The sequence below is a fragment of the Flavobacterium sp. UW10123 genome (assembly GCF_040538975.1).
Taxonomy (GTDB): Bacteria; Bacteroidota; Bacteroidia; order Flavobacteriales; family Flavobacteriaceae; genus Flavobacterium.
Genome location: NZ_JBEWQE010000010.1, coordinates 1 through 56,365, shown reverse-complemented (window position 1 = coordinate 56,365; position 56,365 = coordinate 1). Strand labels below are relative to the sequence as shown.

The window sequence follows — 56,365 nt, the reverse complement described above, 5'->3', positions numbered from 1 at the left end:
ACCAGATTTAGCAATGTTTTCAACAATCAATTTTCCTTTCTCCAAACACAATTGAACTTCAGATTCGCTCATTGCAGGAACGTGCAGAAAAGATTGTGTCCCTTTAGCGATTTTTGCATCGATTAATTTTGCGTTTGTCGGAAAATCATAATTAACACCCGAATCTACAATGGATAATTCAATATTATTCTGATTGCAAAAAACATTTATGGCAGCGCCACCATCCAGGAAATTATTGACCATTTGTCGTGTAACATCTTGCGGATAGTCGCTTACACCATGATTTGCAATTCCGTGATCTGCAGCAAAAACTACGATATTTGGTTTTATGATTTTTGGATTCAAAGTTTCGAAAACCGTTGCCATTTGAAAAGCCAAAGATTCCAATGTTCCCAAAGAACCAACAGGTTTGGTTTTAGAATCTATTTTGTCTTGTAAAAGAGTATGAAAGTCAGATTTGTTTTGAATTTTGTTTTCTGATTTTAAATCGAAATCAGGAACTTTAGTATGATGAATTTCACTAATTTCAACACAAATAGGAGCTTCCGCTTTTTGTTTCCAATGCAATTGCTGCAGCATTGGCTGATTGTTGTAATTGGTAGCGGGTTTTCCGATACAGAAATAACCCAAAGGTTCTATGTTTTCGGGTAAATCTAAGATTTTTTTAAACTGATAATAATTGAGAATCGAAACCCAACCCATTCCGTAACCTTGCTCTGTAAGTGAAAGCCAAATATTTTGAGCGGCACAAACCGAACTGAATTTTACTGCTTCATTGCTGCCAATTGTCCCGATCGTAAACTGATTTAAAACCGAGCGATCATAAGCAATTATAAGTCCGATTGGAGCTTCTTCGATTGCTTCGAGTTTTAGTGATCTGTAAAGTTCTTTTTGTTCTGGATTGTCGGTTAGTTCTTCAGCTTTTTTGTTGTAATCTAAAAAGAGATTTTTAATAGAACTTTTAACTTCATGAGATTTAATGATATAATATCTAGTCGCATCAGTCAGTCCCACAGAAGGCGCCCAATGTCCCGCTTGTAAAGCTTTTTCAATTACATAATCAGGAACTTCATCGGCTGTAAAATGTCGTGTGTCGCGGCGTGATTTTAATATATCGTCTAAATGGCTCATTTCTTTAAATTCCAATTTTTTAAATTCCAAATTCCAAAGCTGAAAATGGAAAGATTCTAGTAAAGGTAAAGCATAGCTTTGAAATTTGGAGTTTAAAACTTCGAATTTCGTTTCAATTTATTAGAATTTGGAATTTTTGTATTGGGATTTAACCTTTTATTTTAACTGGAATTCCAGAAACCATCAGTACAACTTCGTCAGCATTTGCAGCAAGAAATTGATTCATCCAGCCTTGAAGCTCAACAAATTTTCTTCCAATGTGAGTTTCTGCATGAACGCCCATGCCGATTTCATTTGTTACAATAATGATATTCGAGTTTTCGTATTTTGCAATGGCAAGAAATTCTTTTTTAGCTTCTTCTAAACTAATAGCAACATCATTTTTATTATCAATAAAAAAATTAGTTAGCCAAAGTGTTACACAGTCAATTAAGGCAGTTTTTCCTGAGAAATCAATTTCGCTTAAATATTTCTCTTTTTCAATATTTGTCCAATGTTCGTCTCTTTCCTGCTGATGGCGATCAATTCGATTTTGAAAATCAGCATCCCATTTTCGGGCAGTTGCTACATACATAGGAGAGTTGGAAAGTTCTAAAGCAAGTTTCTGAGCATAACTGCTTTTTCCAGAACGTTCACCGCCAGTTACTAAGTAAATCATTATGGATAATGGTTAATTATTAATTGTTAGTTGTTAATTTTTTTACTTCTGATTGTTTTTTGGAAGTTTTAAGTATACTAGTTATTAATTTTAGTATTGTAATTGCATCATTATAAATGTTTTCAAATTCTTTTTCGTTGAGATAATCAGTGGCTTTTAATAATTCTAGCCAATAGACAGTTTCATTAGCTTCTTTTTGAGCAATTGCAAATTTATGAATAAAATCACTTTTACTTTCAGCATGTTCGGCTTCTCGAATCATTGCGCCAACACTAGTGCCAGATCTTAAAAGTTGTTTAGCAAGGATAAATTCTTTTTTATTATTGTTTAAATATTGATAAAGTTTAACAATCCTTATGGCAAAATCAAAGCTTTTATTTCTAACAATGTTATTTTTCATAACTAACAATTAACAATTTATAATTAACAATTAATACGGGCAATGTCGGCAATTATTTCCGCAGCAGGTTCCTCTTTTTAGGTGAAACCAGGTTTTAAAAACATAATTCCCATTTTCGATATAATAGTCAATGCCCTCAATTAAATTGTCGGTTTTGGGTAAAAACATTGCTTTATTGTTAAGAGCTTTTTTTGGAGTTACGGTTTCGATATAAGCATCAATTTTATCTTCGCAAGCTTCCTTAAAGCACACAGGACAAAGGCAATCGCCTCCTTCTGAAAGATTGAAAATAGGAGGGTAATCATTACACCAGCACTTATTTTCAGGTGAAATATCTCCGCATGAAAAAGCGGCTTCACAACTGGAGCAAATTTTTGTTTTTGGTGCACTCATTAAATAAAAGGCTATTTGTTTAAATTTGTACGAATAAAGGTAAACAAAAAAAATAGAAATTGGTTTACCTTTGTGACCATACAAAACACAAAATATGAAATATTTTTTCCATAAATTACCAGTCGTTTTTTTGCTTCTTTTAGTAATTAGCTGCAAAAAAAATGAAACGCAAGCTACTGTAAAATCTAATGTTTCGGCAGAAAGTATCGAATATGCATCTGGACTTTCAATTATAAAAAAAGAAGGCTATTCGATTGTAAATGTGATTAATCCGTGGCCAAATGCTAAAGGAAAATTCACTTACATTTTAGAGGAAAAAGACTCACAAATTCCAGACAGTTTAAAAAAATATTCTGCTATAAAAGTTCCGTTAGAAACCGTTGTGGTAACTTCAACAACAAATATTCCGTTTTTAGAAATGTTGGAAGTTGAGAATAAATTGATCGGATTTCCGCACACTGATTATATTTCTTCAGAAAAAACGAGAGCATTAATTGACAAAGGTTCTGTGAAAAACGTTGGACAAAATGAAAAATTGAATATCGAACAGTTAATAGAATTGTCACCAGATTTGATTGTTACTTTTGGTGTCGATAATAATAATCCGATGTTGGATAATCTTAAAAAAAGCGGCTTAAAAGTGCTAATTCAGGGCGATTGGATGGAACAGTCTCCGTTGGGAAAAGCTGAATGGATTAAATTGTATGGAGCTTTATTTGGAAAAGAAGACAAAGCAAAAGAGCTTTTTGATAAAATCGTAGAAAGTTATAATCAAGCTAAAAAATTAGTTAAAGATAAACCTGCAACTTCAAAAGTGTTATATGGTTCAATGTACGAAGATGTTTGGTACGTTGCCAAAGGAAACAGCTGGGTAGCGCAGTTTATGCAGGATGCAAAATCGAATTATTTATGGGCTGATTTAAAAGGAACTGGAAGTGAAGGTTTGTCTTTTGAAAAAGTTTTAGATAAAGCGAAGACAGCTAATGTTTGGATTGCTTCAGGATCTTTTAAAAGTTTAGAAGAATTACAAAAAGCAAATCCGCATTATTCAGAATTTGATGCTTTCAAAAACAAAAGTGTATATAATTTTGAAGGAAAGATGGGAGCAACAGGAGGGACAGTTTATTACGAATTAGCACCAAGCCGTCCCGATTTAGTTTTAAAAGATTATATCAAGATTTTTCATCCCGATTTATTGGCTGGTTATGAATTTACTTTTGCATCAAAACTGAATTAAATTGGCGAATAAAAAACGAAATACCATTTTATTTGTTGTTTTGACTTTAGGGCTTTTTCTAATGTTTTTTGCAAGCATTAGTTTAGGGTCGGTTACAATTCCGTTAAAAGATGTTATAGCAAGTTTAACTGGAGGTCAGGCAACAAAATCGACTTGGGAATATATTATCATTAATTACCGTTTACCAAAAGCTATTACTGCGGTTTTAGTTGGGACGGGACTCTCGATGAGCGGACTTTTGATGCAGACTTTGTTTCGAAATCCGCTTGCAGGACCTTATGTTTTAGGACTGAGTTCTGGCGCAAGTCTAGGTGTTGCTTTTGTAATTTTAGGAGCTGGATTTCTTCCTTCTTTTCTGAGTGTGATTGCATTGTCTTCTTACGGAATTGTTTTAGCATCTACTTTAGGGAGCACATTGGTTTTATTTTTGGTTTTAGTCGTTTCGCAGCGATTGCGAGATACAATGGCAATTTTGATTGTAGGCTTAATGTTCGGAAGTTTTACCACTGCAATAGTCAGTGTCCTAACTTATTTTAGTACAGCAGAACAGCTACAGAAATTTACTTTCTGGTCAATGGGGAATCTCGGAAATCTCTCTTGGACAACTATTGTAATTTTAACTTTCTGTGTTGGAATCGGATTGGTTTTAAGCGCCAAAAGTATCAAACCATTAAACGCCCTGCTTCTTGGAGAAAACTATGCAAAAAGTATGGGATTGAATTTTAAACAAGCTAGATTAGTCATCATTTTTGCAACGAGTATATTATCAGGAGCTATTACAGCATTTGCAGGACCTATTGCATTTGTAGGTTTAGCGGTACCACACATTGCAAAATTGACTTTCCAGACGAGTAATCACACTATTTTGTTTTGGAGCACTTTATTTTTTGGTTCCATAATAATGCTGTTTTGTGATATTGTTTCGCAAATGCCAGGATTTGATGTCACGCTTCCAATAAATGCTGTCACGTCTATAATTGGTGCGCCAGTTGTAATTTGGCTTTTGGTTAGAAAAAGAAATTTTTAATATTTTTTTTACCTACAGATTAAAATGATTAACACAGATTTTTTTAATTATTAGATAAAGAAAAAACTCAGAACCTTAGTATCTCAGAATCTTAGCACCTTTAAAAATGAAAAACATCTTAACAACTTCAAATCTAAATATTGGATACAAATCCAAGAAAGGTGTTACGACAATTGCAGAGAATCTTAATCTTAGTCTGGAAGCGGGTAAATTAATTACTTTAATAGGAGCAAACGGAATTGGGAAGTCAACTTTATTGAGAACCATTACCGGAATTCAGAAACCTTTATCTGGGAAGGTATATTTGAATGAAAGAAATATTTCAGACTTTCAGCCTTTAGAACTAGCACAAAATCTAAGTTTGGTTTTAACAGAAAAATTACCGCCAAGTAATCTTTCTGTTTTTGAGTTAGTAGCTTTGGGTCGCCAACCTTATACCAATTGGGTAGATAAATTATCTAATGAAGATATTTTAAAAGTTCATGAAGCAATGAGTTTGACACAAATCGAACATTTAGCATCAAAAAAGCATTTTCAAATAAGTGATGGACAATTGCAGAAAGTATTAATTGCGAGAGCTTTGGCACAGGATACACCGTTAATTATTCTAGACGAACCTACAACTCATCTTGATTTACTGCATAAAGTTTCATTATTCAAATTATTAAAGAAACTGACACAAGAAACTCAAAAATGTATTTTGTTTTCGACGCACGATATTGATTTAGCTATTCAGTTAAGCGATGAAATGATTATGATGACGCCAGAAAATATAGTGCAAGATCAGCCTTGTAATTTAATCTCAAATGGGAGTTTCAGCAATTTATTCAAAGACGAGCATATCATTTTTGATGCTGAAAAAGGGAAGTTTATAGTGAGTTAGTTTTGTTAGGAGCCAATCCTGCTGTCCGCTATATCTTTTGTGGCGAACCCCGCCACAAAAGGATGACGCTTCCATCAGGGCTAGAAGCCCCGTTTTCAGAAGAAGCTTTTTCGATTAAACAGTTAAACAAATAAACGATTAAACTTTTTTCAATCCAATCTGTCTCTTTGCTTCTCCAACCACAAAAGCAACCGAATTAGCAATATTAAAACTGCGAATAAGCGGTGACATCGGAATCGTTAAGTGATTTTCGAATCTTGCCATAAATGCTGCGCTCAAACCAACGCTTTCTTTTCCGAAAACCAACCAGTCGCCATCTTGAAAATCGTTTTCTAAATAAGATTTATCAGAATGCGAACTCATCAAAAATACGCGAGAATGATCTGGAATCTGAGCAATCCATTCCTCTACGTTTTGATATTCTGTAACATCAAGATGAACCCAGTAATCCAATCCAGAGCGTTTTAAGTTTTTGTCATTAATCACAAATCCGAAAGGATGAATTAAATGAAGACGGCTTTCTGTGCCTACACACAATCTACCGATATTTCCGGTATTATTTGGTATTTCTGGTTCTACGAGAACAACGTTTAACATCTTTTTTTAGTTATGAATTATGAATTATAAGTTATGGGTTTCTGGAAATTATCTAATTGTCACATTTTCTAATTATCTAATTCGAAATCGGAAACTTCCAAAACTTCGCCTGATTTTAGGTTTTGCAAATATACATTTCCTATTCGAACGCGAACGAGACGCAGTGTTGGAAAACCAACTGCAGCGGTCATTTTTCTAACCTGACGAAATTTTCCTTCTCTTACTGTGATGGATGCCCAAGAAGTTGGACCATGACGTTCGTCTCTTATCTTTTTGGCTCTCGCTCCAAAATCTGGAATTTCGGTCACGATAGATGCTTTGCAGCGTTTCGTTTTGTATTTTCCGCCGTCAAGTCCAATTTCGACACCATTTTGTAATTGTTCAATTGCTTCTGGTGTAATTATTCCGTCAACCTGAACGTAATATTCTTTTTCAACCTTTTTACTTCGAACTAGTTCGCTCATATTTCCATCAGTAGTCAAAAGAAGCAATCCTTCAGAATCTTCATCCAATCTTCCAATTGCCATTGTTCCATTTGGGAAATCGTACAATTCGCCCAAAAGCTTTTTCTTTCTTTTTAATTCATAAATAAATTGGCTCAAATAGCCGTAAGGTTTAAAAAGAATGAAGTGTCGATGCATTTTTAATTTTTTGCAAAGATAGTTTCTTTCCTAAAATTAAAACCATTACAGCTTTTGTGATTTCATTTTTTTAAGCCATTGAAAAATAAACCAGATTACGGTAACAACAAAAATGACGATTAAAACTGAATAATAGTTTTGGAAAAATTCATGAAAGTAACTGCCAATTAAAATATAAGCAGAAGCCATACAAAGTTTGATCAAGATAAATTCAGAATTGGACCAGCTGGTTTTGATTTTGAAGAAGTTCATAAATAATTTAAGGTTGTTAAGTTGCTTTGAATAAAGGTAATAAATAAAAAATCAGATGGCAATTATAAAAGAAAAGCAACATGAAGTCATAATTTTTTCGCAGTTAGAATTCGTAATATTATAAAATTGAATGTAAAAACAATAATGCCATGGAAACGAATAATTTAGGAACAAAAAAGATAAACGGAACGCAGAAAAACATTGATGAATCTAAAGGAAAAAACGTTTCGCACGATAAAGAGCTAAAAGATGCCAAACTGAATAAAGAATTGGTAACAGATGTAGATGGTGATAAAAAGATTGTTGAACGTGCTCGAAATGAAAATGAGGATATTAATAAAGCGCTTCATCAAGTAAATCCTCATAACCCAAATGCAAATCGCGGCGTCGAAACAGAAGAAGAGGTAAATAAAACAGTTGAGAATAAAGACCGAAATTCTGATATAACCCCAAATAGATATCCAAATTCAAATCCAGAAAGTCATAAAGATCGCGGGAATATGAAATTGGATGAAGATGAATAAGATGCTACGAAATTTTAAATAAAAAGTAGTCAATTTAATGCTAAATAACATAAGATTAGCGGTTGGCGTTAATGTTATTGTAAACTCATTTTAAAGCTTCTGTATCGGTTGATATCTTCGTAAATTAGAGGAATCAATTTAAAAACATATATAAAATGGCACTTTTAGAAAATAAAGTAGCTTTTGTATCTGGCGGTGGTTCAGGAATCGGACGCGCAGTGGCAGAAGCCTACGCTCGAGAAGGAGCAAAAGTAGTAGTATCAGATATAAATGTAGAACACGGTGAAGAAACTGTAAAAGTGATAAAGGAAAAGGGCGGAGAAGCTTTTTTCGTAAAAGGAGACTCGTCGAGCGCGGCCGACAATAAACATATGGTTGAGGTGACGGTTTCTAAATACGGCCGATTGGACATTGCCTGCAACAATGCAGGAATGGGAGGACCGGCAAAACCAACTGGAGAATACGAGCCAGAAGCTTGGGATAAAGTTATTGCACTTAATTTAAGCGGTGTTTTTTATGCCTGCCGTTACCAATTGGAACAAATGGAGAAAAACGGTGGTGGAAGCATTGTAAATATTGCCTCAATTCACGGACAAGTTGCGGCACCAAATAGTGTTGCATACACAGCGAGTAAACACGGTGTGGTTGGTTTGACTAAAAATATTGCAGTAGAATATGCTCAGAAAAATATTCGTTGTAATGCAGTTGGACCAGGTTATATTGAAACAGCACTTTTAAAAGATAATTTAAATAAAGAAATGATGCAGGCCGTTGCAGCAAAATCTGCAATGAACCGTTTAGGAACTGCGGAAGAAGTTGCAGAATTGGTGGTTTTTCTAAATTCTGATAAATCATCATTTACCACAGGAAGCTATATTATTGCCGATGGAGGTTATACCGCGGTTTAATATTTTTTTAGAGAATACTATTTTGAATTAGGGAAAGCAGTAAGCGAAAGTTTACTGCTTTTTTATTCTTTGTTTTTTTGAATATTATTTAAAACGTTTATCTATAAAAGGGAAAAGGCAGTCATTTTTAAAACTGCCTTTTTTATACAAATATTTTTTTCAATTCCTTTAAATCAATTTTACTTTGATCTGAAAAATTGAAAAAATAATCTAATTGCCATTTCTGCGTTTTCTGCGCCTGTTTGCTTGTTGTTTCATCCCAAGGAGGATAAACCCTTGTTGCTCTTATTCCTTCTTTACTTTGGGTCGAAAAAATACCTTTTTTCAACAATGTTTTTTTCGGAAAAATAAATTGTCCCCAATTCTGATCTTTTCGAACAGTCACAATAACAAAATCAATATCGTCTAAATAATCAAAAGGTTCAATTGTTCCTGATTGATTTCGTTTCCATAATGTAACAAATTGTCCTGTTTTGGTCGGAGTAATTTTTGCTTCTCTATAACAAATGTTCTTATTGTTTAACTTAAAACGAAATGCACTATACTCCTCACTTTCACTTTCCTTTTGTAAATAAGTTATCTGCAAATTAGCTTCATCAAAAAATCTCTCCCTACTCAATTCTAAATCAGATGAACCAATGGTAATATTCATAAAGTCTATTCTAAAAATTACCCGAAAATTACCGCAAATTTATTTTAGAAAGAAACGTTTAGTCCAAAATTTAATCCCCATTGGAACTGGTTGAATGATTGGCTGTTTAGCGGATTGATGTAATAATTTACAGCAGGTTCAACAAAAACATTGGTTTTTTTGTACACACGATATTGAACGGTACTGCTTAATGTAGAGCCATAAACATAATCATTGGCATTGACATTTTCTCCAATAGAATGTCCATCCAAAACCACATTGTTAGAAATCAATTTACCTACAAAACCTCCAGTATTTAAATTAATGCTAGCTTTATTTTGATTAAAAACAGAATAAGAGACTTCAAGTGGCATTTCTACATATCTTAAATTTTGATCCAATTTACCAGTTTGTACGTTTTCATTTTTCAAAGCTTCTTTTGTGCTATTTGAAATTAGAAGGTAATCTTGAGTAGGTGAGTTAGCCGATGCAACAGGATAACTGTCAGGAGTAAAAAAAGCATTGTTTTTGGCACTTACATACGATACATTGGCAACGCTTTGACCTAATTCACTAATTTTTAATCCAGAACCTACAGCCCATTTTTTGTTAATGCTATATTTAGTTTTTACACCGTAAGAATTAGATTGTTTAGAATCGTTTACGTTACCTAAAGTTTTATCGTTTTTAGTATTTTCAGAACTTGCTACACCTGCAAAAACAGCAACTGCCCATCTTTCTTTTTTATTTACAAGATTGTCTTTTTTCTCTTTTTCTTCTTTCTTCTTTTCTGGAGTTAAAATTCCTTTTTCTAAACTCTCAAGTTCGGCCAACTGTGTAGAGTCTGTTTTGCTCAAACTGTTAGCAATTTTTACGTCGTCTTTTATGATAACTGCTTTATCAGTTCTTTTATTCTCATTTTTGCCTAAAACAGTATTGTTGGAATTATATGTGTTACCGCTTATAAAAGAACTTTTGTTTGCAGTAGAATTTTGATTGTTGAAGGCAATATTTTTATTGTTTTTTGTAGTTAGCTGTTCTTCAAAAATAGAATTTGAAAGCTGTTTTTTTGCAGTCGAATTAAATTTACTTTGTTTTCCAAATGCAATTCGTTCTTCAGAAATCCCTTTGTTCGAAGGTTTTACATTATTTCCTAAAATAGATTTTTTAGAAGATTTTAGAATTGATTTTTCTTCTGATGAACTAGAATTTTGGTATGCAACAGATTGGTTCGGAGCATTTGCTGGAACCACTGTACTAGATTTTTTAGAAGATTTTAGAATTGATTTTTCTTCTGATGAACCAGAATTTTGATAAGCAACAGATTGGTTCGGAGCATTTGCTGGAACTACAATATTAGATTTAGAATCTTTTTTGCTGGTTTTGTTCTTAGAGTTTGTTTCTGCCACAGAAGTTTCTTGAACTTGAATTCCCGATTCGTTATTGAAGCGATTCTTTGTAGGGTTTTCATTTAATGAATCAATTCTCTTGTCGACATTTTTATTTCGATCTAAATTTCTGTTTTTAGAATTATCATTTGTGTTTTTGTCAAGAACAATGCTATTGCTGTTTTTTTCTAAATCACGATTGTTGAGGTTGTTATTTTGAGCAGAATCAGTAAAATGTAAAATTGAAGGCAGAAGCAGCCCTAATAATAAGCATGCAGCAGCCGACCACCAAAGAACAACTCTCTTCTTCTTTTTAGGTTTTTCTAATTTTTCTTCAATCTGACTCCATAATTCTGGAGGCGGAACACTGGAAAAGTCTTCCATTGATGAAAAAATATCTTCTATTTTCTGCTTCTTCATGCTATCTTAAAATTTTTTATGCTCAAAATTCGCTTTTGTAATATGTGTTTGGCGCGATTTAAATTTGATTTTGATGTTCCTTCCGAGATTTTTAATAGTTCTGCTATTTCTTTGTGTTTCAGTTTTTCGAATACATACAAGTTAAAAACTGTTCGGTATTGATCTGGTAAATCTCGAATGTACTCGAGGAGTTTTTCCTGTTCTATCGGAATAGCTTCCAGTTCTTCTTCTTCAACAAAATCGGTATCGGGATCAAAAACATCTAAAAAGAAACTCTCTTTTTTCTTTTTGTTTAAAGTTTCGATGAGTTTGTTTATAAAAATTCGTTTCAGCCAGCCCTCAAAACTTCCTTCAAATTTATACTGACTTATTTTCTGAAACGCAATTACAAATGCCTCTTGAAAAACATCTTTCGCATCATCTTCGTTCTTCATATATTTCAAACATATACCATATAAAACAGGAGAGAACAACTGATAAATTTTCAGTTGTCCCTCTCTGTCATTTTTCATGCACAGTTTGATATATTTTTCTAAATCGTCTTTCAAGAAATGGTTCAAATTTGATTTTGCAAAAATAGTTTTAAATAGCGTACAAAACTATCTTTTAAAAATAGTTCGAGTACCATCTTGACTGTTGCTTACAATGGTTAGGTTTTGATTGTCAAGGTTTTCTATGACGTAGGTTTTGCCTTCAAACGTAATTAGATCATGTTCTAAGTGATCAAAATAACTCTTTCCTTTTTCTATCTTGTAGGTACTGTTTCTAATCTCTACATTATTTTTATAAGTGATAATTCTTCCCTTTTCAGTAAAGACAATTTTCTTTGCAAATCCAATTGTTTTTGGTGTTACTATATAAGGGTTGTTAGAACCTCCAATAGATTTTTTCCAAATCCAAGTATTTATAATTGATCCTGCAGTTTCTTTTGAATCATTTATAGAAATCATTGATGAAAAAAGAAAACAGATAATAAAAGAAAAAAAGAGTTTCTTCATGATAGAATTATTTTAAGCTTGTAATTTTTTCCTGAATTGCTTTTTTGAAAAGTTTTATCTCTGCACTTTGATCTGCAGTATCATTATTATCAATATAAATTCTGGTAACGTTTGCTCCTTGACGAAGCTCAAAATAAATCCCGCCCTGATTTTCAGCATCTGGAGAACCATAAGTTTTAGTCTGTCCTTTTATAGCCAGAATTTCTGCAGGAACACTTTTTAATAATAAACTATATTCGCCTCTTTTAATTGTCGGAGTATATCTGTATTGTCCAAAATCATATTTACCAGCTCCAACATTTAAGAATTTTAAAATGTTGTACTCATTAAGCTGATAAAATTTTTGGCAATCTGCACCTGTACATTGATTGCGGAAACTTCCAATAATTATATTGTCAGCAACTTCTACTGTTTTATTGAAAATTACTCCTTTTGTTGTTTTCGGGATCAAAACAAAATCAGAAGGATAAGTAGGCGTTTGCGTTACGTCCTCACCCACAGCAGGGGCTTTTTCATAGTAATTAACAATGATCTCACAATTATTTTCTATTATAGAGCTAATTACGATGTCATAACCGCTCGTAGGTTTGGCGCCAGCAAAAATCCCAACTAAATATTCTTTTGTAAAATCAATATTTGGATCACTTGCAACTTGACAACTGTTTGCATGTTTTGTAAAATACTGATCCATTTTTTCTTGGGAAGGAATAATAGTTGCCGCAGCGTTATTTGGTTGAGACTTTACAGTATAATTACATGAGAATGGAAAACCAGTAAAGTTCACGACTGTATTAGCTCCGCAATCTACATAATTATTATTTCCATCATTAAGCGAACAAGCACTGAATCCAAAGGCTACAAATAAGCCAAGTATTAATTTTTTCATAATCATTTTAATAGGTTTATATTCTGTAGATAGAACTTTTAAAAAAAGGTTGCGTCGGGATTAGACTTTTTTCAAAAAAAAATAAAATGTTGGTTTAGTTGAATTTGAAAATGAATTAGTGAAATTTCTATTTTTAAAATTAAGTACTACGTATTATTGCGTACTTTTACGTAAAATTAACTTAGTTATGTCTGATTATATACCATTTTTATTAGGTTTTGTTGTTGCGCTTTTTGCAGGAATCTACGTAGGCAGAATGCTTTCTGCATCAAAATATCAGTCTGAAAAAGCTATTTCTGAGGAGAGATTAAATGCATTAAATACTCAATTGCAAATGCTGAAAGAGCAATTTGAAAACGAAAAGAATAATTTTCACAAACAATTGCAATCGAGTATTTCTGAGAAAGAAAACATCAGAACAGAAAAAGATAGTCTTGCAATTCAGCTTTCTAAAAAGGAGGTGGATTTTGAAAACTTGTGGGAACGCCATAAAGAGCAAAAAAGCGAAATCACTGAGCTTCAGGAAAAATTTACTAAAGAGTTTGAAAATCTAGCCAACAAAATCCTAGAAGAAAAATCGGCTAAGTTTACCGAACAGAATACAGTAAACATGAAAAATATCTTGACACCTTTGCAGGATAAAATTCTGGTATTTGAACAAAAAGTCGAACAGACTCATAAGGAAAGTATAGATTATCATGCGGCGCTTCGCCAGCAGATTATTGGCTTGAGCGAAATGAACGCACAAATGAGCAAAGAAACCTTAAATCTAACCAAAGCATTAAAAGGCGATAGCAAAATGCAAGGAAATTGGGGCGAATTGGTTCTGGAACGTGTCCTAGAAAAATCAGGACTAGAAAAAGGAAGAGAATATGAAGTTCAACAGAGTTTTACCAATATTGAAGGAAATCGTGTTTTACCAGACGTTGTAATTAATCTTCCGGATGGTAAGAAAATGATTGTTGATTCTAAAGTTTCGCTTTCAGCTTACGAAAAATGGGTAAACGAAGAGTCAGAACTTTTGAAAATAGAATTTCTTAAAGAACATGTTCTTTCTATAAAAAGGCATGTAGAGCAGTTAGGAGGTAAAAATTACCATGATTTATACCAAATGGAAAGTCCAGACTTTGTGTTACTTTTCATTCCAATGGAACCTGCTTTTGCGATTGCTTTAAACGAAGATCCATCCTTATACACTAAAGCTTTTGACCGAAATATTGTTATTGTAACACCAAGCACGCTTTTGGCCACTTTACGAACTATTGACAGTATGTGGACTAATCAAAAACAACAGGAAAATGCTTTAGAAATTGCAAGACAAGCTGGAGCTTTATATGATAAATTTGAAGGCTTTGTGTCCGATTTAGTCCGAATAGGAAATAAAATAAAAGATACTAAAACCGAATACGAAAGTGCCATGAATAAACTGGTTGACGGAAAAGGAAATCTGATTTCGAGCGTAGAAAGATTGAAAAAAATGGGTGCAAAAGCAAAGAAATCGCTTCCCGATAACATTATTGCAAGAGCCATAAATTCAGAGGAAAATGAATTATTGAATTAGAAGAGAAAGTAAAAAGAGAAAGGACGAAAGAAGAAAGACTAATATAGAATACAATACAACTAATCAAAAATACCAAAAACAAAAACATGAGTACAGATTTTAAACCCGTTTCTTCATCAAAAGTTAGTATATCAGAATTAATGTTGCCATCGCATACCAACTTTAGCGGAAAAATTCACGGAGGATATATTTTACAATTATTAGATCAGATTGCCTTTGCATCGGCATCAAAATTTAGCGGAAATTATTGCGTAACAGCTTCTGTAGATACGGTTAACTTTTTAAAACCAATTGAAGTTGGAGAATTAGTAACAATGAAAGCTTCTGTAAATTATGTTGGAAGAAGCTCTATGGTTGTCGGCATTCGTGTAGAAGCCGAAAATATTCAGACAGGAGTTATCAAACATTGTAACTCATCTTACTTTACAATGGTTGCCAAAGATAAAGAAGGGAAAAGCGTTCAGGTTCCAGGATTGATTTTATCCAATTTAGAAGAGATACGACGTTTTAGAAAAGCAATAAAACATATAGAAGTAAGAAAAGAAGTTGAAGAACACGAAAAATTGGCCAATATAAATTCGATTGAAGATCTGGCTAGTTTAGAAAAATATAATGTCCTTCTAGAAATTAGCTAAATTTTCTTATATTTATTTGATGCACATTAAATATTAGAAATTATGGTCAAGTTTGGATATACAATTTTATACGTTGAAAATGTCGAAGAATCTATTGCGTTTTATGAAAATGCTTTTGGCTTTTCGAGAAAGTTTGTCACACCAGATGGTGATTATGGCGAATTAATTACAGGAGAAACAACACTTTCATTTGCTTCAAAAAATTTAGCTTCTCAAAGTTTGAAAGACGGTTTTATTGAAAGCAGTTTAGAAGATAAGCCATTTGCTATAGAAATTGGTTTTATTACAGATAACGTTCCAGAAGTTTTGCAGAAAGCAACTTCTTTTGGTGCGGTTATAGTTTCAGAACCTGTAGAAAAACCTTGGGGACAAATCGTAGCTTATGCACGAGATTTAAATGGCTTCTTAATTGAAATTTGTACGGAAGTAAAAGGTTAACTATTAAAAAGTTTTTTTAATGAATTATATACAGAGCAAACCTTATTTTGTGTTTTTAGGATTAATAGTAGTTCTTCTACTATATGGGTTTTACAAAGGAAACGAAGCAATTTCAGTCAATATTCATGAGACTTATTTTGTAATCTCCTGGAAAAACTTAATGATTCTTGTTTCTTTTTTTTGTGGAATATTGGCTTTGATTTATTTTGGAATCCTGAAACTAAATTTTGTTTTAATAAATTGGATGACAGTTTCTCACGTTTTAATAAGCCTAATAGGTTTGCTTATCGTTTTTATTTTGCCTAATTTTTTTAGAGAAATTGTTCCTGGAGATATATTGTCATTTATAAATGACTCGAATTTCAATCAAAGAATAGAATCCGGAATCTTGATTTTGATTTGTGCATTATTAGGAACTCAACTTCTGTTTTTTGTGAATGTGATTTATTCTTTGGTAAAGTGAAGATCTTAATCATTTTGCTTTTCACATTTTGCTTTTCACAAAAAAAATTCACAAATATTTAGCATTAATCTGAGAACTCGGCGTTGAGAAATTTCGTAACTTTAAGTGTAATTATTGGGTTACGGAATTTTTTCACTGAGTATTGCCGTTCGATTTTTCAGATTAATTAAAATCTGATTTTTTTATTTTCTGGTTAATCAGAATAAATTGAATGACATAATTGTTTAAATGTAGACGATTATGAAAACAACTACCTTATTATTTTTATTTTTTACTGCCTTTTCTGTCATTGCCCAAGATAAATTTTTTACCAGTACAGGGACAATAAACTTTGAAGCTTCTGTTCCTTTGTACGAAGAAGTGAAAGCAGTAAATAGACAGGTTGCCATACTATTAGAACCTAAAACAAGTACTTTTATCTGTACTGTTGTGATCAAAGATTTTCGCTTTAAATTGAATCTTATGCAAGAGCATTTTAACGAAAATTATATGGAAAGCAATCGCTATCCTAAAGCAGTGTTTAAAGGAAAGATTGAAAAATTTGATTTGAAAGATATAAATGAAGTTGAAAAACAATATCAGATAAAAGGAAAACTGAATTTACGAGGCAAATCAAAAGAAATTATTGTGAATGCTTTGATTAAAAGAGTTCCAGAAGGAATACAGGTTATTTCAGATTTTCCTATTTCAGTATCCGATTTTAACATTCGTATTCCAACTCCTATAGCGGCTAAAATTTCAAAAACAGCTAACACAGAACTGACGGGTATTATTCGTAGTGAAGATACTATGCTCACCTTAAAATGAAAATTACTTAACACAGCTGATAAGTGTTTTTTCTAAATCGGTAAACTGAAACTCAAAACCAGTTTTCTGAATTTTCTCTGAAGAAACACGTTGTCCAGTTAAAACTGCTATGCTCATTTTTCCGAGTAAAATCTTTAGGACAAAGGGAGGAACATTAGGAAGCCATATACTATAATCAAACAATTTAGCCAATGTTTTAGAAAATCGGGCATTTGTTGTATTATCTGTTATACATGCGTTGTAGGCGCCTTCTAGCGTTGTGTCTTCAATACTTTTTAAGTAAATCTGACATAGATCTTCTACATGAATCCAAGGCAGATATTGTTTACCCGAACCCAGTATTGCACCGAAACCTGATTTAAAGGTCGGAATCATCTTTTTTATAAAACCTTCTTCTTTTCCTAAAACGATACCAGTTCTTATTTTGACGGTTCGAATGTTTAGAGAATTCATTTTATCAGCAGCGTTTTCCCATTTTTGACAAGTGATGCCTAAAAAATCATCGGCAGGCGGTGTGTCTTCAGTACAGATTTTATGACTGGTTACAGCGCCATAAATACCAACAGCTGATGCGGAAATAAATGCGTCTACTTTTTTATTGTTGTTTTCTAAAATCGAAAAAATCATTTCTATAGGTCTAATTCGGCTTTCAAGAATAGCTCTTTTTCGCCTTTTGGTCCATCTTTTTTCAACTATTCCTTCACCGGCAAGATGGATAATGTAATCAGCATTTAGAATAGCATTTTTATCAATGTAGTTTTTTTTGATATCCCATTTGTAATAAGTGACTCTTGGAGTATTTTCTCTCTCGGTACGGCTCAATACAGACACAGAAAATCCGGCTTCGATGAGAACATCTGTTAAATGTTTTCCAATGAAACCAGTTCCGCCTGTTAATAGAACATTTTGAGCCATAATAGTTTATAATATATTTAACAGTATATAGTGTTTAAGGATTAGTAAAGGTACTTAAACAATGTTTACCTTTATGGCAAATTCTAAATTTTAATAAAATGGCGACTAAAAAAAAGGTAATTACCAAAGATGATATCGTTTCAAAATATATGGAAGAGGTTCTAGAAAAAGGTCAAAAACCAAAATCGGTTTATCATTTTGCCAAAGAAAATGATTTTACAGAAGCCGAGTTTTATGCTTTTTTTGGAACACTGGAAGGTTTAGAAAAAGAAATATTCCGATTGTTTTTTGAAAACACAGTCAATCTTCTTCACAAAAATGAAGAATATCAGGGATATGATATGAAAAATAAAATGCTGAGTTTTTACTTTACTTTCTTCGAAATCCTTACGGCCAATAGAAGCTATGTTTTGCAATCGCTTAAAATAGATAGAAACCCAATCAAAAATTTAGTGCAGCTAACTACACTTCGAAATAGCTTTAAAGAATATGTTTCTGAAATCCTAACAGACGATTACAGATTAGAACAAGAGAGATTTCAAAAATTTCAGGAAAAAGCCATTCAAGAATCTTCATGGGTGCAATTAATGATGACAATCAAATTCTGGATGGAAGACGAATCTCCAGCTTTTGAGAAAACTGATATTTTTATTGAGAAATCAGTTAATGCTTCATTTGAGTTGATGAATGTGGCACCAATGAATCATCTGATAGATTTTGGAAAATTTTTGTTTAAAGAAAAAGTATACAGCAGATAATGAAAACGATCGACTATATTCCGACCTCTAAAATAGAAAGAGCAGGAAAATTGGTTCAGACTGGAGCTAAGATCGGTGTAAACTATGTTAAACATTATGCTGAGAAAATAGTAAATCCAGATTTGAGCCGTGATAAATTAAACGAGAACAATGCCGAAGATATTTATGACGGATTAAAAAGCTTAAAAGGAAGCGCGCTTAAAGTAGCTCAAATGCTGAGTATGGACAAGAATTTTCTGCCGCAGGCTTATGTAGAAAAGTTTTCGTTGTCACAATTTTCTGTTCCGCCACTTTCTGCTCCATTAGTTCTAAAAACTTTTAAAAGTAATTTTGGGAAAACGCCTTATGAGATTTTTGATGAATTCAATCCAAATTCGGTAAACGCGGCAAGTATTGGTCAAGTGCATTTGGCAAAAAAAGGCGATAAAAAACTAGCGGTTAAAATTCAATATCCAGGTGTTGCCAATAGTATTTCGTCAGATTTGGCTTTGGTAAAACCAATTGCGATAAGAATGTTTAACCTGCAGGGAAAAGATTCTGACAAATATTTCAAAGAGGTAGAAGATAAACTGATTGAAGAAACCAACTATTTGCTAGAATTGAAACAAAGTCAAGAAGTTGTTGATGCTTGCAGTAAAATCGAAAATATTACGTTTCCGAATTATTATCCAGAGTTTTCATCAGAGAAAATCATCACAATGGATTGGATGACGGGAATTCATCTGTCTGAATTTACAGCTATAAATAAAGATCAAGAAGCGGGTGATAAATTAGGTCAAGCACTTTGGGATTTTTATATGTACCAAATTCATGTTTTAAGAAAAGTGCACGCAGATCCACACCCTGGAAATTTCTTGGTTGATGATAAAAACCAATTAATCGCTTTAGATTTTGGCTGTATGAAACAAATTTCGGAGGATTTTTACACACCATATTTTGAGCTTATCAATAAAAATGTCATTACAGACGAAAAATTGTTCAACCAAAAATTATTTGAATTGGAAATTCTTCGCCAGGATGATACACCAGCAGAAATAGAATATTTTACCGAAATGTTTCATGATTTGCTGTCGCTATTTACCAAACCTTTCCAAAACGAAACTTTTGATTTTGCTGATGAAGAATTTTTTAATGCAATCGCACAATTAGGAAAACGATTCTCAGAAGATACCAACTTGAAAAAAATGAATGGAAATCGCGGTTCTAAGCATTTTATTTATATGAACCGTACTTTCTTTGGTCTGTATAATTTAATGTTCGATTTGAAAGCTAAAATTGTAGTTGATAATTATTTGAAGTACTAGAAGTTTAGAAATTCCAATTTTTAAAAATCTAAATTTCAATTTAATACATAGACCTTTGTCAAAGTTCAAAACTTTGACAAAGGTTTTTTTGTTTAATTTGTCATCCTGAGGAACGAAGGATCACACTTGTATATCGACAAAGGTTGGAGAGTTTCTTGTGTGATCCTTCGTTCCTCAGGATGACAAAATGAGTATAAATCTGCTTAATCTGCAAAATCTGCGTGAAGCAAAATAAAACTTATTTCAAAATTCCAGCCTTGTAAGTTGCAATCGCCCGATCTCTCGCAAAAGCATGATCAACCATTGGTTCGTTATAGCCGAGATCAAATTCAGCAATCCATTTACGAATGTATTCTCCTTTTGGATCAAACTTTTTTTGCTGGATTTCGGGATTAAAAACCCTAAAGTATGGTGCGGCGTCACAACCTGTTCCCGCTGCCCATTGCCAGTTTCCTACGTTTGAAGCCAGTTCAAAATCTAACAGTTTTTCGGCAAAATAAGCTTCGCCCCATTGCCAGTTGATGAGCAAATGTTTGCAAAGAAAGCTAGCCACAACCATTCGAACACGATTGTGCATGTATCCCGTTTCGTTTAACTGACGCATTCCGGCATCGACCATTGGATATCCAGTTGTTCCGGAACACCAGCGTTTAAAATCCTCTTCGTTATTACGCCATTGAATGCCATCGTAATTAGACTTGAAATTATGATTGACGCAATTCGGAAAACTAAACAGAATCTGAATAAAAAATTCTCTCCAGATTAATTCGCTCAAAAAGGTCTGATTTTTTCTGTTTGCCCAGTTTACCAATTTTCGAATACTAACAGTGCCGAAACGTAAATGGGGAGAAAGATAAGAAGTGCTGTCTAAAGCTGGAAAATCTCTGGTTTCTTTATAATTGGCGATTTGAGTTAAATTGTGAGGCTGTACTTTTATGGAACTTCTTTCAAAACCAATTTCGGCCAAGTCAGGAAACTTAAATTTGCTTTTAGCAAAATTGGATTGGAAGGAAACGGAATCATATTCTGGAGCTGATCCTAAAAAATGATATTTTTCGAGCCATTTGTTTTTGTATGGAGTGTAAACCGTATACGGATTTCCATCTGCTTTTGTAATTTCTTTTTCTTCAAAAATGACATGATCTTTATAAAAGAAAGTTTCAATATTATTTTCTTTTAGTAAAGCAGTTATTGCTGTGTCACGTTTGATGGCAAAAGGTTCATAATCTTTGTTGACAAATACGGTTTGAATATCAAATTCCTTTATAAGTGATTTCCAAATGTCTTTTGTTTTTCCTTTTTTTATTAAGATTGAAGAATCAAGTTTTTTTAATTCTGAATTTATCTTTTCAAGTGAATCATAAATAAAAGTTACTCTGGCGTCATTTTTTGGAAGATGTTCTAGAATATCATCATCAAAAATAAAAAGAGGAACAACAGGAAAATCCGATTGCAAAGCATGAAATAATCCCGTGCTGTCTTCTAAACGCAAATCGCGTCTAAACCAGAATAAAGTAACTTTTTGTTTTGTCATTGTTTTGTCTTACTAAAGTAATTTTAAAGTTTTTTGTTTGGCATCGAATAGCTCGCAAAGGCGTTAAGTCGCAATTTTTTATTTACTAAAGACTTAAAAAAGAATTGCTTTGCGACTTAGCGTCTTTGCGAGATTCAAAAATCTGCGTTTTATCTTTTAGAATTAAACAATTCTTCGATTTTATTAAATCTATAATCGAAAATACTTTTGAGTTTGTTTTTTACGACTAACTTATTCATAATTCTGCCGAGAATTCCAAACGGCAAAGCATAATGAACAATATCGGTCATTTTGGTTCCGCCATCTGGTGTTGGTTCAAAGAAATGTTTATGATGCCAAAGTTTATAAGGCCCGAATTGCTGAATGTCTACAAAATACTCGTTTTCTTGGCAAGCTGTAATTTCGGTAACCCAAGACATTTTGATTCCAAAAAGAGGTTTTAAAGTGTAAGTGATAATTTGCCCGTGATACATGCGTTTGCCGTCGTAATCTTGAATTTGAAAATTCATGTTGTCGAGCGTAATAGTTTGCAGGTTTTTTGGGCTTGAGAAAAAATCCCAACATTTTTCTACACTTGCATTTATATGTTGTACGGTAACTATTTTATATAATTTCATAATCGTAAATCTTTCTTGAAAATAACCAAAGAATATTACATTTTATAATATTTAAATGGCACAAACAGCATTCCGAAACATTCTCCTTTTTCTTTGTTAAGATGTTTGTGATGTATTTTATGAGCCTTTCTAAGTCCGATGAGGTATTTGTTTTTAGTGTTTTTAAACCATTTAAAACGTTGATGGATTAAAACATCGTGAATTAGAAAATAGCAGACTCCATAAAGTGTGATTCCGCAGGCAATGAAAAACATATAATTGAATCCTCCTTCAACGCCAAAATAAAATAGGATAATACTTGGAGTCGCAAAAATGACAAAGAAAATATCATTGCGCTCAAAAGTGTTTTCGTATTTCGGCTGATGATGATCGGCATGAAAATACCACATAAAACCATGCATTACATATTTGTGCGTTAGCCAAGTAACACATTCCATAAATAGAAAAACGCCTAAAAAGATTAAAAAAGAGATCATTTTTTTAATGTTGATGTTTTAAAATTATCGTTTTATTGTTTTTGAGTTTAGCTTTAGATTATAAAATGTTGACTCAAAAGGTTTTGCTTAATTTTGTCATTCCGAGGAACGAGGAATCTCACTAGTTATTCGACAAAAATTATGGAGCCTCTAATGCGATTCCTCGTTCCTCGGAATGACAAAACGATACGTTGAATTATACCAACTTCAATTTGTAAGTAACAAAAGACTGCGCCAAAAGTCCCGCTTTTGTGTAATTGGAAACTCGAATTCTGGAATTTCCAATTTCGTAATAAGGTGTGTTTTTAAGCTTAGTCAGCAGTTTTTTGTAATACACATAAGCGGTATAAACCCCAAATTTAGCTTCGATTGGCAGTTTTACGATTCCTTGATAGGCAATTCTAAAATCTTCCTCAATTTCTTTAATAATCTCATTTTTCGCCTCTTCATTAAAATTATTCAGATTTACACCAGGAAAATAAGATCGATTTAGAATGGTATTGTCGTCTCTTAAATCCCTTAGAAAGTTTACTTTCTGAAAAGCCGATCCTAATCGCATAGCTTCGTCTTTTAACTGCTCATATTTATGCTCTTTTCCAGAAACAAAAACTTTCAAGCACATTAAGCCTACAACATCTGCAGAGCCATAAATGTAATCGATATATTCGGTTTGAGTCTGATAATTTGATTTTATGAGATCCATTTTCATGCTTTTTAGAAAAGCTTGAACCAAGTCGTCTGTAATATTATATTCTTTTACAGTCTGCTGAAACGAATTTAAAATAGGATTTAAACTAATTCCTAATTGCATCGCTTTGTAATATTCCTTTTCAAAATCTTCAATTAAGTATTCTTTCTCGTAGCCATGAAATGAATCTACGATTTCATCAGCAAAACGAACAAAACCGTAAATGCTGTAAATGGCATCGCGAATACTCGGCGAAAGCATTTTGACAGCAAGAGAAAATGAAGTGCTGTAATTTTTAGTGACCAATTTGCTGCATTTGAAAGAAACGGCGTCGAATAGTGATTTCATTTTTTAAGATCTAAAAGATTTTTGAATTAATTCAGCTGCGAGTTTTCCTGAAATTAAAGCAGGTGGAACACCTGGACCAGGAACGGTTAATTGTCCTGTAAAATATAGATTCCTGACTTTTTTGCTTTTTAATTTAGGTCTTAAAAAAGCCGTTTGCAATAAAGTGTTGGCCATTCCGTAGGCATTTCCTTTGTAAGCGTTATAGTCGGTTACAAAGTCGTTTTTACAGAATGATCTCTTAAAGATAATGTTATTTTTAATTTTTTGCTGGGTAAGATTTTCAAAACGAGAAATGATTTTTTCGAAATATTCTTCTCTCAGTTCTTCAGTATCTTCAATTCCGGGCGCAAGCGGAATCAAGAAAAAACCAGATTCCATTCCGTCTGGTGCTGCAGTTTTGTCTGTTTTAGACGGAAAGTTGGCATAGAATAAAGGTGCTTCTGGCCACTTTGGCTGATCATAAATACACGCCGCGTGCTGATTGAAATCGACATCAAAAAAACAAAGCGTGATGCGAAATATTTTCTATTTTTTTATCAAAGCCAACAAAAAATAGGAGAGAAGAAGGTGCAAAAACTCTGTTCTCCCAATATTTTTTAGAATACATTCTGTGTTCTTTTTCTAGTAAAGTTTCAGAATGCTGATAATCTGCTCCGCTTAAAACAATATCTGCTTTTATAGTTTTTCCTTTAATTACAATACCCGTTGCGATTTTATTCTCAACAAGAATTTTTTCAATTGACGAATTAGTTTTAATTGTCACGCCAAGTTCTAGAGCTAGTTTTTCGATTCCACGAATCACGTCAAACATGCCTGTTTTTGGATGCCAAGTTCCAAGACCAAAATCGGCGTAATTCATGAAATTATAAAATGAAGGCGTTTTGGATGGTTTTGCTCCAAGAAATAAAACCGGAAACTCTAAAATCTGAATTAATCTTTCATTCTTGAAGTTTTTCCGAATGTCGGCGCTAACGTTCTTAAAGAATTGATCAAGTTTTAATGCAGTTTCTTTTGTAATTAATTCGAGCGGAGAAATTCCTGGACGATAAACCAAATTTTTAATTGCAATGTCATAATTGCTTTTAGCTTGATCGATAAAGCCTTGCAGTTTTTCACCGCTTCCTTTTTCTATGGTTTCAAAAGTGTGTTTTATTTCTTCTAAATTATCATAAATACTGATAAAGTCACCGATTCCGAAATAAACCCTATAGGCAGGATTCAATTTTATGAGTTCATAATAATCAGAAGGCTTTTTGTTGAAATCTTGAAAAAAGCGTTCAAAAACATCTGGCATCCAATACCAGCTTGGTCCCATATCAAAAGTAAAACCATTTTCTTTAAACTGTCTTGCACGACCGCCAATTGTATTGTTTTTTTCGTAAATAGTAACGTTGTTTCCTTGTTGGGCAAGGTAACATGCGGCTGCTAAAGAAGAGAAGCCTGAGCCTATTATCTGAATCGTTTTTCTCATTTGTTTAACAAATATAAGAAAAACTTAAACAAAAATAAATTAAAGCATGTTAATAGTTTCTTCCATCGAATCAAAAATGCGGATTCTGTCGGTAAGGACTTTCTGGTCTATATGTTCTACCATTTTACCCATAAGCCAGATTTCATTGTTTTCTTGCAATAATTTCTGTCCCATAGATTTAACATATTGATTAATTACGCTTCGATCTGGCTGAACAGTCATAAAAGAAATAAACGTAATATTCTCAAAGTGTTTGGTTAAATCTTGTAGGTTTTCAATTGGCATGCTTTCTCCAAGATAAATTGTTTTGTAACCTTTATCAAGGATTTCGTATTGCAAGTACAATAATCCGATCTGGTGAATTTCGTTTAACGGAAGTGATAAAACAAAAATACGATCGGTTTTAACTGGCTTTCTAATCTGAAGGCTTTCTGTGTAAATCAATATTTTCTGCTTGATCAAATGACTCATAAAATGTTCATTTGCAGGTGTGATAGTTTCAGACTGCCATAATAATCCCAGCTCTTTTAAAAGAGGTAAAAAATGTTCTTTAAAAACTTCTTTAAATGTTTTTTCGGTAATAAGCCAATCGAATGTGTTAAAGAATAATTCCTGATCAAAGTTCATCATCGCCATTTTAAAAGAAGTAATGGCATAGTTTTGAGAATTTTTCTTCGAAATTATTTCGCGTACCAGTTGAGGTATCTTTTCTTCAGGATATGTTGCAATTTTAGAAATCTTATAGCCGTATTCGTGCAGTAACGTAATGTTTAAAAGTTTCTGCAGATTCTGAAGATTGTAAAATCTAATATTAGTATCGGTTCGCATAGGTTCAAGAATATTGTATCTCTTTTCCCAGATGCGTATAGTGTGTGCTTTAATTCCAGATAAGTTCTCAAGATCTTTAATGCTGAAAACAGTTTTAATGTTGTTTATCATTTTTCGAAATTAGGTCAACAAATGTAAAATAAAATCTTATATACAACCTTAAAACTACATTAAAAAGATAGAGAATTAGAGGTTTACGTATTTAAAATATATTTTTTACCTAAAATCAGGTATATAATTTTTAAGAAATATATTACTTTGGTAAAAAAGAACGGTCTGCATATTTTTGATATGCAGACCGCTTTTTAGTTTTTTTGGTTGTTGTTATTTACAAAAAGTAGCTTTGTTTTTTATTGCGCTCTGGCTTCCAAGCTCAATTGCTTTGCTGAAATCTTTGCATGAGTTTTTCTTGTCGCCGATTTTGTTATACGCCAAGCCTCTTAAATTGTAGGCAATATAATCTTTTGGGTTTAATCCTAAAGAAGCGGTGCAATCATCAATAGTTCCTTGGTAGTTTTGCAATTTGTAGTTAACATTGGCTCTTCCAGTAAAAGCGTCTGCATTCATGTTGTCTAGTTCGATTGTTTTGCTGAAATCGGCTTGAGCTCCTTTTAAGTCGTTTAGTTTGAATTTTGCAACGCCGCGATTTTGGTAAGCTTCGACAAATTTAGAATTCATGCTAATGGCTTTCGTGTAATCGGCAATTGCGCCTTTGGTGTTACCAGCTTCAGCTTTTTTTATGGCTTTGTCAAAATAGCCAGTTGCAGATTGTGCCCAGATTGAGCAAGACATCATGATAAGTGATGCTAATAGTAGGTTTTTCATAAAACTAATTTGGGATTAGTGATTAATTATTTCCCAACGAATTTAAGAAAGTTTTTATTTTGTAAGAGATTTTCTTTTAGTAAATGAAGAAAAAGTAATAGAATAGTAAAGGAGGTTTTTCTATAGGTTTATTCTAAGATTTGAATATCTCTTAAAAAGAAAAAGGTCAAGTAAAATTTTACTTGACCTTTTGTGACCCGACTGGGGCTCGAACCCAGGACCCCATCATTAAAAGTGATGTGCTCTACCGACTGAGCTATCGAGTCTTCATTTCTTTAATGAGGGTGCAAATATAAGGACTTATTTTAGCTTTTTAGCTCTTTTTTGAAAGGAATTTTAAATTAATTTCAAGAAAAATTGTAAAACATTATTTTACAGTAAAATAGATATTGTGTTTTCTTTGCAACAATGTATATGTGAAATTCGAAGCGATGATTTTTCTTAATTATTTATTTGATTAGCTTTTCAAGTCTTTGTATCATTTCCTCTTTTTCTCTCAACATACGCTCGTATAAAGCTATTTTTTCTTCATGTAGCTGAATTATTTTGTCGATTGGATTGTTGTTAAAAGTTGGGCTGTAATTTATTAAACCTTGAGTATCGTGAAAAGTACTAGAAATAATATTTATTGCCTGTTCTTCGTTAAAATTCTGAAATGCTTCTACAGGGATTTTTAATATTGTTGCAATTTGTTTTAGAAGATTTTCCTCAATTACATCTTTCTGCTCCAGCAATGAAATTTTCTTTTGGCTCCAGTCTTCTCCTAAATCATAAGCCAATGCTTCCTGCTTTATATTAAGCATTTCTCTAAAACGTTTTACGTTTCTTCCTTGATGTATTTTTTGTTCCATATTGAGTGTTTGTTTTCTAAGAGCTAAAAGATAAGGTCCTGCAGATTAAAAAATCTGATTTTCAAAGATAAAAAAATATCCTGCAAATTTTCTTTTTGTCAGATATTATGTCTGTTTTGGTGTGTTGCAAATAAAATTGTCGGGCAGAAGAGAGAAGGTATAAGAATAAAAAAAGCGCAAACCTTTGTATTTGTTGGTTTGCGCTTTTTAAATTGTGACCATGGAGGGATTTGAACCCTCACGCCCTTGCGAGCACCACCCCCTCAAGATGGCGAGTCTACCGTTTCTCCACATGGCCTAAAAAGAAAAAAGGTCGAGTAAAATAAATTACCCGACCTTTGTGACCCGACTGGGGCTCGAACCCAGGACCCCATCATTAAAAGTGATGTGCTCTACCGACTGAGCTATCGAGTCATTGCTTTCAAGAAATTTAATTTGTTAATCACAAAATTTGTGACCCGACTGGGGCTCGAACCCAGGACCCCATCATTAAAAGTGATGTGCTCTACCGACTGAGCTATCGAGTCATTTAATTTCTTGAATGCGGGTGCAAATATAAGGAGTTTTTTTTGAAGTTTCCAAGCTATTTTATCATAAATTTGTCTTTTTTTTGGAAAAATCTCCAATTGCTTAGTTTATAAGGTTTTATTAATATGAAAAAAATTGTACTGTTAGGTTACATGGGTTGCGGAAAGTCAACAATTGCCCAAAATTTGTCAAAAATTATAAATATTCCGTTCTTAGATTTGGATAAATGTATCGAGGAAAGAGCAAATTTATCCATAAATGAGATTTTTGAGAAGCACGGAGAAGTGTATTTTCGAAAATTAGAACACGAAATGTTTGTTGAATTGCTGCAATCTTCTGAAAATAATATTATCGGATTAGGAGGAGGAACTCCATGTTATGCCAATAATCATGAATTATTAAAAGGAGATGATGTTGTATCTATATATTTAAAAGCATCAATTGATACTTTATATAATAGATTGGTGCATAACAAAAGCAAACGCCCTTTGATAGCAAATATGGGTGAGGAAGAAATGAAAGAGTTTATCGCGAAACATTTATTCGACAGAAGTTTTTATTACAATCAGGCAAAACATAAAGTTTCGGTTGATGATAAATCTGTCGAAGAAACGGTTCAGGATATTTTAGAGATATTAGCTTAAAGAAGCATGATCGCCGTTTTCTGAATTGAAAACTACTTGAACATGCTCTAATAAAGAAGTTGAAAGCGAAATTCCTTTGAAATCGGCCTTTACAGGGTATTTTTTATGGTTTCGATCAACAAGCACTGCTGTTTTGAATTTTTTAAGCGGAACGTCTAAGAAATGACGAACAGCATATATTAATGTAGTGCCCGAGTTTAATACATCATCAACAAGAACTAATCCTTTGTTTTTGTATTCTTCAGGAGTCAATGAAGTGTGTATCGCTTCTTGCGGATTTTGTTTGTTTATTTTGACTTCGCAGATAGAAACCTTTAAGGTGGAAATGTTGCTGAGTGCCGAAGCGACTTTTTCGGCAAAAATAAATCCGTTAGAAGCAATCCCAGCTATAACAACTTCCTCTTCGTCCACAAAGGTTTCGTAAATTTGGTAAGCGATGCGTTTTATTTTATGTTCGATTTCCTGATGGGTTAGGATAATATTGCTGCTCATGGTATATTTTTTTTGCTAAGATAATTAATTTAAAATCCAATATATAAAATCAAAATTCCAATGTTGGGTTTTTGATTTTATATTGTTTTGAATTTGATTTGCTGTTTTTTTTATAAGATTTTGGAATTTGATAAATTTAGAATTTATTCAGTTTCCTCTTCTTCGTCATCGTAAATTTCATCTCCGTAATCATCAATATCTCTTCGGTCTTTTTTAGTTGGGCGTCCGGTACCGCTTCTTCTATAATGTTCTTTAGACAGTTTTAATAATTCTAAATGAGCATAAGCTTCTGGCGGAGTTTCATTTTTTTGGTAAATATCAACCAATTTTGCTCCAACGCGATTCTGAGGGATGTCTAAAACCGTTATAATTTGTGTGATTTGATCTTTTCTAAAAGTAATTCGGTCTGTAGGAAAAACTTCTTTTGATGGTTTTGCAATCTGCCCATTTACAGTGATCTGATTCTTTTTGCAAGCTTCAGTAACCATGTTTCTGGTCTTGTAATAACGAACGCACCACAAGTATTTATCTATTCTCATAATTTTTCTAAATTCCAAGTTAAATTCTTTACAAAAATAAATCAATATTGTATCTTGCGCACCTAAAAAAATGATAATAATGAATAAATTTAAATATTATTTTGTTTTATTGCTTGCTGGTCTTGCCATCGTTTCTTGTAATAAAAAAGATGATGATGATCCAGTGATTGTTCCTTTAAGGGATTATCAAGAACAATTTAATACTGATAATGCAGATATTGAAGAATATTTGAAGACCTACTCTATTACAATTTCTCCAAATATGGATGTTACTTTTACAAAAATAACAGATCCAGCAGCGCAGCCTTCTATAATGTCATATTTAAATAGCGCAACCTTTCCAAAGCTACTTTTGAGAGAAATCAAATATGTGCATGGAATAACTTATAAAATGTATTATTTAGTTTTAAGAGAGGGTGTCGGTACTGCTCCAATGAATACAGATGGAGTTGTAACGGCTTATAAAGGAGAATATATGAAGCGTATAGACGCAACAGCTAAGGACCCGTCGTACGTAACAACTACACTTTTTGAGCAAGTAGTGTATCCGAGAGTAAGTTTGGATTTATTTACAACTATTATGGGTTGGAGTGAAGCTTTTCCTCAATTTAAAACAGGCACAACTACTTATGGTGATGATGGAACTGCTAATTATCAAGATTTTGGGGCTGGAGTTTTATTTATTCCTTCAGGTTTAGCGTATTATGCTGGCGGATCGGGCTCAATTCCAGCTTATTCTCCATTGGTTTTTACTATCAAATTATATGATATTAGAAGAATGGATCATGAAAATAATGGATATAGTAGTGTTGGTGAACTAATATTAAATCCTGATGGTGTTTTTGATTATCAGGAAGATCTAGATGGGGACGGTTATGTGCGTGATTACAGAAATACAACTTTGTATCCAAACCCTCCGGCAAAAAATCCTGACGATAGTGATGGTGATGGTATTCCAGACTTTTTAGATCAAGATGATGATGGAGATGGTTATACAACTAGATTTGAAATTACAAAACCTAGCGATCAGGTGGGTTGGGGAACACTAGATGGAAATGCTTTCTATTTTGGAATAAGAAACTATTATCCTTGGGATCCAATGACGGATGATGCTACTACGCCAAATGTTGATGAAACAGAACCAAGAGGAATTCCTAGCAGGCCAAGCGGAGGTCTAACTGATCCTACAAAACCTGAATCAATAACAAATCCTGCTAAATTTGTTCCAGAAGATTATACGAAACCTGGACGATTAAGAATTCATCTTGATAAAACGTATCCTTATCAAAAGAACTAAAAAATAACAAAATATTGAAGCCTCGGAATTTGCATTTCGAGGCTTTTTTATAAAATGAATAATTCATCTGCAGAAAATAAAGTGCATGAGTTTGTGAAACTCTTTTTTAGAAAAGGCAATAAAAAACCTCGAAATCTAAATTTCGAGGTTTTTCTATAAAGTAAGAAAGTTTAAAGATTACTTTCTTTTGATTACTCTTTCTACAGCTTCAACAATTGCTTGATTGTTTAATTTGTATTTTTCCATTAATTGCTCTGGAGTTCCAGATTCTCCGAAACTGTCTTTAACAGCTACAAATTCTTGCGGAGTAGGATTGTTTAAAGCCAATACTCCAGAAACACTTTCTCCAAGACCCCCAAGGTAGTTATGCTCTTCTGCAGTAACTACACATCTTGTTTTAGCAACAGATTTAAGGATAGCTTCTTCGTCAAGAGGTTTAATAGTGTGGATGTTGATTACTTCAGCAGAAATTCCTTTTTCTTCTAATTTTTCAGCAGCAATAAGAGCTTCCCAAACTAAGTGACCTGTTGCGATAATAGTTACATCAGTTCCTTCGTTTAATAAAATTGCTTTTCCAATTACGAATGGTTCATCAGCAGGAGTGAAGTTTGCTACTACTGGACGTCCGAAACGTAAGTAAGCAGGGCCGTGGTGATCTGCTAATGCAATTGTAGCAGCTTTAGTTTGGTTGTAATCGCAAGTGTTGATTACAGTCATTCCTGGCAACATTTTCATTAATCCAATATCTTCTAAGATTTGGTGAGTTGCTCCGTCTTCTCCCAAAGTTAAACCAGCGTGAGAAGCACAGATTTTTACATTTTTATCTGAGTAAGCAACAGATTGACGAATCTGATCGTAAACTCTTCCTGTAGAGAAGTTGGCGAAAGTTCCTGTAAAAGGGATTTTTCCACCAATTGTTAAACCTGCAGCGATTCCGATCATGTTAGCTTCAGCAATTCCGATTTGGAAAAAACGCTCTGGATGATTTTTCTTGAAATCATCAAATTTTAATGATCCAATTAAATCAGCACATAATGCTACAACATTTTCGTTTTTTTGACCTAGTTCAGTCATTCCCGCTCCAAAACCAGAACGAGTATCTTTACTTCCTGTATTTTCGTATTTTTTCATAGCTTTAATTTGCTGTAATATTTTTGTTTTTAATGTCTAAGCTAAAATCTATTTCTTCAATTTTTAAAAGTTTTCGAAAATACATTTTCTTGCCTTTTTCAATAAAGTAAGAGCTAGTGATAACTTCATTATTTTTTAATCTAAATTTTTGACACCACAGAGGATATGTTAGGATTCTAAAATTAAAATGTTGATTTTTTGAAATTTCAGATTGGGCAGTTTCATAAAATGATTCATTAATTAGTTCTTTTTTTCTATCGTTTTTGAATTGTTTGATGTTGATGTTTTTTACATTGCCTTTCAAAGAATATAAAACTTCATAGAAATTTCCATTTTTTTGCAATTTACAATAATCAGTATTGTAAGTAAAAGAAGTGGAGTTGGATAATAAACTTATATCATTTATTTTGTTTTTATGAGACTCATCTTTGTATATAAAATTTTTCCCTCTAGCTAGATCAACCAATATGGCACTTGATATAGTATCTTTAATTTTGGTTATTTTAAGGATATATGTGCTGTCTTTCGAATTAGAATAATTGTATTCGAATTGACTATCATTACCACTTAAAGAATCCCTGTCGAATTTGTAAAGGGTAAAATAATCAAAATGATATTCTTGAGAAAAAACATTTTGAAACAGAATTAAAAAAAATAAAGATGCAAAATACTTTTTCATCAATCAATTAATTTAATAGTCGATTTGGTCTGCAGAAACGTTTTGAGCTAAAGCACTTGCTAATTGATCATTATTTGGTGCCTTACCGTGCCAAGCATGAGTGTGCATCATAAAGTCTACACCATTCCCCATTTCTGTATGCAATAAGATGCAAACTGGTTTTCCTTTTCCAGTTCTTGATTTAGCATCAGTTAATCCAGCGATAATAGCATCGATGTTGTTTCCTTCTTTAATTTCTAAAACATCCCAGTCAAAAGCTTCGAATTTAGCGCGGATACTTCCCATTGGTAAAACTTCGTCAGTTGTTCCGTCGATTTGTTTTCCATTAAGATCGATTGTTGCAATAATGTTGTCTACTTTTTTAGCAGAAGCATACATGATCGCTTCCCAGTTTTGACCTTCTTGCAGCTCACCATCTCCGTGTAAACTATATACAATGTGATTGTCTTTGTTTAATTTTTTAGCTTGAGCTGCTCCCAAAGCTACAGATAAACCTTGTCCTAATGAACCAGACGCAATGCGAACTCCAGGTAAACCTTCGTGAGTTGTTGGGTGTCCTTGCAAACGAGAATCTAATAATCTGAATGTAGCTAATTCTGAAACTGGAAAGTAACCACTGCGTGCTAGAACGCTATAAAAGACAGGAGAAATGTGTCCATTTGAAAGGAAAAATAAATCTTCTCCAATTCCGTCCATATCAAAACCTTCTTTGCGGTCCATTATATTTTGATACAATGTTACCAAAAATTCAGTACAACCTAATGAACCACCTGGGTGTCCAGAGTTTACAGCATGTACCATTCTAAGAATATCTCTTCTTACTTGGATCGTTAAATCGCTTAATTGTTGTGTGTTAGGCTTCATTTTATATGTAAAAGTTAAACTGGAGCAAAAGTAATCGTTATTTTGCGGGGAGACAAATGATTTTTTGCTTTAGTTCTATTGCAATTGTTAAATTTTACTATTTTTCTTAAACTATGGAAAAAATATAACGTGAGTTTTGCTTTTTAATTCTTTATAAGTGTGTTTTTTACAATTTATAATAAAGGGCAAAAAAAAGCCCTGCATTTTGCAAGACTTTTGTACGGATTAAAGAAAAAAAGTTTATTTATTCAGTATCACCTTCACTATAATAGTTGTTTTCTTCGTCTTCTGAGCCTATTTCTTCTTGTTGGTCGTCTAGCTCAGCGCCAGGAATATCTAAATCATTTCCAATTTTATCGCTGTTTTGTTTCCATTCATTGTCGTTTTGAGTAATGGTTTGGTCAGTTGAAATGTTTTCTGGATCTACATCTTTTGATTTGTCTTCACGATTGTAAATATCTTCATTTGCGGGATAATTTAGATTTTCCAGATTTCTTTCTATCTCATTTTCTTTTGCGGGGTTTTTATCTTCTGAATTTATCATAATGCCAATATTAAATTATATTAAACAGATACCTTATCTCTTATAAAGTTATGAAATCTATGATTTCAATGCTTATATTTTTAAAATAAGTATGTTATAATATTTGCATAAAATGAATTATCTCATTTTCTAATTTGACAAATTATTTAATTGCAGCAATCTCTCGCCAAGTGACTAATTGAATATTATTCTCTTTTAGTTTTGCTTTGCATTCATCACTTGTGAAAAAATCTAAATCTATTTGACGCCATTCTGAACCAAAATTTGGATGATTTATGGTGATACCTTGCATTTCAGAATCATCAAACGCGGGATGAAGCAAGAAAACATTTAATCCAGAAACTACACTATCTAAAGCTTTTTCATAAGATTTTTTAAGTTCTCCTTTTTCGAAGTCATTATAGTATCCAATTAAAAGTTTGTCTGCCAAAAGTGCATCAGCAAAATTGTATTTTTCATCAGATAAAGAAATAGATTCTATAAACTCTTTATTGATAAAAACAGGTAAATTGTATGTTTTTCCTAACTCTTTATAGATTTCTAAAATTTCGGGAGTAACGCCAACACTGCACATATGTGAGTCGAGATGCGTAGGCTGAATGCCAAATTGTAAAGCTTTTTCGATTTGTGCGGTAAGCTCTCTTTTAATTTCAGATGGTTTTGCGTTGTTTTTGAAATCTTGTCTAGTTTTATAAAAATAGCCATTTTGATCTACTAAACTTGAAACTTCAGCGACTGGAAGAACCGGACCAAATTTATAATTCTCCCATTCGCAAGTAAGAGTTAAATGAATTCCACAGTCGTACTTTGGATTGTTCTTGGCAAATTTAGCCATTTCAAAAAACCACGGACAAGGAACCATTATGCTATAAGAATTAACAAAACCGTTTTGGAGTGTTTTTATTGTTGCCTGATTTTCTGAGTGCGATAATCCAGCATCATCGGCGTGAATGATTAATAGTTTGCTGTTTTCAGGATATCCGAGTTTTTGAGCTAAGTTCATTTTGTCTTTTATTGTTGTGAATATGCTGTGCAAGGACATCAGCTTCGTTCAATCTGACGACACTACATTTCATTTTTAATAGATTTTATTCAAATTTAAAAATTTCTGAAGTTTAGGTTTTATGTTCTTTTTGAATTAACTCAATTTTATAATTCACAAATTTTCTAATTAATTAAATTTCCCTGAAATTAGCTTATCTTTGCCGACTGAAAAAAGAAACAAATGAAGTTCGATTTATTACAAAAAGATCCGCAGTCTAAAGCAAGAGCGGGAAGTATTACTACTGATCACGGCGTAATTGAAACGCCTATTTTTATGCCTGTTGGAACTGTTGCTTCTGTAAAAGGAGTTCACCAGCGTGAACTTAAAGAAGAAATTAATCCGGATATTATTCTTGGAAATACATACCATTTATATTTACGTCCACAGACCGAGATTTTAGAAAAAGCGGGTGGATTGCACAAATTCATGAACTGGGATCGTAATATTTTGACCGATTCTGGCGGATATCAGGTGTATTCTCTTTCGTCAAATAGAAAAATTAAAGAAGAAGGAGTAAAGTTCAAATCGCATATTGATGGTTCTTACCATTTCTTTACGCCAGAAAATGTAATGGAAATTCAGCGTACAATTGGGGCTGATATCATTATGGCTTTTGACGAGTGTACGCCTTATCCTTGTGACTATAGATATGCACAGCGTTCTATGCACATGACGCACCGTTGGTTAGATCGTTGTATCAATCATTTGGAAAAAGTGCCTTATAAGTATGGTTACGAACAAACGTTTTTCCCGATTGTTCAGGGAAGTACTTACAAAGATTTGCGTCGTCAGTCGGCTGAATATATTGCCAATTCAGGACAGCAAGGAAATGCAATTGGCGGACTTTCTGTTGGTGAACCAGCAGAAGAAATGTATGCCATGACTGAAGTGGTTTGCGAGATTCTTCCAGAAGATAAACCTCGTTATTTAATGGGTGTTGGAACTCCAATTAATATTTTAGAAAATATCGCATTAGGAATTGATATGTTCGATTGTGTTATGCCAACTCGTAATGCAAGAAACGGAATGCTATTTACAGCAAACGGAACTATCAATATTAAGAACAAAAAGTGGGAAGCCGATTTTTCTCCAATCGATGAAATGGGGCATACTTTTGTAGATACAGAATATTCAAAAGCATATTTGCGCCATTTGTTTGCTGCCAACGAATATTTAGGAAAGCAAATTGCAACGATTCATAATCTTGGTTTCTACATGTGGTTGGTTCGTGAAGCTAGAAAACATATCTTAGCTGGCGATTTTAGACCATGGAAAGAAATGATGGTTAAAAATATGAGTCAAAGACTTTAAAATATATTGATTTGTTTAATCGTTTATTCGGTTAAACGGTTAAACAAATAATCGATTAAACTCTACTATGTTAACAATAATAGATAAATACATCTTAAAAAGATATCTAGGGACTTTCTCTGTCATGCTGCTTTTGTTTGCTCCAATCGGAATCGTTATTGACGTTTCGGAAAAAGTAAATAAAATGCTTGAAAACAAGATTCCGTTTGGTGATATTGCTTTCTATTATTACAACTTTACGATTTACTTTATTAATTCGCTGTTTCCGATATTTTTGTTTTTATCGGTAATATGGTTTACATCAAAGTTGGCCAATAATACTGAGATTATTGCCATTTTAAGTTCTGGAATTTCATTTACGCGTTTCTTGCGTCCTTATATTATTGGAGCAACCATTGTTTCGATTTTTGTATTGCTTATGGGATTTTTTATAGTTCCCGCGGCGAGCGAAGGTTATAATAATTTTAGGTATACTTATTTAAAAGGAAACGGAAAAGAACTCATGCGTGGTGAAAACACTAATGTTTTTAGGCAGATTAACGATCATGATTTTATTTTTGTAAATAGTTTTAACGAAGAATCAAAAACAGCGTTCAATTTTTCTTTGGAACATTTTGAAAAAGAGAAACTGATTTATAAAATTACTGCAAGTCGTATTAAATGGGATCCTAAAAAGAAGATTTACGTTTTATACGATTATACCAAAAGAACTGTTGGAGACTTAAATGATATAATCGAAAAATCTCCAGAAAAAAATGTGGCTTTTAAATTTGAATTAGCAGATTTAACGCCTGTTGTTTATATTGCAGAGACATTAACTTTAGGTAAATTAATTGATTTTATAGAAAAAGAAAGAAAAAGAGGTTCAGGAAACATCAATACCTATTTGGTTGTTCTTTATAAAAAATACAGTATTCCAGTTTCAGCATTTATTTTGACGATTATTGCGGTTTCAGTTTCTTCTATGAAACGCCGTGGTGGGATGGGTATGAACCTTGCCATCGGAATTGCAATCGCATTTTCATTTGTATTCTTTGATAAAATCTTTGGTACACTTGCCGAAAAATCTACATTCTCACCTTTATTAGCTGTGTGGTTCCCGAATATTGTTTTCGGAATATTAGCGGTTTATTTATTACGTAATGCGAAACGATAATTTAAAAAGTTATTTAAATCTTCACTTAATTGTTTTTATCTGGGGTTTTACAGCCATTTTGGGCGCTTTAATTACAATTGATGCCGATAATCTGGTTTGGTATAGAATGCTAATAGCCATGATTTTTCTAGGCGGATTTATTGCATTTAAAAAACAGTCTTTTCAGGTTCCGATAAAAGAATTTTTTAAACTGATTTTTGTTGGATTGCTGATTGCGCTTCATTGGATTTTCTTTTTTAAAGCGATTCATGTTTCCAACGTTTCTATTACGCTTTCCATATTTTCATTAGGAGCGTTTTTTGCGTCTTTACTAGAGCCATTATTTTACGGTAGAAAAGTGCTTTGGTATGAAGTACTATTTGGGCTTGTAATAATTGCCGGTTTAGGATTGATTCTTCAGGTTGAAATAAAGTATCTTGAAGGTGTTTATTATGCCTTGGCTGCGATCATTTTAGGAGTTTTATTTACTTTAATGAATGGAAAATTGATTTCAGACCATGAACCTTCAGTTATTACATTTTATGAGTTTGGAGCGGGAGTTTTCTTTATTACGATTTATTTTTTATTTCAAGGGAAATTCACGGCAGATTTCTTTCAAATGTCTTTAAATAACTGGATTTTATTATTGATTTTATCTTCAATTTGTACAGCTTATGCATTTACTGCTTCGGTAAAAGTAATGCAGCGATTAACGCCTTATACCGTAATGTTAACTACTAATTTAGAGCCAGTTTACGGGATAGTTTTGGCTTATTTTATCTTAGGAGGAAAAGAAAAAATGAGTGTCGAATTTTATATCGGCGCGGTAATTATTATTATAACAGTTATTCTCAATGGTGTTTTTAAACATTATCAGAATAAGAAAGAAAACTTGTAATAGTTTCCTTATTATTAAAATGCATTTTTATACTTTAAATAACAATTAACTTCGCCAATGATATAATATTTTTATATTTGCGGTTCGATTTACAAACAAAATTCAAAAATCCATGGAATATTTAGATTTTGAGCTTCCAATTAAAGAACTTGAAGAACAGTTAGAAAAGTGCGTTATTATTGGAAAAGAATCTGACGTTGACGTAACGCCAACGTGCAAGGAAATCAACAAAAAATTAGTAGAGACTAAAAAAGAAATATATAAAAACCTTACGGCTTGGCAGAGAGTACAATTGTCAAGACATCCAAATAGACCTTATACTTTAGATTACATTAGAGCAATCTGTGGAGATACTTTCTTAGAACTTCATGGAGACAGAGGTTTTAAAGACGATAAAGCTATGGTTGGTGGTTTAGGTAAAATAAACGGGCAATCGTTTATGATTATCGGTCAGCAAAAAGGTTTTAATACTAAAACACGTCAATACCGTAACTTTGGTATGGCAAATCCAGAAGGATACCGTAAAGCTTTGCGTTTGATGAAAATGGCAGAGAAATTTGGGGTTCCTGTTGTAACTTTAGTAGATACTCCGGGTGCATATCCAGGACTTGAAGCTGAGGAAAGAGGACAAGGAGAAGCTATTGCTAGAAATATTTTCGAAATGGTTCGTTTACAAGTGCCTATTATTACCGTTATTATTGGTGAAGGTGCTTCTGGAGGAGCTTTAGGAATTGGTGTTGGAGACAAAGTTTATATGTTAGAAAATACTTGGTACTCTGTAATTTCTCCAGAATCTTGCTCTTCTATTTTATGGAAAAGCTGGGAATACAAAGAGCGTGCAGCAGAAGCTTTAAAACTGACTTCTTCTGATATGAAAAAACAAAAATTAGTTGATGATGTGATTCCAGAACCACTAGGAGGAGCACACTACGACCGTGAAACAACTTTCAAAACGGTTGCTGAATACATCACTAAAGGATATAATGAATTGAAAGACTTATCAACAGCTGACTTAATTGCCCAAAGAATGGACAAATACAGTAATATGGGCGAGTATAAAGAGTAAATTCATAAAAAGAGACTTAAAATCCGAAGCCTTACCGTTTCGGATTTTTTTTTGGTTATGAACAAATCAAGATTATTTATAAACAATTATTAGTTATAACTAGATAGCAGAATTTTTTTAAATTTTGCTACTTTCGCTATATGGAAAATTTCAAAAACTTAAACCCTGTCAAGGTCGACAAAACCACAATTATCAACTTAGAAAAAGGAAAATTACCTCCGCAAGCTCTTGATTTGGAAGAGGCTGTGTTAGGTGCAATGATGATTGATAAAAAAGGGGTAGATGATGTAATTGATATTTTGCAGGCAGAAGCTTTTTACAAAGACGCACACAAACATATTTTTGAAGCAATTTTGCAACTTTTTACTGAAACTCAGCCAATCGATATCTTAACAGTTTCGACTCAGTTAAAGAAAAACGGAAAGTTGGATTTGGCGGGCGGAGATTTTTATTTGATTCAGCTTACGCAGAAAATTGCTTCTTCGGCGCATATTGAATTTCACTCACGTATTATTCTTCAGAAATTTATTCAAAGAAGTTTGATTAGAATTTCTTCAGAAATTATTGAAGCATCATATGATGAAAGTGCGGATGTTTTTGATTTATTGGATCAAGCTGAATCTAAATTATACGAAGTTACACAAGGAAATATCAAGCGTAGTTCTGAAACCGCACAGAGTTTAGTTTTACAAGCTAAAAAGAAAATTGAAGAGATTTCTAAAAAAGAAGGATTAAGTGGTGTAGAAACTGGTTTTCATAATCTGGATAAACTAACATCAGGATGGCAACCGAGTGATTTAATTATTATTGCGGCCAGACCTGCGATGGGAAAGACGGCGTTTGTACTTTCTATGGCTAGAAATATTGCGATCCAGTATGGACATGGAGTTGCTTTATTCTCTCTGGAGATGGCTTCTGTTCAGTTAATTACAAGGCTTATTTCTTCTGAAACAGGATTGTCATCAGAAAAATTGCGTACAGGAAAATTAGAGGCTCATGAATGGACAATGTTGAGTACTAAAGTAAAAGATTTAGAGAAAGCGCCTTTATTTATTGATGATACGCCTTCACTTTCTATTTTCGATTTAAGAGCAAAATGCCGTCGTTTAGCTTCGCAGCATGGTATTAAAATTATCATTATAGATTATTTGCAGTTGATGACTGCAGGAGGAAATGCTAAAGGAGGAGGAAATCGTGAGCAGGAAATTTCGACAATTTCCAGAAACTTAAAAGCTTTGGCAAAAGAACTTAACGTTCCGGTTATTGCACTTTCTCAGTTATCGCGTGCTGTAGAAACACGTGGTTCTAGTAAACGTCCTTTACTATCGGATCTTCGTGAATCTGGAGCAATTGAGCAGGATGCCGATATCGTTTCGTTTTTATACCGACCAGAATATTACAAAATTGAAGAATGGGATGATGAAGAGGCTTCGCCAACTGCTGGTCAGGCTGAAATTATGATCGCAAAACACCGTAATGGTGGTATTGAAAATATTCGTTTGAAATTCTTAGGACACTTAGGGAAATTTGATAATCTTGACGAATTTTCGGGTAGCTATGATGATTTGCCGTCAAAAATGAATCATGATGATAATCCGTTTATTACTAGTAATCTACCTTCAGCTAATGAAGCCTTCGGAAGTAACTTAAATGATGACGATGACGACAGCGATGTTCCGTTTTAATAAATAGAAAGCCTTAAATTTTAAGGCTTTTTTTTATGTTTTAGGTTAATTTTTTAATAAAAATCAGTAGTTTAGCCAAACCAATTACAAACTAACAATTTTTTATTAACCAATTAACAAATTTAAATTATGAATGAAGAAACATTTCCAGGACCTATTCAGATTCCTGTAAAAACTGCTAATGAGTGGGAAAAGAGGTACGATGACGATAACTCAGTTGAAGACTCTAAGAATAAAGTAAAAGCTTTCTTAATACCAAGAGAAAGCTTAGAAAAAGTGCTAGCGCTTAAAACAGAAGCTGTTTGGGCCTATTTAGGAATAAATGATCAAAAAGAAAAGACATTACTTTTCGTAGGGGCCAATTATGATCCGGTAACTAAAAAATGGATTAATGTTTATGGTATAGGAGAAGGAATGGATGGTGAAGTAGGTGGTGGAGATGTAGTATATGATGGCGCACGTCCTAGCCCACCGTATTAATTAAAAGTTTTTATAATGGATGATTTTTTAATATATTCAAGTTATTTGATTTTATTGATTAATCTTGTACTATATACATTTAGCTTTTTCCAAGAGGAAAAAGCTAATGTTTTTTTTGTCTCTTATTTGGCTTTTTCTACTGTATTGCAATTTTCAATGGAGCTGGTGTATCATTTAGGAATGAATAATTTATTTCTAGTTAATATTTTTTTTATAGGTCAAATGATTATACTAGGACTTTTTTATAATTCATTATTTTGCAACAAAGCTCAAAAAATATTCGTGAAGACTTCATTATTAATTGCGTTATTGATTTTATTTGTGCAATTTGTGATGGATTCAAGTCAGTTCTTGAAGTTTAATTTATTTGAAATTACTTTAACGTCCTTACTTATAGTTGTTTTTGCACTACTTCATTTTTATAATATGCTTACAGAAAACAAAAAGTATTATTATATCAGCATGGGAATAGTTTTTTATTTGCTGGCTAGTACAGTTCTGTTTTTAATTGGCAATCTTTCAACAGGCTTAAGTGCTGATTTAAAGTATTTAAGTTGGCAGTTAAATGCTTTCTTATTAATAGTCTATTACTTGATTATTTTATTTGAATGGAAAGTAAGTTTTTCAAAAAATGCAAGTCTTCAAAACTAGTCTGTAATTACATAAATAAAAAATAAAGATATGAATACAGGTCATATTCCTGAGAAAGAACTCGTAGCCATAATATTATATATCTCTTTGTTTTTTATAATTGTTGCAGTTGCATTAATTATATTCTTTTATTTTTCTAGACAGAAAATTATTCAGAAAGAATTAGAAAAAATTGATTTAATACTTCGATATCAAAAAGAGCAATTGCATGCTATTATTGTAACACAAGAGGAAGAACGTAAAAGAATTGCGCAAGATCTTCATGACGATATTAGTTCAAAATTAAACATTGTTTCCTTAAATAGCCATTTGCTTACAGCTCCAAACCTTACTGAATCAGAAACTGCAGAAATTACAGAAAATATAATTGCTTTGACAACAAAAGCATTAGACAATTCTAGAAAAATTGCGCATAATTTGCTGCCTCCAGTTTTTGAAAAATTTGGTCTAAGTGCAGGTGTCGAAGAATTATGTGGAGAATTTGAAAGCAGTAAATCGGTCAAAACACATTACAGAAATGAAATTGATTTTGATGAGAAAGATATAGACAGGCATTTGCATGTTTTTAGAATTCTGCAAGAACTTATGAACAATTCTATTCGTCATGGAAAAGCATCTGAAATCTGGATTTCTTTTGCTAACATAGATGGAATAAATTCTTGTGACTATAAAGATAACGGTGTTGGTTTTGATTGCACGAATTCTGAAAACCAAAAAGGTTTAGGAATGAAAAATATTGATAGCCGAATATCATTTTTGCAAGGAACAATAGAAATTAACTCTAAAATTAATAGCGGAATTGTTGTAAATTTTACTTTTTAGGTAGAATTATGTGTTTTATTAAGGATTTTAGTCAATAAAATGGGGTATTTAGACTTTATCTAAATCATATTTTGTAATTTCGACAAACCAAATTAAACGACCAAAATCAAATAAGATGAATTCTGCTATTAAAATTGCTCTAGTTGATGATGAAATTTTGTTTCGAAAAGGAATTTCTTTTTTATTACAGAGAGAAGAAAATATAGATATTCTCTTTGAAGCCTCAAATGGCGACGAGCTTATTTCTCAACTGAATGAAAGAGAAATAAAACCTGATATAGTAATAATGGACTTAAAGATGCCAGTATTAAATGGGGTCGAAGCCACAAAAATTATTAGAAAAACGTTTCCCGATATTAAGATTATTGCATTGACTAGCTACGATACCAAATCGTTTATTGCAAATATGATTCAAGTTGGAGCAGTAGCTTACTTAATTAAAAATACTACCCCAAAAGATTTAATTCATACAATCAACGAAGTAGCAAAAAAAGGATTTTATTACAACGAAAATGTTTTAAAAACAATTCAAGAAACAATAGTTTCTCCTAAAAATACAAGAGGAGGCTTAGAAACAAATTTCCTTTCTCCGCGAGAAATTGAAATTTTACAATTAATTTGTCAGCAGAAAACTACCGCAGAAATTGCAGAACATCTTTTTTTAAGTCCACGGACCATTGAGGGGCACAGGAATAATTTATTACTTAAAACAGAATCACGAAATATTGCGGGATTGGTTGTTTATGCTATTCAAAATGAATTGGCAGTCTTAACAATTTAAAAAATTATGCTGTCAAAAACTGTATTGACAATACGTAATACAATATAATTGTTATTACAAGAACACATAATCCTATTTTCTGAATTACATTCAGACCCTTTTGTTGGTTATTACTATCATTAAACTTCATAGTGGTTGTTTTTACAGCGATTAGTTTTATGAACCTGGGATAGCAAATGTATTGAGAATATTTTATAAGAGTATAGGTGTTTTTACCTGTTTTTATAGTTGTAGAAAGTCATTTTTTTTCGAGATTATTTATTTAACATTCCATTATGGCAGAAATGGTCATAAGCATTCTGTTTTTGTGGTAGCCTTTTATATCTTTACTAAAATAATTTTCTGATGAATAAGGGTTTTCTTTACTTTTTTATACTATTAGTTACATTTAGTTCAAGAGCTTCGTTTATCTTGCTACCGATGGATGAAACAACGCAGCAAAATCATTTAAAAGCATATGGAATCACTTATTGGTGTTTGAGTAGGGATTATAAGGCAAGTTGGCTTTTAAATTACCGTGGCGGTTCTTTTTTACTCCCTGACGCTGATGAAATTAGAAAAGAATGTAAAATTAGAGGAGTTAGTTTCGAAGTAATTTCAGATAGTGAACAAGCATCAATTTTAAATGAAATATCGAGTCCGTCTCAAAATATGGAATCGGTAATTTTAGAAAAAGCTCCCAAAATAGCCGTTTATACTCCAAAAGGAAAACAGCCTTGGGATGATGCTGTGACTTTGGTTTTGACTTATGCCGAAATTCCTTTTACGCCAATATATGATGAAGAAGTTCTAAGTGATCAATTATTAATGTATGATTGGCTGCATTTGCATCATGAAGACTTTACTGGACAATATGGGAAATTTTACGCAGCTTACAAAAATACGCCTTGGTATATAGATCAAAAAAAAGATGCTGAAGCTTTGGCCGCAAAATTAGGATATGAAAAAGTATCTCAAGAAAAAGGTGCGGTTGCAAAAAAAATTAGAGATTTTGTAATTGGCGGAGGTTTTATGTTTGCTATGTGTTCTGCCACGGACAGTTTTGACATTGCACTTGCGGCTGACGGAGTAGATATCTGCGAAACGATGTTTGACGGAGATCCTAGCGAGTCTAATTATCAGTCAAAATTAAATTATAATAACTCTTTTGCTTTCAAGAATTTTACTTTAGAAAGAAGACCTGAAGTATATGAGTTTTCTGATATCGATATGACAACAAAAAGGCGAATATTAATGGAGAAAGATTACTTTACTTTAATGGAGTTTTCTGCAAAATGGGATCCAATACCGAGTATGTTATGTCAAAATCATACGCAATTGGTAAAAGGTTTTATGGGGCAGACCACTTCTTTTGACACTTCATTAATAAAGTCTAATATTTTGATTATGGGAACTTGTGAGTTAAACGGGGAGTCAAGATATATTCATGGAGAAAAAGGCAAGGGGATGTTTACTTTTTTTGGAGGACATGATCCCGAAGATTTTCAACATCAGGTTGGAGATCCGCCAACGGTCTTAGATTTGCACCCTAATTCGCCAGGTTATAGGCTAATTTTGAATAATGTTTTATTTCCTGCCGCCAGAAAAAAGAAGCTTAAGACTTAGATCAATTTAAAGAAAATTCAAACCAGATCGGAATATGATCGGATACTTTTCTTGCATTTTGAAGTGAATCAAAATCTTCGTAAAATTTAATAATTCCCGAATTAATGACTTTTAAACAAGATGTTTTGTAAAAGATATTGTCAAATTCAGAAGCTAGACAAATATCATTTTTGCATGTATGTTTGAGAGTTGTCTTTTGATCTTTTAGTATAGGAGAAAATCCCATTTTTTTTAACGGATTAAAAACAGAATGTTTTTCAGGGCAATTAAAGTCTCCTAAAAACACAAGATTTAAATTAGGATATTCGTTTGGTAAAAATTTGAAATATTTGATTTCGGTTTCAGGTTGCTTTTTCTTCGTTATGGCATGAAAATTAACAAGTGTGATTGTCTTTTTGTTAATTTCAAAAGAGGCGAAATAGGGCTCCCGATCAATTTCTATGCTAAATTTTTTCTCTAGCCAGGGTTTGTTTTTTAATTTGACTTTATGAGTTTTCCAAATAAATGCATACCGCTCGGTTTTGTAACTACTGCTAGAAGTTGGATCACTTATCCTGTAATCCCAATTGTTTCCTTTCTGATTAAGCAATGATGCAAGTTTTGCTACAGTTTGCGCACCTCCATTTCCAGCAACAACCTCCTGAATTGCAATGATATCATAATTGGAAATTGTTTTGGCAATATAATTTAAATGACCATCAGATTTAGATTTTCCAAAGTTTTCAATATTCCATGATAGTACTTTGGTTTGTGCAAAAGATAAAAAGGTTAAGAATAATAAGATCAGGCAGAGACTTTTTTTCATATAAAAATGTATGGATCAAGATGTGAATTTTCTTTTCCAACAATAATCAAGCCCTTCTTAGAATTAATTAATGTTTTTTGTATCGGTTTTTTAATGCCGTTCCGATAATTATAATTTGTAATACTAATAACGCTGGGATAAATATCATTTTCCAATCAATTTCTAGCCAACCTGTTTTTTCAGAAACAAAGGCAAAACTAATTGATAAAAAAAGGCAGAGTAACATTGTTTTCATAATGATTTTATTTTGTGTAGTATTAATTTTGGAGAATATAATACTCGCTTTACTTTTTGGTTTCATGGTAGGTCAATAGATTATCACAAATTTAAAGGTATCAAAAGTGTAATCCTTACGGAAACCCGTAAAGCAATATAAAAATTATACCAGACCGAAATCTTTTGCAATTGCAATCAAATGCACGTTGTTGTTGGCTTTAAAATAAATTTTCAGCTTATTGATTCTTTTTTCGATACTGCTTGTTCCGTTAGGAGTTATTGATAAATCTTTAAATTCTTTAGAGATGCTTTCTAAAATGTATCCTTGTGACAGAAGTTTTAAGATTGAAATATCATACGATTCAATTTCAATTAAGGACTTATCATTAAAACTAAAAGATAAATCAGAAGAAAGTATTTTTTCTTCATTATTAAATGTGCTTTCAATAGCATTTCTTAGTTCTGAAATACTATTTCTTCCTTTAGAAACATAAGCATTAATGCCTAATTCATTAAAAAGTGTTTTAATCCTATAACTTTTATCTTCTATAGAAAAAACAATTTTTTTTAGATTTGGTTGCACTTTATTTATGGCATCAATAAGTTCATCGCCACTATTTAAACTTACTTTTCTATGATCAGATTTAAAAGATAAATCTGTAATCAATAAATCATAAGGTTCTTTATCAGCCAATGCTTTTTTTATTTTAAGCAAACCTTCGTCACAATATTTCACGTGGTTAATTACTGGAACTTGTAACTCTTCAAGTACTTGAACTACTGCAATGCTGATACTATCTAGATCTTCGGCAACTAAAACTTTTTTAAACATATATCGGGTTATATTGGAAATTTGAAACTAATTTTAAAACCGCTTTGCAAGCTTGTGTCAAAATTAAGAGTTCCTTTTATTGTTTTAATACGGTTTTCCACATTTTGTAGTCTTTTTTCTAAAATATTATTTTCTGATGTAATTTCACTACTGTTATCAGTGTAATAAATTACTAGGTTTTTATGTATTTCCTTGGTAACAATACTTACTAAACTTGAACTGTTAGATTTTTTCATATTGAATAATAATTCTTGCAAAATTCGGTAGAGTATTATTTTTTTATTCTTGTCAATTTTATTCCAGGAAATAGAGTCTAAGCCGTTAAGGATAATATTTACATCTTGAGTTTTATATTCTGAAATCATTTCCCTTAAAACAGACACAAATCTGTCATCTATCGGAATTTTACTGTTCTCTCTTGATATATTTCGAGTTTTGGAGTAGATATTATTGAGACTATTCAGCAGTTTTTCTTTATCGTCTTTGTTTTCTACATTATTATTATGAACAAATAACAATGTCTCATATATATTTGAGTTAAGTTCATTATGCAGTTTCTGAGATATTCTCATTTCGCTTTTAAGTATGATGTCGCTTTTTTCTCGTTTTCCTTTCGTAGTAATATAAAATATTAGAAAAAGGATAATAAATAGACTTAAAGAAATTACGACATAAGAAATATAGCTTCTGTTTTTTTGTCTTTGCAATTGTAATTCTTTTTCTGCTTTCTGATTTTTAAGTTCAAAGTTTTCATCTTTGTCTTTCTTTGAATCGTATATTACATCAGCAAATTGATTTTTTGCCGTTTTTCTGCTTAAATAGAGACTATCATTTTTTCTTGCATATATTTTCCAGTATTTTTTCGAATTTTCAGCCTTATCCGCTTCAATAAGATCGGCTAATCTATCGATTTCATTTCCAGCTGATTTTGCTCGTTTTGCAGCATAATATGATTTCTCTGCATAAAGTTTTTTAAGTTCTGGATTGTAGTATTTTGAGTAATACTGATAAAAACCAAAGTAGTTGGCAATTAGCTCAAAATCATTGTTGTATGGAATAGTTAATTCCAAACTTTCGTTAAGGCACTTTAAAGCTTGTTCTTTATGATTTCCAAGGCCTATGTAGGAGAGAGCTAAATTATACATTATGGCTGAACGCACAATGTTTGTATTTGAAGGTGTGATTTTATCTGCAATTTTACACTTGGATATTGGTTCTAATATATCTTTCGCTTCTTGATATTTTTTTTGTTGAATATAAATAAAGGCAATTTCAGATAATATTCTGGCTTTTCTAAATGTCGATATTGCTTTTTTTAGCGCTTTTCTATGATAGTAAAGCGCCTTTTCGTTATTATAAGTGTAAAAATAGTTGTAAGCCATAAATGTGTAAGCATTAATGGCGTACTTTTTATCAGATGTTTTTTCTAAGTAAGGAAATGCTTTTATAAGTGTAGATTCTGCTTCGTAAAAATTGCCATATCGTTGCAAGATTTCGACGATGTAGTTTAAAGAGCCAACATATTCATCTACATAATCTTCTTTCGGATCGCATAACAATTGCGTTTTGTTGAAGTAAAAATAGGCACTGTCATATTTTCCAGCACTAAAAAAAGCATGAGCTTTTTCTGATGTTTTTTTAATTTTTATTGAACGATCGGCTTTATAGTGATTTTTTGGTTGTTTTTCAGCTTTAGAAGACGGTACGAAGAAAAGAGTTGCTAGAATCAAACAAATGATTAGCAAACAAAAAAGAATGATTTTTTTTTGAAAAAAACTGAACAAGTTCTTACTCATTATACAGGGAATTTAATTATAACCTTAAAACCTTTTCCAAAATCTGAAAGAATTTCGACCTCGCCTTTTATGGCTCGAATTCGATTCTCAATATTATGTAAGCCATTTTTGTGGACCATTTTGTTTGAATCAATTCCTTTTCCGTTGTCTGTATAATTAATTATAACAGTATTGTTTCTTTTTTTAAAAGTTATGGCAACTAAACTAGCGTCACTATGTTTTTTCATGTTTACTAGCAATTCTTGGATGATTCTGTAAACAGATATTTTCTTAATTTCATCCATTTGATCCCAAGAAATTTCATCTAATCTATTTATCAATAGGTTTGTTTTGGACGTATTAAATCCAGAAATCAACTCTTTAAGTGAAATTATAAAATTTTGACTGCTCAAGATTGGATTGTTTTCTTTTGATACATCTCTTGTTCGAGAATAAATATCTTCTAGCTTTTTTAATAAATGACTTCTGTTTTCTTCATTAGAAAGATTTCTGTTCTCAACAAAAGCTAGCGTATGGTAAATGTCATTAGCTAATTCGTCATGCAGTTTTTTTGAAATTCGAGTTTCACTTTGATAAGTTGCTTCAATTTTTTGACGATTATTTCGTGCAGTTAAATAGTAATAAACAAATACAATCAACCATGATGCTAATATAATTATGATATATGAAATAATATTTTTGCTTTCCTGTTTTTCTAATTGAAGTTCGTTTTTGATTTTTTGAGTCCTTAATTTTAAGTTTTCCTCTTTTTCCCTTTTAGAATCATATTTCATTTTTGCAAATTGATTTTTTGCCTTTTGTCTGAAGGCATAAATACTATGATTCTCTTTGATGTAAAGAAGAGCCTTTTCTTTTGTCTCTGTAGCAGAATTCGTGTTTTCTATAATAAATTTTAAAGCAAGTAAGCGATTATTAGCATTACCAGATAAGGTATAGTTTTTGTAGCTTAATTTGGCATACATCATCGATAAAGTCCTATTGTTGTGATAATATTGGGCAAGATTATAATACGTTTTACCTAAACCATCTTCGTTTTTTGATTGAATGCTAATTTGTAAACTCTTTTGGAAAAAACTCAAAGCTTTCGAATCGTTGAGTTTGAAATAACAATAACCTATATAGTCGAGTATTTTGGAATAATATATTTGATTTTGCTGTACAATTTTTTCTTTGCTAATTGAGAGAAAAATCTGAAGTGCTTTATTGTACTTGTGTTGTTTTATATATATTGTGGCTATATTATTTTTTGCTTCAAGTACGTTGATCCTGTCAGTTTTTAAGATAAAGGCTTTGGAATAATAATAGATAGCATTTTGATAATTATAAGTATAATAATAGTTTCTTCCTAAAACACTGTAGATATTCCATATATAATTTGGATCTTCAATTTTATTTAAATAAGGAATTACCTCAGTTGCGGTTTTAGTGCTTCCAATAAAATCTTCATGGTTTTGTTGAATTTCGGCCATATAGTACATGCAGTAAACGTAGTTTTTGGCATCTTCGTTTGGATTGCATTTTGTTCTCGCTTTATTGTAAAAGTAAAACGCACTATCTAACTCTTTATTCTTATAGTATAAATCAGCAGTATTTATTATCTTACCTATTTCGACCTTATTATTTGTAATTTTCTCTATAAAATATTTTTTCTTTTGACAGGCAAAAAAGATTGCAAAAATTAAAATTATAAATAGAAAAAATTGTATTTTTTTTGTAACCATGCGCCAAAAATAAAAAAATATAGATTTTACAAAAGAGTATAAATACGGTATTTTGCAAAAACTCTAATTTTATGATTTCCGTATTCTCATTTACAGATAGATATAAAAAAGCCCTCTAACTAGAGGGCTCGCCTTTGAATATTTGTTGTAAATATTCTCTTTATAAAATTATTCAGCTCTCATTCCTGTTGCAATTCCTATTCTGTTCCAAGCGTTAATTGTGATAATCGCCAAAATGATTTCGGCAAGGTATTTTTCGTCAAATAATTTCGCAGCATTCTGATAAACTTCTTCAGAGACATGATTACTTATTAAAGTAATTTCTTCAGTTAAAGCTAATATTGCTTTTTCTTCTTCCGAATAAAAATCAGCTTCACGCCATGCACTTAATAAATAAATACGCTCTTCTGTAACACCTAGTTTTCTGGCATCGGCAGTATGCATTTTGATGCAGTAAGCACAGCCATTGATTTGAGACGCTCTAATTTTGATTAGTTCTTTGTGAACTGGAGTTAAAGACGTTGAAGCAATATATTTTTCTAAGCCTAACATGGCTTGATAAGCTTCTGGGGCAACTTGCGGGATAACGATTCTTGATTTCATTTTTATATGTTTTAAAAGTTCATTACAAAGGTCTGTAATGTAGGCTCTTAAAAACTTGAACTACTTCAAGAAAGTAAAATCAGACTTTCCCAGCCCTTATTTTACTCATGAATTCTGCAGAAAAATCTAAATAGGAGGCAAGCATGTATTGAGGAACACGCTGAACAAATTCGGGGAAATGATCATTAAAATGATGGTATCTTTCTTCAGCCGACATTGTAAACAAGAATTTAATTCTCATTTGCATGGCACCAAAAGTCTTTTGAGTAACAATTCTGAAATACCTTTCCAGATTAGGTATTTCAATTAATAGAGACTCTAAAACAGTTTTATCAAGAGCAATAACTTCTGAGTTTTCCACTGCCTGTAAATAAAAGCTAGTTGGTATGTGATTGTGATAGCTCAAATAATCAGTAATCCACCAGTTTTCGATACCAAACTGCAATGTTTGTTCGCTTCCTTTCGGATTGATGATATATTGCCTCATGCAGCCTTTGACAACAAAATACATTGTATTGCAGATTTGGCCTTCTTTTAAAACATGTTCTTTCTTTCTTATTTTCGAAAGTTCGAGACATGATTCTAATTTATCAATATCAGAAGGTTCTAGAGCAATAAATTTTTCAATATGATCAAAAAGTGGTTTGTACATTAGATGGGTTTGGTTTATACAAAGTTACTTTTTAAATTTTGTTTCCAAAGGAAGAGATTTGAAACTTCTTTAAAGCAAAAAAACCATTCGCGTTAACGAATGGTTTTATATAATAAGTAAGTAATCTTAAATTGAGTTTATAAAACGTTTTATTTTACTTTATTAAGAATAGCTTTGAAAGCTTCTGGGTGGTTCATAGCTAAATCTGCAAGAACTTTTCTGTTCAATTCGATTCCGTTAGCTTTAACTTTCCCCATGAATTGAGAATAAGACATTCCTTCTAATCTAGCTCCAGCGTTAATACGTTGAATCCATAATGAACGGAAATTTCTTTTGTTTTGTTTTCTATCGCGGTAAGCGTAGCTCATCGCTTTCTCTACTGCATTCTTAGCAACTGTCCAAACGTTTTTACGTCTACCAAAGAAACCTTTGGCTTGCTTCATTATTTTTTTTCTTCTTGCTCTTTTAGCAACTGAATTTACCGATCTTGGCATAATTTTAATGTTTTTTTGTAGCAGGCGTCCTGAATTGAATCAAAGGAACTTAAAGCCATACTCCAAGGTTATATAAATAATTTTTTAACCTAAAGAATTATTAGATAATTCTTAATTGTTGTTTAATGCTTTTCATATCTGTTTGGTGAACTAGCGCTGAGTGAGTCAAAGCTAATTTACGTTTTTTAGATTTTTTAGTCAAGATGTGACTTTTAAAAGCATGCTTTCTTTTAATTTTTCCAGAGCCAGTAACTTTAAAACGTTTCTTAGCGCTAGATTTTGTTTTCATTTTAGGCATTTTTCCTAGTGTTTTAATTTATTCTTACTTACTTATATTTTCAAAAGCTTTAGGCTGTAGGCTTTAAGCTCTAGGCAAATGTTTGAATTTTTGCTTAAAGCTTAAGGCTTACTGCTTAAAGCAAATAATTATTTTTTCTTCTTAGGAGCAATGAACATAATCATTCTCTTTCCTTCCAAAACAGGCATCGCTTCAACTTTACCATGTTCCTCCAAATCCTGAGCAAGACGTAATAATAGAATCTGACCTTGATCTTTATAGATGATAGAACGTCCTTTAAAGAATACAAATGCTTTTAATTTAGCTCCCTCTTTTAAGAATTTTTCAGCATTCTTTCTTTTAAATTCATAGTCATGCTCGTCAGTTTGAGGGCCAAATCGAATCTCTTTTACAACAACTTGAGAAGATTTAGCTTTTAATGCCTTATCTCTTTTCTTTTGTTCGTAAACAAATTTCTTGTAGTCCATGATTTTGCAAACTGGCGGTTCAGCGTTTGGCGAGATTTCAACCAAATCCAGCTCTAGCTGGTCAGCTAAACGTAACGCATCAGCTATTTTAAAAACCCCAGGTTCAATGTTTTCACCTACAAGACGTACTTCCGGAACACGAATAAGATTGTTTATTCTGTGTGCATCTTTTTTTTCTACTCGAGGTTGAAAACCTCTGTTACTTTTTATTGCTATGACTTTCTAATTTAAGTTAAACTGTAAATACTTTTAATGTCTTTTTTATTTCTTCGTCTACAATCGCAGCAAATTCTTCGATTGAAACTGTGATATTACCTTTTCCTTCTTGTCCGTGACGACGAATAGAAATTGTACCGTTTTTCTCTTCTTCCTCACCAACGATAAGCATAAATGGAATTTTCTGCATTTCTGCGTCTCTAATTTTCTTACCGATAGTTTCGTTTCGGTTGTCAATTAGGGCGCGAATTTCGTGATTTTCTAGCAAATCTAAAACTTTTTTAGCATAATTTTCGTATTTCTCGCTCAAAGACAAGATAATAGCCTGCTCAGGCATTAGCCAAAGTGGGAAATTTCCTGCTGTATGCTCTAGTAAAATTGCTATAAAACGTTCCATAGATCCAAAAGGAGCTCTGTGAATCATAACAGGGCGATGTAATTCATTATCAGCGCCTTTGTATGTTAATTCAAAACGCTCAGGTAAATTATAATCCACCTGAATAGTTCCTAATTGCCATTGTCTTCCTAAAGCATCTTTTACCATGAAATCTAGTTTCGGACCATAGAATGCAGCCTCGCCATATTCAACAACAGTATTAAGGCCTTTGTCTCTCGCTGCGTTGATAATTGCATTTTCTGCTTTTTCCCAATTTTCGTCAGTACCAATATACTTCTCTCTGTTTTCCTGATCTCTCAATGAAATCTGAGCTGTAAAGTTTTCAAAACCTAACGAACCAAATACGTATAATACAAGGTCAATTACTTTTTTGAATTCTTCGTCCAATTGCTCTGGAGTGCAGAAAATATGCGCATCATCCTGAGTAAATCCTCTTACACGAGTTAAGCCATGTAATTCTCCAGATTGTTCGTATCTATATACAGTACCAAATTCAGCATAACGCTTAGGTAAGTCTTTATATGACCAAGGTCTTACATTGTAAATCTCACAGTGATGAGGGCAATTCATTGGTTTCAATAAAAACTCTTCACCTTCTGCTGGAGTATGGATAGGCTGGAAGCTATCAGCTCCATATTTAGCATAGTGACCAGAAGTAACATATAATTCTTTCTGACCAATATGCGGACTAACTACTTGTTCGTATCCAGCTTTTTTCTGAGCTCTTTTTAAGAACTGTTCTAAACGATCTCTTAAAGCGGCTCCTTTTGGTAACCATAAAGGTAGACCTTGACCAACTTTCTGAGAAAAAGCAAACAATTCAAGTTCTTTTCCAAGTTTACGGTGATCACGACGTTTTGCTTCTTCAAGAAGTTCAAGGTATTCAGTTAAATCTTTTTGTTTAGGGAAAGAAGTTCCATAAACACGGGTTAACTGTTTGTTTTTCTCATCACCTCTCCAGTAAGCGCCGGCAACACTCATGATTTTTACAGCTTTGATAATTCCAGTATTCGGAATATGTCCACCACGGCATAAATCGGTAAAAGTAGCATGATCACAGAAAGTAATCGTTCCGTCTTCAAGATTTGAAATCAATTCAGTCTTGTAAACGTTGTCTTTATACATTTCTAAAGCTTCAGCTTTAGTTACAGGGCGCATTTTAAAATCGAACTTTCCTCTTGCAATTTCAAGAATACGATCTTCAATCTTTTTGAAATCAGCTTCAGAAATTTTCTGATCTTCAAAATCCACGTCATAATAGAATCCATTAGCAATTGCAGGTCCAAGAGTTAATTTAATTCCAGGATATAATTCCTCAAGGGCTTGTGCCATTACGTGTGAAGTTGAGTGCCAGAAAGCTTTTTTCCCTTCCGCATCATTCCAAGTATATAATATAAGATTACCGTCGGTCGTCAATGGAGTCTCGGTTTCAATAGTTGTACCATTAAAAGATGCAGAAATAACATTTCTTGCAAAACCTTCGCTAATGTTTTTAGCGACCTCCATTGGAGTTACGCCTTGAGCGAACTCTCTAATTGACCCATCGGGTAAAGTAATCTTGATCATTGTTTATAATTTTGTGAATGCAAATATACATGATTACAAAAATACATACAATATATATTAAGAAGATTACTCTATGATATGTATAAGTATAAAGTTATGCTATATGTCTTAAGTAATAATCGGATTTCTGTTCTATAGTTTTTTATGCATATATAAGTGTGAAATTATACTATAATATATAAGGGTGAAAAGTTTTATCATACTGAGAAGAGTCGAAGTCTTTTCAGGCTTGGTATTTTAATAAGGAGCTTTGTCCCGCTATCCACTCCAATCTTTTTGCGTCGAACCCCGCCGCAAAAAGGATTTCCCGCTTCTATCGGGGCTAGGGAAGCTGTTTTCAGAAGGAATAATAAGGAGAAACTTAGCGTCTCAGCGTCTTTGCGAGATTAAAAGGAAGGCTGATGAGCTTAAAATCTCTTCAGATAACAGCGGAAAAGCCAAAAAAATCCTCAAAGCCACAGGAGGGAACAGCCATCAAAATAAAGAAACCTTATGCTAATTCAGAAAAATCCCACAGGGATTGAAAAAACTTTCATCTGTAAACAGGACGTTGCCAGCAGGTTAAGAAAAATAGCGAAAAAAGATTGAAAATAGTTGGAAAAAAAGCTTGGA

Annotated in this window: 61 protein-coding genes, 4 tRNA genes and 1 pseudogene (1 of these 66 cut by a window edge); 24 read left to right on the top strand and 42 right to left on the bottom strand. The window is 32.5% G+C overall.

The features are described from left to right. The 4 genes from cobT to ABXT06_RS12860 form a co-directional block, all read right to left on the bottom strand. On the bottom strand, positions 1–1,146 hold the 5' portion of the coding sequence (gene cobT, locus ABXT06_RS12875; protein ID WP_354591112.1) for a nicotinate-nucleotide--dimethylbenzimidazole phosphoribosyltransferase. It extends 549 nt beyond the left edge of the window; the window shows 1,146 of its 1,695 coding nt (coding positions 1–1,146); its start codon is at positions 1,144–1,146; its stop codon lies beyond the left edge, outside the window. A 133-nt stretch (positions 1,147–1,279) separates the two neighbouring features. After that, positions 1,280–1,789 (bottom strand): bifunctional adenosylcobinamide kinase/adenosylcobinamide-phosphate guanylyltransferase, encoded by a 510-nt coding sequence (gene cobU / locus ABXT06_RS12870; protein ID WP_354591111.1) that lies wholly within the window; start codon positions 1,787–1,789, stop codon positions 1,280–1,282. Positions 1,790–1,808: 19 nt separating this feature from the next. Continuing rightward, complete coding sequence (locus ABXT06_RS12865) at positions 1,809–2,189, bottom strand: four helix bundle protein (protein ID WP_354591110.1); 381 nt, start codon at positions 2,187–2,189, stop codon at positions 1,809–1,811. 30 nt (positions 2,190–2,219) lie between these two features. After that, a complete protein-coding gene (locus ABXT06_RS12860) occupies positions 2,220–2,582 on the bottom strand; it encodes a C1orf53 family protein (RefSeq protein ID WP_354591109.1) in 363 nt (120 codons plus the stop codon). 94 nt (positions 2,583–2,676) lie between these two features. On the opposite strand from ABXT06_RS12860, the gene ABXT06_RS12855 reads away from it, so the two are divergent. From ABXT06_RS12855 to ABXT06_RS12845, 3 genes are all read left to right on the top strand, one after another. Further along, the gene (locus ABXT06_RS12855; protein ID WP_354591108.1) at positions 2,677–3,819 is read left to right on the top strand and encodes an ABC transporter substrate-binding protein; all 1,143 of its coding nucleotides are present in this window, start codon (positions 2,677–2,679) and stop codon (positions 3,817–3,819) included. A 1-nt stretch (position 3,820) separates the two neighbouring features. After that, entirely contained in the window at positions 3,821–4,846 is a 1,026-nt protein-coding gene (locus ABXT06_RS12850) for an iron chelate uptake ABC transporter family permease subunit (RefSeq protein ID WP_502909030.1), read from the top strand. Between the two features lie 106 nt (positions 4,847–4,952). Beyond that, positions 4,953–5,729, top strand: coding sequence for an ABC transporter ATP-binding protein (locus ABXT06_RS12845; protein ID WP_354591107.1), 777 nt, complete (start codon positions 4,953–4,955; stop codon positions 5,727–5,729). Between the two features lie 138 nt (positions 5,730–5,867). Here the strand turns inward: ABXT06_RS12845 and ABXT06_RS12840 are convergent, their stop codons facing one another. Continuing rightward, positions 5,868–6,326 carry a tRNA (cytidine(34)-2'-O)-methyltransferase gene (locus tag ABXT06_RS12840; RefSeq protein ID WP_354591106.1) on the bottom strand — a complete coding sequence of 153 codons (459 nt, stop codon included), beginning with the start codon at positions 6,324–6,326 and terminating at the stop codon, positions 5,868–5,870. 68 nt (positions 6,327–6,394) lie between these two features. Beyond that, positions 6,395–6,967 carry a pseudouridine synthase gene (locus ABXT06_RS12835; RefSeq protein WP_354591105.1) on the bottom strand — a complete coding sequence of 191 codons (573 nt, stop codon included), beginning with the start codon at positions 6,965–6,967 and terminating at the stop codon, positions 6,395–6,397. 401 nt (positions 6,968–7,368) lie between these two features. On the opposite strand from ABXT06_RS12835, the gene ABXT06_RS12830 reads away from it, so the two are divergent. After that, on the top strand, positions 7,369–7,743 hold the full coding sequence (locus tag ABXT06_RS12830; RefSeq protein ID WP_354591104.1) for a hypothetical protein: 375 nt from the start codon (positions 7,369–7,371) through the stop codon (positions 7,741–7,743). 155 nt (positions 7,744–7,898) lie between these two features. Then, positions 7,899–8,651, top strand: a complete 753-nt coding sequence (locus ABXT06_RS12825; RefSeq protein ID WP_202006121.1) for an SDR family NAD(P)-dependent oxidoreductase — start codon at positions 7,899–7,901, stop codon at positions 8,649–8,651. A gap of 142 nt (positions 8,652–8,793) precedes the next feature. Here the strand turns inward: ABXT06_RS12825 and ABXT06_RS12820 are convergent, their stop codons facing one another. Genes ABXT06_RS12820 through ABXT06_RS12800 form a run of 5 tightly spaced genes read right to left on the bottom strand, consistent with a single transcriptional unit; the run spans position 8,794 to position 12,974 of the window. After that, positions 8,794–9,303 carry a MepB family protein gene (locus tag ABXT06_RS12820; RefSeq protein WP_354591103.1) on the bottom strand — a complete coding sequence of 170 codons (510 nt, stop codon included), beginning with the start codon at positions 9,301–9,303 and terminating at the stop codon, positions 8,794–8,796. Positions 9,304–9,347: 44 nt separating this feature from the next. Further along, complete coding sequence (locus ABXT06_RS12815) at positions 9,348–11,090, bottom strand: hypothetical protein (protein ID WP_354591102.1); 1,743 nt, start codon at positions 11,088–11,090, stop codon at positions 9,348–9,350. Continuing rightward, the gene (locus tag ABXT06_RS12810) at positions 11,087–11,638 is read right to left on the bottom strand and encodes an RNA polymerase sigma factor (protein ID WP_354591101.1); all 552 of its coding nucleotides are present in this window, start codon (positions 11,636–11,638) and stop codon (positions 11,087–11,089) included. Before ABXT06_RS12810 ends, ABXT06_RS12815 begins: the two co-directional genes overlap by 4 nt. A 51-nt stretch (positions 11,639–11,689) precedes the next feature. Beyond that, entirely contained in the window at positions 11,690–12,088 is a 399-nt protein-coding gene (locus tag ABXT06_RS12805) for a hypothetical protein (protein WP_354591100.1), read from the bottom strand. 7 nt (positions 12,089–12,095) lie between these two features. Next, positions 12,096–12,974 (bottom strand): protease complex subunit PrcB family protein, encoded by an 879-nt coding sequence (locus ABXT06_RS12800; protein ID WP_354591099.1) that lies wholly within the window; start codon positions 12,972–12,974, stop codon positions 12,096–12,098. A gap of 187 nt (positions 12,975–13,161) precedes the next feature. Here ABXT06_RS12800 and ABXT06_RS12795 point away from each other — a divergent pair, with 187 nt between their 5' ends. The 5 genes from ABXT06_RS12795 to ABXT06_RS12775 all read left to right on the top strand — a co-directional run bounded on the left by ABXT06_RS12795 (position 13,162) and on the right by ABXT06_RS12775 (position 16,878). Next, positions 13,162–14,535: a DNA recombination protein RmuC gene (locus ABXT06_RS12795; RefSeq protein ID WP_354591098.1), complete on the top strand. Its 1,374-nt coding sequence runs from the start codon at positions 13,162–13,164 to the stop codon at positions 14,533–14,535. An 86-nt stretch (positions 14,536–14,621) separates the two neighbouring features. Then, positions 14,622–15,170, top strand: coding sequence for an acyl-CoA thioesterase (locus tag ABXT06_RS12790; RefSeq protein WP_308070811.1), 549 nt, complete (start codon positions 14,622–14,624; stop codon positions 15,168–15,170). A 42-nt stretch (positions 15,171–15,212) separates the two neighbouring features. Beyond that, on the top strand, positions 15,213–15,608 hold the full coding sequence (locus ABXT06_RS12785) for a VOC family protein (RefSeq protein WP_354591097.1): 396 nt from the start codon (positions 15,213–15,215) through the stop codon (positions 15,606–15,608). Between the two features lie 19 nt (positions 15,609–15,627). Next, complete coding sequence (locus ABXT06_RS12780) at positions 15,628–16,071, top strand: hypothetical protein (RefSeq protein WP_354591096.1); 444 nt, start codon at positions 15,628–15,630, stop codon at positions 16,069–16,071. Between the two features lie 240 nt (positions 16,072–16,311). Next, positions 16,312–16,878, top strand: a complete 567-nt coding sequence (locus ABXT06_RS12775; RefSeq protein WP_354591095.1) for a YceI family protein — start codon at positions 16,312–16,314, stop codon at positions 16,876–16,878. Between the two features lie 3 nt (positions 16,879–16,881). Here ABXT06_RS12775 and ABXT06_RS12770 read toward each other — a convergent pair whose 3' ends face one another. Then, on the bottom strand, positions 16,882–17,793 hold the full coding sequence (locus ABXT06_RS12770) for a TIGR01777 family oxidoreductase (RefSeq protein WP_354591094.1): 912 nt from the start codon (positions 17,791–17,793) through the stop codon (positions 16,882–16,884). 98 nt (positions 17,794–17,891) lie between these two features. On the opposite strand from ABXT06_RS12770, the gene ABXT06_RS12765 reads away from it, so the two are divergent. Then, positions 17,892–18,551 carry a TetR family transcriptional regulator C-terminal domain-containing protein gene (locus ABXT06_RS12765; RefSeq protein WP_354591093.1) on the top strand — a complete coding sequence of 220 codons (660 nt, stop codon included), beginning with the start codon at positions 17,892–17,894 and terminating at the stop codon, positions 18,549–18,551. Beyond that, positions 18,551–19,855 (top strand): ABC1 kinase family protein, encoded by a 1,305-nt coding sequence (locus tag ABXT06_RS12760; protein WP_354591092.1) that lies wholly within the window; start codon positions 18,551–18,553, stop codon positions 19,853–19,855. Before ABXT06_RS12765 ends, ABXT06_RS12760 begins: the two co-directional genes overlap by 1 nt. Positions 19,856–20,093: 238 nt before the next feature. On the opposite strand, the gene ABXT06_RS12755 is transcribed toward ABXT06_RS12760, so the two are convergent. The 12 genes and pseudogenes from ABXT06_RS12755 to ABXT06_RS12700 all read right to left on the bottom strand — a co-directional run bounded on the left by ABXT06_RS12755 (position 20,094) and on the right by ABXT06_RS12700 (position 28,020). Next, complete coding sequence (locus tag ABXT06_RS12755; RefSeq protein ID WP_354591091.1) at positions 20,094–21,389, bottom strand: cryptochrome/photolyase family protein; 1,296 nt, start codon at positions 21,387–21,389, stop codon at positions 20,094–20,096. A gap of 149 nt (positions 21,390–21,538) precedes the next feature. Beyond that, the gene (locus ABXT06_RS12750; protein WP_354591090.1) at positions 21,539–22,006 is read right to left on the bottom strand and encodes an SRPBCC family protein; all 468 of its coding nucleotides are present in this window, start codon (positions 22,004–22,006) and stop codon (positions 21,539–21,541) included. Between the two features lie 35 nt (positions 22,007–22,041). After that, a complete protein-coding gene (locus tag ABXT06_RS12745; protein ID WP_354591089.1) occupies positions 22,042–22,482 on the bottom strand; it encodes a sterol desaturase family protein in 441 nt (146 codons plus the stop codon). A gap of 196 nt (positions 22,483–22,678) precedes the next feature. Continuing rightward, the gene (locus ABXT06_RS12740) at positions 22,679–23,518 is read right to left on the bottom strand and encodes a phytoene/squalene synthase family protein (RefSeq protein WP_354591088.1); all 840 of its coding nucleotides are present in this window, start codon (positions 23,516–23,518) and stop codon (positions 22,679–22,681) included. A 3-nt stretch (positions 23,519–23,521) separates the two neighbouring features. After that, positions 23,522–24,989: pseudogene (gene crtID / locus ABXT06_RS12735) on the bottom strand (bifunctional phytoene desaturase/3,4-desaturase). A 39-nt stretch (positions 24,990–25,028) separates the two neighbouring features. Further along, a complete protein-coding gene (locus ABXT06_RS12730; RefSeq protein ID WP_354591087.1) occupies positions 25,029–25,928 on the bottom strand; it encodes a MerR family transcriptional regulator in 900 nt (299 codons plus the stop codon). A gap of 213 nt (positions 25,929–26,141) precedes the next feature. Further along, a complete protein-coding gene (locus ABXT06_RS12725) occupies positions 26,142–26,642 on the bottom strand; it encodes a tetratricopeptide repeat protein (RefSeq protein ID WP_354591086.1) in 501 nt (166 codons plus the stop codon). 193 nt (positions 26,643–26,835) lie between these two features. Next, positions 26,836–26,908: transfer RNA gene (locus ABXT06_RS12720), tRNA-Lys, on the bottom strand. A gap of 183 nt (positions 26,909–27,091) precedes the next feature. After that, positions 27,092–27,493, bottom strand: a complete 402-nt coding sequence (locus ABXT06_RS12715; protein ID WP_354591085.1) for a helix-turn-helix domain-containing protein — start codon at positions 27,491–27,493, stop codon at positions 27,092–27,094. Positions 27,494–27,708: 215 nt separating this feature from the next. Beyond that, positions 27,709–27,791 (bottom strand) — tRNA-Leu (locus tag ABXT06_RS12710). A gap of 43 nt (positions 27,792–27,834) precedes the next feature. Continuing rightward, positions 27,835–27,907, bottom strand: a tRNA-Lys gene (locus tag ABXT06_RS12705). Between the two features lie 40 nt (positions 27,908–27,947). Further along, positions 27,948–28,020 (bottom strand) — tRNA-Lys (locus ABXT06_RS12700). 126 nt (positions 28,021–28,146) lie between these two features. On the opposite strand from ABXT06_RS12700, the gene ABXT06_RS12695 reads away from it, so the two are divergent. Beyond that, positions 28,147–28,665, top strand: coding sequence for a shikimate kinase (locus ABXT06_RS12695; protein ID WP_354591084.1), 519 nt, complete (start codon positions 28,147–28,149; stop codon positions 28,663–28,665). On the opposite strand, the gene ABXT06_RS12690 is transcribed toward ABXT06_RS12695, so the two are convergent. Together ABXT06_RS12690 and ABXT06_RS12685 are read right to left on the bottom strand one after the other, a co-directional pair. Then, positions 28,657–29,157, bottom strand: coding sequence for a phosphoribosyltransferase domain-containing protein (locus tag ABXT06_RS12690; RefSeq protein ID WP_354591083.1), 501 nt, complete (start codon positions 29,155–29,157; stop codon positions 28,657–28,659). The two genes, ABXT06_RS12695 and ABXT06_RS12690, sit on opposite strands and share 9 nt — an antisense overlap. 143 nt (positions 29,158–29,300) lie before the next feature. Then, complete coding sequence (locus ABXT06_RS12685) at positions 29,301–29,696, bottom strand: RNA-binding S4 domain-containing protein (RefSeq protein ID WP_354591082.1); 396 nt, start codon at positions 29,694–29,696, stop codon at positions 29,301–29,303. A 79-nt stretch (positions 29,697–29,775) separates the two neighbouring features. Between ABXT06_RS12685 and bamM the strand changes: the two genes are divergently transcribed. Next, entirely contained in the window at positions 29,776–30,993 is a 1,218-nt protein-coding gene (bamM, locus tag ABXT06_RS12680) for a BamM family beta-barrel-assembly machinery protein (protein ID WP_354591081.1), read from the top strand. Positions 30,994–31,170: 177 nt separating this feature from the next. Here the strand turns inward: bamM and ABXT06_RS12675 are convergent, their stop codons facing one another. The 5 genes from ABXT06_RS12675 to ABXT06_RS12655 form a co-directional block, all read right to left on the bottom strand. Then, positions 31,171–32,124, bottom strand: coding sequence for a transketolase family protein (locus ABXT06_RS12675; protein WP_177212309.1), 954 nt, complete (start codon positions 32,122–32,124; stop codon positions 31,171–31,173). Positions 32,125–32,128: 4 nt separating this feature from the next. Then, positions 32,129–32,803: a hypothetical protein gene (locus ABXT06_RS12670; protein WP_354591080.1), complete on the bottom strand. Its 675-nt coding sequence runs from the start codon at positions 32,801–32,803 to the stop codon at positions 32,129–32,131. Between the two features lie 12 nt (positions 32,804–32,815). Next, on the bottom strand, positions 32,816–33,667 hold the full coding sequence (locus ABXT06_RS12665; protein ID WP_354591079.1) for a transketolase: 852 nt from the start codon (positions 33,665–33,667) through the stop codon (positions 32,816–32,818). A 244-nt stretch (positions 33,668–33,911) separates the two neighbouring features. After that, complete coding sequence (locus tag ABXT06_RS12660) at positions 33,912–34,211, bottom strand: hypothetical protein (protein ID WP_354591078.1); 300 nt, start codon at positions 34,209–34,211, stop codon at positions 33,912–33,914. A gap of 142 nt (positions 34,212–34,353) precedes the next feature. After that, on the bottom strand, positions 34,354–35,214 hold the full coding sequence (locus ABXT06_RS12655; RefSeq protein ID WP_354591077.1) for a polysaccharide deacetylase family protein: 861 nt from the start codon (positions 35,212–35,214) through the stop codon (positions 34,354–34,356). A gap of 222 nt (positions 35,215–35,436) precedes the next feature. Here ABXT06_RS12655 and tgt point away from each other — a divergent pair, with 222 nt between their 5' ends. The 10 genes from tgt (at position 35,437) to ABXT06_RS12605 (ending at position 45,690) form a co-directional block, all read left to right on the top strand. Next, positions 35,437–36,567 carry a tRNA guanosine(34) transglycosylase Tgt gene (gene tgt / locus ABXT06_RS12650; protein WP_091497473.1) on the top strand — a complete coding sequence of 377 codons (1,131 nt, stop codon included), beginning with the start codon at positions 35,437–35,439 and terminating at the stop codon, positions 36,565–36,567. 67 nt (positions 36,568–36,634) lie between these two features. After that, complete coding sequence (locus tag ABXT06_RS12645; protein ID WP_354591076.1) at positions 36,635–37,723, top strand: LptF/LptG family permease; 1,089 nt, start codon at positions 36,635–36,637, stop codon at positions 37,721–37,723. Next, positions 37,710–38,600, top strand: coding sequence for a DMT family transporter (locus tag ABXT06_RS12640; RefSeq protein ID WP_354591075.1), 891 nt, complete (start codon positions 37,710–37,712; stop codon positions 38,598–38,600). Before ABXT06_RS12645 ends, ABXT06_RS12640 begins: the two co-directional genes overlap by 14 nt. A 112-nt stretch (positions 38,601–38,712) precedes the next feature. Next, on the top strand, positions 38,713–39,666 hold the full coding sequence (locus tag ABXT06_RS12635; RefSeq protein ID WP_354591074.1) for an acetyl-CoA carboxylase carboxyltransferase subunit alpha: 954 nt from the start codon (positions 38,713–38,715) through the stop codon (positions 39,664–39,666). Between the two features lie 140 nt (positions 39,667–39,806). Beyond that, on the top strand, positions 39,807–41,351 hold the full coding sequence (gene dnaB, locus ABXT06_RS12630; RefSeq protein WP_354591073.1) for a replicative DNA helicase: 1,545 nt from the start codon (positions 39,807–39,809) through the stop codon (positions 41,349–41,351). Positions 41,352–41,480: 129 nt separating this feature from the next. Beyond that, positions 41,481–41,831, top strand: a complete 351-nt coding sequence (locus ABXT06_RS12625; RefSeq protein WP_354591072.1) for a hypothetical protein — start codon at positions 41,481–41,483, stop codon at positions 41,829–41,831. A 15-nt stretch (positions 41,832–41,846) separates the two neighbouring features. Then, entirely contained in the window at positions 41,847–42,482 is a 636-nt protein-coding gene (locus ABXT06_RS12620) for a hypothetical protein (protein ID WP_354591071.1), read from the top strand. A gap of 30 nt (positions 42,483–42,512) precedes the next feature. Continuing rightward, positions 42,513–43,304 carry a sensor histidine kinase gene (locus ABXT06_RS12615; protein ID WP_354591070.1) on the top strand — a complete coding sequence of 264 codons (792 nt, stop codon included), beginning with the start codon at positions 42,513–42,515 and terminating at the stop codon, positions 43,302–43,304. Positions 43,305–43,419: 115 nt separating this feature from the next. Further along, positions 43,420–44,085 carry a response regulator gene (locus ABXT06_RS12610; RefSeq protein ID WP_354591069.1) on the top strand — a complete coding sequence of 222 codons (666 nt, stop codon included), beginning with the start codon at positions 43,420–43,422 and terminating at the stop codon, positions 44,083–44,085. A 345-nt stretch (positions 44,086–44,430) separates the two neighbouring features. Then, on the top strand, positions 44,431–45,690 hold the full coding sequence (locus tag ABXT06_RS12605; RefSeq protein WP_354591068.1) for an asparagine synthetase B: 1,260 nt from the start codon (positions 44,431–44,433) through the stop codon (positions 45,688–45,690). Between the two features lies 1 nt (position 45,691). On the opposite strand, the gene ABXT06_RS12600 is transcribed toward ABXT06_RS12605, so the two are convergent. From ABXT06_RS12600 to thrS, 11 genes are all read right to left on the bottom strand, one after another. Further along, positions 45,692–46,495, bottom strand: a complete 804-nt coding sequence (locus tag ABXT06_RS12600; protein WP_354591067.1) for an endonuclease/exonuclease/phosphatase family protein — start codon at positions 46,493–46,495, stop codon at positions 45,692–45,694. Between the two features lie 67 nt (positions 46,496–46,562). Further along, complete coding sequence (locus tag ABXT06_RS12595; protein ID WP_165352465.1) at positions 46,563–46,730, bottom strand: hypothetical protein; 168 nt, start codon at positions 46,728–46,730, stop codon at positions 46,563–46,565. A gap of 144 nt (positions 46,731–46,874) precedes the next feature. After that, positions 46,875–47,543, bottom strand: coding sequence for a response regulator (locus ABXT06_RS12590; RefSeq protein WP_354591066.1), 669 nt, complete (start codon positions 47,541–47,543; stop codon positions 46,875–46,877). An 8-nt stretch (positions 47,544–47,551) separates the two neighbouring features. Next, positions 47,552–48,925 carry a hypothetical protein gene (locus ABXT06_RS12585; RefSeq protein WP_354591065.1) on the bottom strand — a complete coding sequence of 458 codons (1,374 nt, stop codon included), beginning with the start codon at positions 48,923–48,925 and terminating at the stop codon, positions 47,552–47,554. A 413-nt stretch (positions 48,926–49,338) separates the two neighbouring features. Continuing rightward, a complete protein-coding gene (locus tag ABXT06_RS12580) occupies positions 49,339–50,808 on the bottom strand; it encodes a tetratricopeptide repeat-containing sensor histidine kinase (RefSeq protein WP_354591064.1) in 1,470 nt (489 codons plus the stop codon). 420 nt (positions 50,809–51,228) lie between these two features. Continuing rightward, entirely contained in the window at positions 51,229–51,663 is a 435-nt protein-coding gene (locus ABXT06_RS12575; protein ID WP_354591063.1) for a carboxymuconolactone decarboxylase family protein, read from the bottom strand. Between the two features lie 79 nt (positions 51,664–51,742). Then, positions 51,743–52,315: a Crp/Fnr family transcriptional regulator gene (locus tag ABXT06_RS12570; RefSeq protein WP_354591062.1), complete on the bottom strand. Its 573-nt coding sequence runs from the start codon at positions 52,313–52,315 to the stop codon at positions 51,743–51,745. A 149-nt stretch (positions 52,316–52,464) separates the two neighbouring features. After that, positions 52,465–52,809 carry a 50S ribosomal protein L20 gene (gene rplT, locus ABXT06_RS12565; protein ID WP_008464948.1) on the bottom strand — a complete coding sequence of 115 codons (345 nt, stop codon included), beginning with the start codon at positions 52,807–52,809 and terminating at the stop codon, positions 52,465–52,467. A 100-nt stretch (positions 52,810–52,909) separates the two neighbouring features. Next, positions 52,910–53,107, bottom strand: coding sequence for a 50S ribosomal protein L35 (gene rpmI / locus ABXT06_RS12560; protein WP_026727505.1), 198 nt, complete (start codon positions 53,105–53,107; stop codon positions 52,910–52,912). A 128-nt stretch (positions 53,108–53,235) separates the two neighbouring features. Continuing rightward, a complete protein-coding gene (gene infC / locus ABXT06_RS12555) occupies positions 53,236–53,790 on the bottom strand; it encodes a translation initiation factor IF-3 (protein WP_111286002.1) in 555 nt (184 codons plus the stop codon). 16 nt (positions 53,791–53,806) lie between these two features. Continuing rightward, positions 53,807–55,753: a threonine--tRNA ligase gene (gene thrS, locus ABXT06_RS12550; RefSeq protein WP_354591061.1), complete on the bottom strand. Its 1,947-nt coding sequence runs from the start codon at positions 55,751–55,753 to the stop codon at positions 53,807–53,809. Between the last annotated feature and the right edge of the window lie 612 nt (positions 55,754–56,365).

Bases quoted from the DNA above. Each gene is read 5' to 3' on its own strand.
- cobU (WP_354591111.1), bottom strand. From the start codon at position 1,789: ATGATTTACTTAGTAACTGGCGGTGAACGTTCTGGAAAAAGCAGTTAT.
- ABXT06_RS12865 (WP_354591110.1), bottom strand. From the start codon at position 2,189: ATGAAAAATAACATTGTTAGAAATAAAAGCTTTGATTTTGCCATAAGG.
- ABXT06_RS12860 (WP_354591109.1), bottom strand. From the start codon at position 2,582: ATGAGTGCACCAAAAACAAAAATTTGCTCCAGTTGTGAAGCCGCTTTT.
- ABXT06_RS12855 (WP_354591108.1), top strand. From the start codon at position 2,677: ATGAAATATTTTTTCCATAAATTACCAGTCGTTTTTTTGCTTCTTTTA.
- ABXT06_RS12845 (WP_354591107.1), top strand. From the start codon at position 4,953: ATGAAAAACATCTTAACAACTTCAAATCTAAATATTGGATACAAATCC.
- ABXT06_RS12840 (WP_354591106.1), bottom strand. From the start codon at position 6,326: ATGTTAAACGTTGTTCTCGTAGAACCAGAAATACCAAATAATACCGGA.
- ABXT06_RS12835 (WP_354591105.1), bottom strand. From the start codon at position 6,967: ATGCATCGACACTTCATTCTTTTTAAACCTTACGGCTATTTGAGCCAA.
- ABXT06_RS12830 (WP_354591104.1), top strand. From the start codon at position 7,369: ATGGAAACGAATAATTTAGGAACAAAAAAGATAAACGGAACGCAGAAA.
- ABXT06_RS12825 (WP_202006121.1), top strand. From the start codon at position 7,899: ATGGCACTTTTAGAAAATAAAGTAGCTTTTGTATCTGGCGGTGGTTCA.
- ABXT06_RS12820 (WP_354591103.1), bottom strand. From the start codon at position 9,303: ATGAATATTACCATTGGTTCATCTGATTTAGAATTGAGTAGGGAGAGA.
- ABXT06_RS12815 (WP_354591102.1), bottom strand. From the start codon at position 11,090: ATGAAGAAGCAGAAAATAGAAGATATTTTTTCATCAATGGAAGACTTT.
- ABXT06_RS12805 (WP_354591100.1), bottom strand. From the start codon at position 12,088: ATGAAGAAACTCTTTTTTTCTTTTATTATCTGTTTTCTTTTTTCATCA.
- ABXT06_RS12800 (WP_354591099.1), bottom strand. From the start codon at position 12,974: ATGAAAAAATTAATACTTGGCTTATTTGTAGCCTTTGGATTCAGTGCT.
- ABXT06_RS12795 (WP_354591098.1), top strand. From the start codon at position 13,162: ATGTCTGATTATATACCATTTTTATTAGGTTTTGTTGTTGCGCTTTTT.
- ABXT06_RS12790 (WP_308070811.1), top strand. From the start codon at position 14,622: ATGAGTACAGATTTTAAACCCGTTTCTTCATCAAAAGTTAGTATATCA.
- ABXT06_RS12785 (WP_354591097.1), top strand. From the start codon at position 15,213: ATGGTCAAGTTTGGATATACAATTTTATACGTTGAAAATGTCGAAGAA.
- ABXT06_RS12780 (WP_354591096.1), top strand. From the start codon at position 15,628: ATGAATTATATACAGAGCAAACCTTATTTTGTGTTTTTAGGATTAATA.
- ABXT06_RS12775 (WP_354591095.1), top strand. From the start codon at position 16,312: ATGAAAACAACTACCTTATTATTTTTATTTTTTACTGCCTTTTCTGTC.
- ABXT06_RS12770 (WP_354591094.1), bottom strand. From the start codon at position 17,793: ATGGCTCAAAATGTTCTATTAACAGGCGGAACTGGTTTCATTGGAAAA.
- ABXT06_RS12765 (WP_354591093.1), top strand. From the start codon at position 17,892: ATGGCGACTAAAAAAAAGGTAATTACCAAAGATGATATCGTTTCAAAA.
- ABXT06_RS12760 (WP_354591092.1), top strand. From the start codon at position 18,551: ATGAAAACGATCGACTATATTCCGACCTCTAAAATAGAAAGAGCAGGA.
- ABXT06_RS12755 (WP_354591091.1), bottom strand. From the start codon at position 21,389: ATGACAAAACAAAAAGTTACTTTATTCTGGTTTAGACGCGATTTGCGT.
- ABXT06_RS12750 (WP_354591090.1), bottom strand. From the start codon at position 22,006: ATGAAATTATATAAAATAGTTACCGTACAACATATAAATGCAAGTGTA.
- ABXT06_RS12745 (WP_354591089.1), bottom strand. From the start codon at position 22,482: ATGATCTCTTTTTTAATCTTTTTAGGCGTTTTTCTATTTATGGAATGT.
- ABXT06_RS12740 (WP_354591088.1), bottom strand. From the start codon at position 23,518: ATGAAATCACTATTCGACGCCGTTTCTTTCAAATGCAGCAAATTGGTC.
- ABXT06_RS12730 (WP_354591087.1), bottom strand. From the start codon at position 25,928: ATGATAAACAACATTAAAACTGTTTTCAGCATTAAAGATCTTGAGAAC.
- ABXT06_RS12725 (WP_354591086.1), bottom strand. From the start codon at position 26,642: ATGAAAAACCTACTATTAGCATCACTTATCATGATGTCTTGCTCAATC.
- ABXT06_RS12715 (WP_354591085.1), bottom strand. From the start codon at position 27,493: ATGGAACAAAAAATACATCAAGGAAGAAACGTAAAACGTTTTAGAGAA.
- ABXT06_RS12695 (WP_354591084.1), top strand. From the start codon at position 28,147: ATGAAAAAAATTGTACTGTTAGGTTACATGGGTTGCGGAAAGTCAACA.
- ABXT06_RS12690 (WP_354591083.1), bottom strand. From the start codon at position 29,157: ATGAGCAGCAATATTATCCTAACCCATCAGGAAATCGAACATAAAATA.
- ABXT06_RS12685 (WP_354591082.1), bottom strand. From the start codon at position 29,696: ATGAGAATAGATAAATACTTGTGGTGCGTTCGTTATTACAAGACCAGA.
- bamM (WP_354591081.1), top strand. From the start codon at position 29,776: ATGAATAAATTTAAATATTATTTTGTTTTATTGCTTGCTGGTCTTGCC.
- ABXT06_RS12675 (WP_177212309.1), bottom strand. From the start codon at position 32,124: ATGAAAAAATACGAAAATACAGGAAGTAAAGATACTCGTTCTGGTTTT.
- ABXT06_RS12670 (WP_354591080.1), bottom strand. From the start codon at position 32,803: ATGAAAAAGTATTTTGCATCTTTATTTTTTTTAATTCTGTTTCAAAAT.
- ABXT06_RS12665 (WP_354591079.1), bottom strand. From the start codon at position 33,667: ATGAAGCCTAACACACAACAATTAAGCGATTTAACGATCCAAGTAAGA.
- ABXT06_RS12660 (WP_354591078.1), bottom strand. From the start codon at position 34,211: ATGATAAATTCAGAAGATAAAAACCCCGCAAAAGAAAATGAGATAGAA.
- ABXT06_RS12655 (WP_354591077.1), bottom strand. From the start codon at position 35,214: ATGAACTTAGCTCAAAAACTCGGATATCCTGAAAACAGCAAACTATTA.
- tgt (WP_091497473.1), top strand. From the start codon at position 35,437: ATGAAGTTCGATTTATTACAAAAAGATCCGCAGTCTAAAGCAAGAGCG.
- ABXT06_RS12645 (WP_354591076.1), top strand. From the start codon at position 36,635: ATGTTAACAATAATAGATAAATACATCTTAAAAAGATATCTAGGGACT.
- ABXT06_RS12640 (WP_354591075.1), top strand. From the start codon at position 37,710: ATGCGAAACGATAATTTAAAAAGTTATTTAAATCTTCACTTAATTGTT.
- ABXT06_RS12635 (WP_354591074.1), top strand. From the start codon at position 38,713: ATGGAATATTTAGATTTTGAGCTTCCAATTAAAGAACTTGAAGAACAG.
- dnaB (WP_354591073.1), top strand. From the start codon at position 39,807: ATGGAAAATTTCAAAAACTTAAACCCTGTCAAGGTCGACAAAACCACA.
- ABXT06_RS12625 (WP_354591072.1), top strand. From the start codon at position 41,481: ATGAATGAAGAAACATTTCCAGGACCTATTCAGATTCCTGTAAAAACT.
- ABXT06_RS12620 (WP_354591071.1), top strand. From the start codon at position 41,847: ATGGATGATTTTTTAATATATTCAAGTTATTTGATTTTATTGATTAAT.
- ABXT06_RS12615 (WP_354591070.1), top strand. From the start codon at position 42,513: ATGAATACAGGTCATATTCCTGAGAAAGAACTCGTAGCCATAATATTA.
- ABXT06_RS12610 (WP_354591069.1), top strand. From the start codon at position 43,420: ATGAATTCTGCTATTAAAATTGCTCTAGTTGATGATGAAATTTTGTTT.
- ABXT06_RS12605 (WP_354591068.1), top strand. From the start codon at position 44,431: ATGAATAAGGGTTTTCTTTACTTTTTTATACTATTAGTTACATTTAGT.
- ABXT06_RS12600 (WP_354591067.1), bottom strand. From the start codon at position 46,495: ATGAAAAAAAGTCTCTGCCTGATCTTATTATTCTTAACCTTTTTATCT.
- ABXT06_RS12595 (WP_165352465.1), bottom strand. From the start codon at position 46,730: ATGAAAACAATGTTACTCTGCCTTTTTTTATCAATTAGTTTTGCCTTT.
- ABXT06_RS12590 (WP_354591066.1), bottom strand. From the start codon at position 47,543: ATGTTTAAAAAAGTTTTAGTTGCCGAAGATCTAGATAGTATCAGCATT.
- ABXT06_RS12585 (WP_354591065.1), bottom strand. From the start codon at position 48,925: ATGGCTTACAACTATTTTTACACTTATAATAACGAAAAGGCGCTTTAC.
- ABXT06_RS12580 (WP_354591064.1), bottom strand. From the start codon at position 50,808: ATGGCCGAAATTCAACAAAACCATGAAGATTTTATTGGAAGCACTAAA.
- ABXT06_RS12575 (WP_354591063.1), bottom strand. From the start codon at position 51,663: ATGAAATCAAGAATCGTTATCCCGCAAGTTGCCCCAGAAGCTTATCAA.
- ABXT06_RS12570 (WP_354591062.1), bottom strand. From the start codon at position 52,315: ATGTACAAACCACTTTTTGATCATATTGAAAAATTTATTGCTCTAGAA.
- rplT (WP_008464948.1), bottom strand. From the start codon at position 52,809: ATGCCAAGATCGGTAAATTCAGTTGCTAAAAGAGCAAGAAGAAAAAAA.
- rpmI (WP_026727505.1), bottom strand. From the start codon at position 53,107: ATGCCTAAAATGAAAACAAAATCTAGCGCTAAGAAACGTTTTAAAGTT.
- thrS (WP_354591061.1), bottom strand. From the start codon at position 55,753: ATGATCAAGATTACTTTACCCGATGGGTCAATTAGAGAGTTCGCTCAA.